The organism is uncultured Gemella sp., from assembly GCF_963529685.1.
Classification (GTDB): Bacteria; Bacillota; Bacilli; order Staphylococcales; family Gemellaceae; genus Gemella.
This window is the reverse complement of the sequence record NZ_CAUSAI010000002.1, coordinates 1-57,671: the sequence shown is the minus strand read 5'-3', so window position 1 is coordinate 57,671 and position 57,671 is coordinate 1. Positions and strand designations below refer to the sequence as shown.

Here is a 57,671-nt window from a genome sequence, read left to right as displayed (position 1 = left end):
AGTAATATGATAAATCAAATATATCAATTAGTTAAGCCAAAGTTCATTAATGTAAAATACAATGAAGAAAATATAAATGATGGTGATAAAATCATCATCCGTCCAAACTATATGGCATTGTGTCACGCAGATCAAAGATACTACCAAGGGAAAAGAGATCCTAAGGTATTAGCTAAAAAGTTGCCTATGGCACTTATTCATGAATGTGCAGGGGTAGTTATTGCTGATCCTACAGGTACTTATAAAGTAGGGCAGAAGGTAGTAATGATACCTAACCAACCACCAAGACAAAGTGATGAAGAATTCTATGAAAACTATATGTCTGAAACATATTTCTTATCGAGTGGTTTCGATGGATTTATGAGAGAGTTCGTAGCTTTAACTAAGGATAGGGTTGTAGCTTATAACGAGATAGAAGATTCTGTTGCAGCTATCACAGAGTTCATAAGTGTTGGGATGCATGCTATGGATAGGTTCTTAAAAAATTCACATAGTAAAAAAGATAGAATAGCTATAATAGGAGATGGTAGTCTTGCCTATGTTATGGCGAATATTATAAACTATACTCTACCAGAGTGTGAGATAATCGTCATAGGTCGCCACTGGGATAAGTTGGAATTATTTAGCTTTGCTAAAGAAAGGTATATTACTGATGATATTCCTGAAAACTTAAGTTTTGATCATGGAATCGAATGTTGTGGTGGGGATGGAAGTGGATATGCGATAAATGATATTATTAAATATATAAGACCACAGGGTAGTCTAGTTCTAATGGGAGTTAGTGAGTATAAGGTCAATATTAATACGCGTGATATCTTAGAGAAAGGATTAACATTGTTAGGTTCATCGCGTTCGGGAAGAGTTGATTTTGAAAAAGCTATTGAGATGCTTAGTAATAAGAAGTTCGAAAGAAGGTTCAAGAATATTATTGAACTTGAACAGCCTGTAAGAAATATTAGTGATATACATAGGGTTTTTGCGACAGATTTGAATACTGCGTTTAAGACAGTGTTTAAGTGGGAGATATAATCATAATAGAAGAAGAGGCTCAAGCAGAAATTCCGTTGAGCCTTTTTATTTTGATAATATATAAATTATTGGTATTATTTCTGTGAATTATTACATTTTGTGTTATAATGATAAGTAATATTGTAATGTAGAAAAGAGGATTTACATTGAAACAATTAATTAAAAGTAAAATAGAAAAATTACTTTCTGAATCAGAGGAAGTAATAAAAGTAGAGAAACTAGGTGGTATGACGAATAGTAACTATCTAGTTGAGACTACGAATAACAAATATATAGTTAAGTTTTTTGGGAAGGGTACTGATAAACTAATCAATAGGATTGCAGAAAAAAATAATTTGGCGAATCTTGCTGATTTAGGCTTAGATGTTAAGAATTATATTTTTGATATTGATTCTGGAATTAAGGTAAATGAATATATTGAGAATGCAACAACTTTTGATGCGCATTATTTAAAAGCGAAAAAAGAGGAGGTTGCTAATGTTCTAAAAAAAGTTCATAGTTCTGGGAAGGTTCTTGAAGGGGAGTTTAGAATTTTTGATGAGATCAAAAAGTATGAGGATTTAATTGAAGGCGATATAAACTACCCCTATTATGATAAGATAAGAGAGAAGATCTTTTCTTTACAAGGACATTTAGAAGAGTTTGGTGTTGATAAGAAGTCTTGTCATATTGATCTTGTACCGGAGAATTTCATTGAAGATGAGGCGGGTCGTGTTTATCTTATAGATTGGGAATATTCTGCGATGAATGACCCAATGTGGGATTTAGCGGCATTATTTTTAGAGTCTAACTTTAGAAAAGCTGAAGAGGGCGAATTTTTCAAGTATTATTTCAGTGAGGATACGCCAGTCAGCGTGGCTAAAATTATGATTTATAAGATACTTCAAGATTTTCTTTGGAGTCTATGGACGATTTACAAAGAAGAACAGGGAGCGGATTTTGGAACGTATGGTAAAGATAGATATCTAAGAGCTGTGAAGAATTTGAAGGAGTATGTAGATAGTTATGAAAGATAAACTAGGAGTTTCTGCAGGGCTTTTGTCGGGGGTGTTCTGGGGTCTTGGACTTGCGATTAGTGCGTATATATTTTCACTGTATAATATTTCGCCTTTTGCAGTCGCGGTGATTCATGATTTTATTAGTATTTTTATTCTTTTAGCGATTATACTAATTAAATATAAAAGGATTAATTTTAAAATTTTTACGAATATTAAAAGTATTAGTGTTATTGTAGGGGCACTTCTTGCAGGACCTATTGGGATGCAATGTAATTTATATGCGGTTAAGTATATAGGAAGTGGTTTGACATCTTCAATAACTGCTATTTATCCTGCTGTGTCAGTCATTTTGGCGATTATATTCTTAAAGAGTAAGGTGTCGTCAAAGACGATTATTGGGATAGCATTAATAATTATAGGGATTTTTATCCAGAGTTATAAAAGTGAACAGGTTGAATCTTTTTACCTTGGATTTATGTTTGCTTTAATATGTGCGATTGCTTGGGGTAGTGAGAGTGTTTTAAGTTCATATGCGATGAGAAATAATCTTAATGAGTTAGAAACATTGTTGATCCGTCAGGTGACATCATTTTTAGCATATTTAGTAATAATATCATTTAACGGTTTAGGAATTGAGACGAGCCTTGATGTGAAATTCGGGGGACTTATTGTCTTCTTTGTATTGAGTAATATGGTATCGTATATTCTATATTATATGGCGATTAATAGATTAGAACCGGCAAAAGCCACAGGGCTTAATGTGAGTTATGTTGTGTGGACGATATTATTTACGATGATATTTGTAGGGTTGGAAGTAAGTATCCAACTGGTGATTACATCTATTATTATTATTTTAGGTGTTTATGTTATTGTGAGAGAGGAGTAGCAAGAAAGTGAGAGCAATTATATTGGCTGCAGGGTTAGGGACTCGCCTTAGACCTATGACAGATAATACGCCAAAGGCTTTGATAAAGGTTAAAGGTAAGCCACTTGTGGAGTATCAGATAGAATTTTTAAAGGAAAAAGGAATAGATGAAATAATCGTAGTTGTGGGGTATTTACATGAGCAATTTGATTATTTAAAAGAAAAGTATAATGTGGAGTTAGTATTTAATGAAAAATATGCCGAATACAATAACTTTTATTCGTTATACTTAGTTAAAGAATATTTGGCAGATAGTTATGTAATTGATGCGGATAACTATTTATTTAAAAATATGTTTAGAGCAGATATTGATCGTTCAACTTACTTTAGTGTCTACCGTGAAGATTGTGAAAATGAATGGTTCTTGATCTACGGGGATGATTACAAGGTTCAGGACATTATTGTAGATAGTAAAGCTGGGAGAATCCTTAGTGGGGTATCTTTCTGGGACAAGAAAACTGCTGAAGAAATCGTAAGTTTTATAGATGAGTCTTACGCTAGTAATGAGTTTATGAATTTATACTGGGATAATATGGTTAAAGATAATATTGAAAAACTGGATGTTTATGTTGAAGAGTTAGAACCTAACAGTATATATGAAATTGATAGTGTTAAGGACTATAAAAAGTTAGAAGAAATCTTGAAAGAATGCGAGAGTTAATCTCCATTCTTTTTTATTATATGAATTAAGTAATAATATAACTTGCTAATCTGTAATATAGATGTAATAAAAAATAATCTATTTGTAATCGCAAAGCAAAAGGAAATATGGTATAATTAGCAGTGCGTAATTATATGTAAAGAGGATTTTTGATAATGAAAAAAAATAAATTAAAATTAGGATTAGGAGTACTTACAGTATTAGCAACTCCAATCGCAGTAAATGCAGTAGCTAGCAATGACGCTCTAGCAGCACAAGGTTGGGTCAAGAGTGGAAATACATGGTATTTCTATAACAAAAATGGAACATTAGCAAGAAATGCTTGGGCAGGAAATTACTGGCTAGGAGCAGATGGAAAAATGGCAGTAAGCTCATGGGTAGATAATGGACGTTACTACGTAGGAAGCAATGGAGAGTGGGTAAGAAATGCTCAAAAACCTGCAACAGTTTCTAAAAAAGGTTGGGTACAAAGTGGTTCAGCATGGTACTACTTAGATAACCAAGGAAGTGTAGTAAGAAATGCTTGGATAGGAAACTATTGGTTAGGTTCTGATGGTAAGATGGCAGTAAGTTCATGGGTAGACGGAGGCCGATATTATGTAGGAGCTAATGGACTATGGGTACAAGGCGCTAAGAAGCAAGAAGAGAAGAAACAAGGTTGGGTGAAATCAGGAAGCGACTGGTATTACTTTGATCAAAATGGAACATTAGTACGAAACAAATGGGCAGGGAACTACTGGCTAGGAACAGACGGGAAAATGGCAACAAGTTCATGGGTAGACGGGGGCCGCTACTATGTAGGAAGCAACGGACTATGGGTACAAGGAGCTAAGAAACAAGAAGAGAAGAAACAAGGTTGGGTAAAATCAGGAAGCGACTGGTATTACTATGAAAATGGAACGATAGTTCGCAACAAATGGCAAGGGAACTATTGGTTAGGATCTGAAGGTAAGATGGCGGTAAGCTCATGGGTAGACGGGGGCCGCTACTATGTAGGAGCCAATGGATTATGGGATAAAAACGCTAAGAAACAAGAAATAGCCAAATCAACTGAAAACAAGAAAGGTTGGGTAAAATCAGGAAGCGACTGGTATTATTATAATGAAGATGGTTCATTAGCACGCAATAAATGGGCAGGAAATTACTGGTTAGGTTCTGATGGACGAATGGCTACAAATTCATGGGTAGATAACAATCGTTACTATGTAGGAAGCAATGGTGCTTGGGTGAAAAATGCCGGGCACGGTGTAACATACTCAGCTCATTATAAAGTGACTGCACTTTATATCCCTGTTTATGATGCGAATGGTCGCATTTTATCACATGTTTCAAGAGATACAGTTTTATTTAGAGATAACAGAGCTGAAGCAAATGGAAGAATCCCTGTTCAAGTTGCCGGACTTACAGGATATGTAAATCCGAGTCAAGTAGAAGCGGTAAATTCAGATACTACATTTATTCCGGATTATGTGAGTGACGGTAAATATGTGTACCATAGATATTCGCAAAATACTAAAGTAATGGTTGCTTATCATAATGCTAATATGGAAGTAGGGAAGTCTTATTACTCTGCAGATGGAATTAACTTTGGAACATTCAAACTAAATCACCCGTTCCAATTTACTAATTTGAACTCAAGAACAAATTATACTGCAGCTGATATTAATAGATTATATAGCCTAATGGGAGCTAATGATAGTAAATTAGCAGGTAAAGGTGAAACATTTAAAGCTGCTGAACAAAAGTATGGGGTGAATGCTCTATACTTGGTGGCTCATAGTGCTCTTGAAAGTGCGTGGGGAAGAAGTAATATCGCTAAAGATAAGAATAACTTCTTTGGTATTGCAGCATACGATGATACACCGTACACTTCTGCGACGAAGTACGATAGTGTAGATGGTGGTATAATGGGAGCCGCACGTTGGATTAAGGAAAGATATTTACATAATTCTGGATATCCAGCAAATGGAGCATACTTAGGAAATAAAGCTGGTGGAATGAATGTTAACTACGCAACAGCACCTTATTGGGGAGAATCTATTGCGAGTATAATGTTTAATGCCAACGAAAAATTAGGAAGAAAAGATGGATAAAAAAGGATGTGGCTAGGTTATTTTAATCTAGCTTCCTTTTTGGCAAGGAGATAATTATGTTGGTTTCGGTAGTAATCGGACTTTTAAACGAGGAAAAGTTTTTACCAAGATTGATAGAAGATTTTAAGAATCAGACGTATGATCACAGCAAGATAGAATTAATATTTATAGATGGGATGTCAAAAGATAAAAGTTGGCAAATATTAGAAGATTTTAAAGCTAGTAATCATGACTTTTACGATGTAGTATTGTTGAAAAATCCTAAGGTAATATTGTCGGCTGGTATGAATGTAGGTATAAAAGCTGCAAGAGGCGAATGTATTCTTAAGGTGGATTGTCACTCTCATATAACGGAGAACTTCATAGAAAATAATGTGAAAGTAATAGAGAGTGGAGAGGATGTTTGTGGAGGGCCACGTCCTAATATTATCGAAAATGAAGATGATTTAAGTAAAACTTTATTGTTGGTTGAAGAAAATATGTTTGGAAGTGGTATAGCAAACTATAGAAAAGAGACTTCAAAACGTTATGTTAATTCGGTTTTTCAAGGTATGTATAGAAAAGAAATTTTTGATAAGATTGGATTACTGGATGAAAGAGTTGGGCGTGTAGAAGATAATGAACTGCATTATAGAATTAGAAAAAATGGTTATAAAATTCGTTATAGCAATGATATATTATCGTATCAATATACAAGACCAACGATAAAAAGGATGTTAAAACAAAAATATTCAAATGGTTATTGGATTGGAAAAGTTAGTCATGTATATCTTAAGGCTTTTTCTATCTTCCATTTTGTACCGTTTGTCTTTGTTTTAGGAATTGTTTTTAGTTTGTTAATGTTGCCGTTAACGAAGCTATTAGCTGTACTTCTTGCGATTGCTTATGGATTATTTACAATCCTTGTTACAGTGATGACTATTATTAATAATAAGTTCAACGTAACGATGTTACTAATTCCAATATTATTGTTCTTAGTACATTTTAGTTATGGGTTAGGAACTTTAGTTGGATTAGTAGAGGGTTTCAAGTGGAAGAAGGAATATCATAATAATTAATTTAGGCAGTGACTCAAAAATTCTAAAATTTAACAAAGTTCAGATAAGAACGTATAGACGCAGTGACTTATTAATATCTAAATTTGCTTTATAAAAGTTTTTCAGGTATCTAATAAACCATTGTAGGAAGTGATTCAGCAAAATCTTTTTTCTCCGAAATCACGATTTTTGAGTCGCTCCCTGCTTTATTATTTATAGAAATGTAGAAAAGCTAAACACATTTGTAACTAACTTGTAATATCCGTCGAATGTTCTTGATGGTATAATAGTAAATGCATAAATGTGTGAATTAGAACTAAGGAGTTAAAATTAATAATTATGAGAAAAAATAGATTAAAATTAGGATTGGGGCTACTAGCTGTATTAGCAACACCGTTTGCTGTCAATGAAGTTGTTAGTAATGATGCTTATGCAGCTCAAGGTTGGGTACAAAGTGGCTCGTCATGGTACTTTTTAAATAGCCAAGGAAGTGTTGTAAGAAACGTATGGCAAGGCAACTATTGGTTAGGAGCAGATGGAAGAATGGCGACTAACTCATGGGTAGACGGAGGTCGTTATTATGTAGGAAGTGATGGAGCGTGGGTTAGAGGTGCTCAAAAACCGGCAGAAACTAAGAAACAAGGTTGGGTGCAAAGTGGTTCATCATGGTATTACATTAGCTCTGAAGGAAGTCTAGTAAGAAACGCTTGGATTGGTAACTACTGGTTAGGCTCAGATGGTAAGATGGCGACTAGCTCATGGGTAGACGGAGGTCGTTATTATGTAGGAAGCAATGGAGTCTGGGTTCGTGATGCACAAAAACAAGAAGAAAAAAGAAATGGTTGGGTAAAATCAGGAACATCATGGTACTACTTTAACCAAGGGATAATGGTAAGAAATGCATGGCAAGGTAACTATTGGTTAGGCTCAGATGGTAAGATGGCGACTAGTTCATGGGTAGATAATGGTCGCTATTACGTAGGAAGTGATGGTTCTTGGGATAAGGATGCTAAGAAACAAGAAGAGAAAAAACAAGGTTGGGTAAAATCAGGAAGTTCTTGGTATTACTTTAATCAAGGAACAATGGTAAGAAATGCATGGCAAGGTAACTATTGGTTAGGCTCAGATGGTAAGATGGCGACTAGTTCATGGGTAGATAATGGTCGCTATTACGTAGGAAGCAATGGAGCTTGGGATAAAGATAAGAAAAAAGAAGATGAAGTTCCAACCGGGAGACATACAGGCTGGGTTAAGAGCGGAACTACATGGTATTATTTCGATGCTCAAGGAAAATTAGTAAGAAATGCATGGGCAGGTAACTACTGGTTAGGTGCCGATGGCAAGATGGCAACTAATGCCTGGGTTGATAATAATCGATATTACGTAGGTGCTAATGGAGCTTGGGTTCAAAATCCTGCTAATACTACAAACTTAAATAGAGTTCTTGATATTGCTCGTAATTATATGGGTGTAGAAACTGGTTCTGCTGAACATAAGAAGATTGTTGATGAGTATAACTCTGTTGATCCAAAACCGGTAGGCTATACTGCTAAGTATGAGGATGACTGGTGTGATATTTTTGTAACTACTGTGTTCCAACAAGCGGGATTAAGCAATCTTATCGGAAGAGAGTGCGGAGTTCAACGTCATATCGGTATTATGGAGAAAAAAGGTATTTGGCAAGGTAAAACTCAACCTAAGGTTGGAGATATTGTTACATTTGACTGGGATGGTGGAGGATTTGCTGACCACATCGGTATTGTTGAATCTGTGAACAATGGAGTAATTACAACAATTGAAGGTAACTCGTCGTTATATGCTGGAAGTACTGCTAAAACAAAAGTAAATAGAAAAACTTATGACTGGAACTCTAGCTATATTAAAGGTTATGCAAGACCAGCGTATTAAGATAAAGATAACAGAATTTTCTAGATAATTTAAACCGCTGAAGTGGGGATTTAAATCCTTGTTTCAGTGGTTTGTTTTGGCTCTTTGTCAAATTCGGTACATTGGGGAAATCACATTGGAAATTATAGAGGTGATTTTTAATTTGGAGTTGTTCTATGTGATTGTTAAGTGTTCGAATTAATTGTAGTAATTTAAGGAGTTTCTATTTGTATTTGTTGGGGTGGAATAGTATAATTATAAGTGATTTTATAAGAATGATATAGGAGGTGACAGGTTCATGAAAAAAGCTACTAGTATGGTTATGGTTGCTAGTTTGTTATTATCTGGTATAGTTGATGCTAAGGCTGAATGGATTAAAGATCAGCAAGGGAAATGGGAGTATTTTTCATCAGATGAGATTATACATAATTTTTATAGTGAAAAGACTACAGAATTTGTTAAACCTGTGAAGCTTCCTCAATATTACCAAGCAGATCCTAGATGGAGTTTTAAGAGGTATGGGATGTCTAATATGAAGATATCTGGTTGTGTTCCTACTTCGCTATCAATGGTTATTTCAGGGCTTAAGCAAGATGTTACTCCTGTTCAAGTTGCTGATTATATTTATGATACTTCTATGGAGATGAATACATTATTTTCTGGAACTTCTAGTCTTGGGGCGATTGCTGCATTAGAGCATTGGGGATTTAATTATCGTATTATTAATTCTAAAGATGACCTAAAAAATGCATTAAAAAATGGTAATATTGTATTTGGTGCAGTTGGGCATGGTATTTTTGTTAAAGGTTATAGTACACATGCGATTATTCTTAGCGGATATCAGAATGGAAATACACATGCGGTTGATCCTGATAATCCTGAAAGAACTAATAAGTGGTATGGTATTGATGATATTTGGGATCAGCGAAGTATGGAGCTTGAAGACAATTCGGCAGGTGGACCTTTTATGGTAATTTATAAATAAAATAAAATTCGGAGCGTGGAAAAAGTCCAGCTCCGAATATTTTTATGGTCTTTATATATTAATCAGCAAATCCGTTTGGATGTTTGCTTTGCCATCTCCAAGAGTCTTCACACATGCGTTTCACATCGTATTTTGCTTCCCAGCCAAGTTCTTCTTTAGCTTTTGTTGCATCAGCGTAACACGCTGCGATATCTCCTGCACGACGTGGAGCGATAACATATGGTAAGTCACGTCCAACAGCAGCAGAAGCACTCTTAATAATATCTAATACAGAGTATCCTACTCCTGTTCCTAGGTTATACTTAGTTAGACCGCTACCTTTTTCTAATTTTTTAAGGGCTGCCACGTGACCGCGAGCTAGGTCTACTACGTGAATATAGTCACGTACCCCAGTACCGTCATGTGTGTCGAAGTCATTTCCGAAGACGTTAACTTTTTCTAGTTTTCCTACAGCTACTTGCATTACGTATGGAAGTAGGTTGTTTGGAATTCCTGTTGGATCTTCTCCAATATCTCCGCATTCGTGTGCTCCGATAGGGTTGAAGTAACGAAGTAATACAACGTTCCATTCTTTATCAGCGGCATAAACATCTCCTAAAATCTCTTCTAGTATTAGTTTAGTGCGTCCATATGGGTTAGTTACAGATAATGGGAAATCTTCTTTTATTGGTAATGCGTGAGGATCTCCGTATACTGTAGCTGAAGAACTGAAGATAATGTTCTTACAGTTGTGTTTTTCCATAACGCGACATAGTGTAGTAGTTCCTGCTACGTTGTTATCATAGTATTTCAGTGGTAATTGGCAAGATTCACCAACTGCTTTTAATCCAGCGAAGTGGATAACTCCATAGATATTTCCTTCTTTTTCAAAGATTTCGTCTAATTTAGCTTCATCACGAATATCAGCTTTGTAGAATGTTACTTTTTTTCCTGTAACTCTTTCTACCACTTCTAAACTTTTTTTGTTTGCATTATATAAGTTATCAACGACAACTACTTCATTTCCATTGTTTAATAATTCGATACAAGTGTGTGATCCGATGAATCCTGCTCCACCTGTTACTAATATTTTTTTAGTCATAGTACAATTTTCTCGCTAAAGCGAGTCCTTCCTATAATTTTATATATTAATTTTATAAGAAGAAAGAGGTAGTGTCAATAAATTTGTGATTAATATTAGGATTATGTTACAGACGAGGGATTTCTTTGAAAAAATAATAAATTTATAATAAAATAGTAAGATATGTATTTATGTAAATAAAAAATTTTTAAAAATTTTAGAAGAATTATTTATGAAAAAAAATAGATTAAAATTAGCATTAAAAGTACAACAAAATCTATTGTATCAAACCGGTGCAAACGATAGAGGAGCTAAACGCGCTTCATTCACAGTTCTTCGTGAAACTTCTATTCCATCAATTCTAGTTGAATTAGGATTTATAGATAACCCAGAAGAGCGTAACAAAATCAAAACAAATGCATATCAAGAACGTTTAGCAAATGGTATTGTTGACGGAATCATAGCTTACTATAAATAAGAATTTAAAAGGGATATTGACTTTCAACGATTCTAATTATTTAAGAGTAGTAACTTATTGATAGCTAAATATACAATATAAAAAGTTTTTCGTATAAAACAAACTTTGAAGTGGACGATTCAATAAATTTATTCTTATGGAATTATGTTTTTGAATCGTCTTTCTTTATTATTTTTGTAATTGAAATATAATATATATTTTCTTGAATTATAGGATTAATTGGTGTAAAATAAATAATACAATTAAAAAAAATATGGAATTTTTTGAGGTGAAATGTTATGACGAAAAATAGAGTGAAATTAGGATTAGGGGTACTTACTGTATTAGCAACTCCAATCGCAGTGAATGCAGTAGCTAGTAATGACGCTTTAGCAGCTCAAGGATGGGTTAAGAGTGGAAATACATGGTATTACTATAATCAAAATGGAAGATTAGCAAGAAACGCTTGGGCAGGAAACTACTGGCTAGGAGCAGATGGAAAAATGGTAACGAATGCTTGGGTAGACAATGGACGTTACTACGTAGGAAAAGATGGGGCATGGGTGAAAGACGCTCAAAAACCAGCAGAGAAGAAACAAGGTTGGATAAAATCAGGAAGTGACTGGTATTACCTTGATCAAAATGGAGCATTAGTACGAAACAAATGGGCAGGAAATTACTGGCTAGGTGCAGATGGAAAAATGGCGACAAACTCATGGGTAGATAACGGACGTTACTACGTAGGAGTAAATGGATTATGGGATAAAAATGCTAAGAAACAAGAAGCACCAAAACCAGTAGTTAAGAAACAAGGTTGGGTAAAAGAAAACAATGCTTGGTACTATTATGAAAATGGAACATTTGTTAAAAATAAATGGGCAGGAAACTACTGGCTAGGAGCCGATGGGAAACTAGTAGTAAGCTCATGGGTAGATAACGGACGTTATTATGTAGGAGCCAATGGACTATGGGATAAAAATGCTAAGAAACCAGAAGAGAAGAAACAAGGTTGGATAAAATCAGGAAGCGACTGGTATTACTATGATAATGGAACGCTAGCTCGCAACAAATGGGCAGGAAACTACTGGCTAGGAACAGATGGAAAAATGGTGACTAGCGCATGGGTAGATAATGGACGTTACTACGTAGGAGCAAATGGATTATGGGATAAAAATGCTAAGAAACAAGAAGCACCAAAACCAGCAGAGAAGAAACATGGTTGGGCTAAAGTTGATAATGCATGGTATTACTATGAACAAGATGGTACAGTAGCTCGCAACAAATGGATAGGAGAGACTTACTGGGTTGATAAGGACGGTAAGTTAGTAACAGATAGCTGGGTAGATAACGATAGATATTATGTTGATAAAACTGGTAAAAAAGATCCATCAGTTAAGAAAAAAGTTATTATCAATGATGAACTAGGTTGGCAAAAACGTAATGGTGGAGAATGGTACTATTACGAAAAAGACGGTTCATTAGCTCGTAACAAATGGGTAGGAAACTACTGGTTAGGTGCGGATGGAAGAATGGCTAAAAGTGCATGGGTAGATAATGGACGTTACTACGTAGATTCAAGTGGTAAATGGGTACCAAACTATGCTAAGGAAGATAAGAATACGCCAGCTCTAAATATGCCACAATATTACCAAGGTGATTATCGTTGGGCGAATAGAAGATATGGTCTTGGAACAATGGCACAAAGTGGATGTGTACCTACATCTTTAGCTATGGTATTCAATGGTTTAGGACAAAAAGTTCTTCCTACTGCTGTGGCTGATACAATCTATAACAATACAAGCGAGATGAATGTTGGTGGATTAGGAACATCTGGTAAAGGCGCTGTTTACGCGATTAATGCATATGGATATAAACACACAGTGTTAGCAACTAAAGAGCAACTTATTGCTGCGCTACAAAGTGGAAAACCTGTATTTGCAACTGTAGGTAATGGTATTTTTGCAAAAGGTAGATTAACTCATGCAATTGCTTTAAGTGGATATAGTAATGGTAAGACTAAAGCGATGGATCCAGATAATGTAAATACTACTGGAAAATGGTATGACGTTGATACAATTTGGAACCAAAGAAGTACAGATCCTTATGATACAAATATCGGTGGATCATTTGTAGCTATTGGATAATGAATATATGAAATAAAAAAAGTAACTCAGAAGGCGGATTTGTAAAAATCACAACTTCTGAGTTGTTTTTATGGTTATATTATATTAATTTGTTAAGTTAAGAGTGTAGGTAGAATTATAGTGTGATTTGATTGAAATTGAAAGTTTAGCTATTATTTTCACATTAACTTATAACAGTTGTTGCTAAAAGCTGATAAAATTGGTATACTATAAAGTAAAGAACTTGAAAGCGAAGGAGTGTGCTTAAATTATGGTATATAACCACAGAGTTATTGAAAAGAAATGGCAAAAATATTGGGATGAAAATAAAACATTCAAAACATTAGATGATCATACAAAAGAGAAGTTCTATGCATTAGATATGTTCCCTTATCCATCAGGGGCTGGACTTCACGTAGGTCACCCAGAAGGGTATACAGCTACTGATATCTTAAGTAGATATAAAAGAGCAAATGGGTATAATGTACTTCATCCAATGGGATGGGATGCGTTTGGATTACCTGCTGAGCAATATGCATTAGATACTGGTCATGATCCAAGAGACTTCACTAAAACTAATATCGACACGTTCCGTCGTCAAATTAAAGAATTAGGATTTTCTTATGATTGGGATCGTGAAGTAAATACAACAGATCCTAACTACTACAAGTGGACACAATGGATTTTCAAAAAACTTTATGAAAAAGGGCTTGCATATGTTGATGAAGTACCTGTAAACTGGTGTCCAGCATTAGGAACAGTACTTTCTAATGAAGAGGTTATCGATGGTAAATCTGAGCGTGGAGGATACCCTGTAGAGCGTCGTCCGATGCGTCAGTGGGTACTTAAAATTACTGAGTATGCAGAGCAACTTATAGATGATTTAGATATCCTTGATTGGCCAGAAAGTCTTAAAGCTATGCAACGTAACTGGATTGGAAAATCTGTCGGTGCTGAGATTGATTTCAAAATTGAAGGAACTGATAAAGCATTCACAGTATTTACTACGCGTGCTGATACTGTATTTGGTGTATCTTACTGTGTGCTTGCACCTGAACATAAACTTGTAGAAGAAATCGTTACTGAAGGGCAAAGAGCTGCTGTTGAGGAGTATCTTGATATCGTTAAACGTAAGTCTGACCTTGAAAGAACAGACCTTAACAAAGATAAAACAGGAGTATTCACAGGAGCTTACGCGATTAACCCTGTAAATGGTGAAAAGGTAGAACTTTGGATTGCAGATTATGTCCTTGCAAGTTACGGAACTGGGGCTGTTATGGCTGTTCCTGCACATGACGAACGTGACTATGAGTTTGCTACTAAGTTTAACTTGACAATCACAGCTGTTATCGAAGATAATGGAGAAGTTGTGGTACCGTTCTATGGAGATGGTAAACACATTAATTCTGATTTTATTAATGGATTAAATAATGAAGATTCTATCGCAAAAGTTATTGAATTCTTGGAGGAAAATAAAGTTGGGCGTAGTAAAGTTACTTACAAACTACGTGACTGGTTATTCTCAAGACAACGTTATTGGGGAGAACCAATTCCAATTATCCACTGGGAAGATGGTACTATGACGACTGTACCTGATAGCGAACTGCCACTATTACTTCCAGAAACTGATAATATTCAACCATCAGGAACAGGAGAATCACCGCTTGCTAATATTGAAGAGTGGTTAAATGTTGTAGATCCTGAGACTGGTAAAAAAGGTAAACGTGAAACTAACACAATGCCTCAATGGGCTGGTTCTTGTTGGTACTACCTACGTTATATCGATCCGCACAATGATGAAATGTTTGCAGATCCTGAGAAATTAAAATACTGGTTACCTGTAGATGTATATATCGGTGGAGCTGAACACGCAGTTCTTCACTTATTATATGCTCGTTTCTGGCATAAAGTTCTTTACGATTTAGGTTTAGTACCAAGTCGTGAGCCATTCCAAAAACTATTCAACCAAGGTATGATTCTTGCTGAAGGTAAAGATGGTCGTCCAGAAAAAATGTCTAAATCTAAAGGTAATGTAGTTAACCCTGATGATATTATTGTATCTCATGGTGCTGATACATTACGTGTTTATGAAATGTTTATGGGACCATTAGACGCTTCTATCGCATGGAGTGAAAATGGACTTGATGGATCTCGTCGTTTCTTAGATAGGGTATATCGTCTATTCGTTGATGAAGAAACTGGAAAAGTTAATGATAAAGTTCAAGATAAAGATAATGAAGAATTAGAAGTAAGCTATAACTACACTATTAAGAAAGTGTCAGAAGACATTGAAATTCTAGGATTTAACACAGCTATTTCACAACTTATGGTGTTCGTAAATGATTGTTATAAAGCTGAATATATTCCTCGTAAATATGCACTAGGATTTATCCAACTTCTTGCACCATTTGCACCTCACCTTGCTGAAGAAATGTGGGAAATTTATGGTAACACTGAGTCAATCTCATACGTATCATGGCCGACATTTGATGAAAGCAAACTTGTAAGTGATACTGTAGAAATCGTAGTTCAACTTATGGGTAAAGTTAAAGCTAAATTAGATGTTAAGAAAGATTTAACGCCTGCTGAGTTGGAACAAATTGTTCTAGCTAATGAAGAAGTAAAAGAATTAATTGAAGGAAAACAAGTTATGAAAGTAATTGTTGTTCCAGGAAGATTAGTTAATATCGTAGCTAAATAAGGAGAGAAACATGGAAGAATTAATTTATAGTATTGTTAGTGAAATTGTTGAGCATAAGGATGAAATCAAGATCGAAAAATTTGTTAAAAATGCACGCGAACACTACATTTTAACAGTGCACCCAGAAGATTGCGGGCGCATTATAGGGAAGAAGGGTACAGTAATTAACGCGATTCGTACTGTATTAAATTCAACAACATTTAGTAAAAAAGTTTACTTAGATTTAGTAGAAGAATAAGATAAATGTTTAATAGGAGTCTGAAAGATAGATATTTTTCAGACTCCTATTTAGTTTGGTAGAATGAAAGTTTAGCTATTGTGGTATGGATTGCAATTTATTTAATTTTTAAAATTGATATAGTATAATTAGTTGAGAGGAGAATTGATTTATAAAAATGAGTGATAGAGGAATATAGTTATATTGTAAGTTTTATATGATAAGAAAAACATTAAATATTAGAAAGTTATAATTAAATATAAAGGAAGGACTATAAAATGGTAAAAATTAAAGCTAACGGTAATGAAATAGCATTATTAACTTCAAATACAGATTATATTAGTTTAACTGATATTGCAAAATATAGAGACTCGGAAAATCCAAGATATATCATACAAAATTGGCTAAGAAATAAATCAACAATAGAGTTTTTAGGGGTTTGGGAACAAATGAATAATAGCAATTTTAACCGTGTCGAATTCGACACGGTTAAAAATGAAGCGGGGTCTAATAGTTTTGTTTTAACTCCTCAAAAATGGATAGAAACAACAAATGCAGTGGGAATTAAGTCAACAGCAGGTAGATATGGAGGGACTTACGCGCACTCGGACATTGCGTTTGAATTCGCTTCTTGGATTTCTCCAGAGTTTAAATTATATATTATCCAAGATTATCAAAGATTAAAACAGGAAGAATCATATAAAAATAAATTAGAATGGCAAACTAATAGATACATTTCAAAGTTAAACTATACTATTCATACAGATGCAATAAAAAACAACTTAATTACACCTACACTTACTACTACACAAATAAGACATAAGTATGCAAGTGAAGCTGATATTTTAAATATGGCGTTATACGGAATGACTGCAAAAGAATTTAAAAACAAATATCCTGAAAAAGAAGGGAATTTAAGAGATAACTCTACTATTGAGCAGTTAATGATAATGAATAATTTACAAATATTAAATGCCGATATGTTAAAATCAGGGATATCGTCTGAAATTAGATTACAAAAATTAAATGAAATTGCAATAGAGCAACAAAATATTTTAATAAAAAATAATCAAAAAGCATTACAGGAATTGAAAAAATTAAAATAAATCTATTCTGATTTTTAAATGATGTATGTATAAAGAATATTTAAAAAGGAGGATGCTATGCGCGAAACAGTTGATGGTTATTTAATTAATGATAACAATATAAAAATAGGATTCACTAATAGAAATGTTAATGCTAAGAATAGTGAGCAGATGAAAAGATTCTCTGGTGAATATGGATTTAATCATGATAATATAGTTTATAATACTCAGGTTCACGGGGTAGATGTTCGTATTGTTGAATCTGGAGACGATTTTATAGAAAACGGGAAGGAAGCGGATGGTTTAATTACTAGTTTACAGACAACACCTCTGTTAATTTTCACAGCTGATTGTGTGCCGGTGGTATTTTATGATAAGAAGCAAGGAGTTGTTGCCTTAGCTCATGCAGGTTGGCGTGGGACATATGGGAATATTGCCGGGGAAATAGTGAACATCATGCGTAATAAGTACGGCTGTAAAGTGGAAGATGTTAAGATTATTATAGGTCCATCGATTAGTGTTGATAATTACGAAGTTTCTTATGATCTTATTGAGAAATTCTCAGCATTAGAAGTACAAGGTTATTATAAAGAAGTTGATGGTAAATATTATTTAGATTTATGGCAATTGAATAAAGAATTATTAAAAAAATGTGGTATACTAGAAGATAACATTAAAATTATTGATTTCTGTACGGTAAGAGATAATGATAAATTCTTTTCATATAGATTGGATGCAGCTACTTCAAAACGTATAGGAACGATAATTCAATTAGATTAAATTGATAGAAAATAGAGGAACAAATATTGGAAAAAGATGTTAAATTAGTTGAACAAGTAGCTACATTTAAGAGGTTGCCTAAGAGTGATAGTAGATGGCGTGTAGCATTTTATTATATAGCAAAGGAATTTTGGGATTTAGAAGAGGTTTTTGTAATAATTGATAAAAATCTTTTTGAAGAGCAAGGGCTTAAAATACCAGTTTTTAGAGAGTATCAAGAAGCGGAAGGATTCCAAATATTTTCTAGTTTTATAAAAGCGAAGGAATTTGTAGAAAAGCAAGGGGATTTATTCGTTACTGCGAGTGGAGAGAAGCTTATCGGAAGAATTCGTCAAGGTGCTTTTAGAGAGGTATTTGTTCCGTTTTTTGCTGAACAGAATTTTAATTATCTGCTTAATGAAGATGAAGCGCTATTTGCTGATACTTTTAAGAGGCTTCTTGCGGTTATGGAAGCTAGCGATAACTATATTGTAGATGAAGAACAAGAAGCTATGTTAAAAGCAGGAGATGTTCAAAGTTTCTTTGCAGATATCTGTAGGAAATATATAGTATTAATGTAAATAGGGGTGGATCTAAAAGGCTTAAATTTTAAAAAAAGTGTATATGATAACTCATAGATACAGTGGTTTATTGATATCCAAATTCACTTTTATAGAAGCTTTTTAGATATCTAATAAACTGTGAAGGGAGATGACTCGAAAAAATCTTGTTTCTTTGAAATACGATTTTTTCGAGTCACTCCCTTTTACTATTTTTCTCTGAAATATTTTATTGCATATACTATGGCTATAAGGATTATTATTATATAAAGGGTATAGCTTGTGTATTGGGTATTACCTTGGATATTAACCAAATAACTTTGTACAGAGAATGGAATGAAAACTGCTGAAATTAGAGGCGCAAGTTGTTCTTTCCAAAATGCAAGAATAAGCAAGATAAATATTATTATTGTTAAAATAAAGTAAGTTATTCTAGGTATAGTAACGAAGTAACTTTCAGGGTTCGGGAATGGATTATAGTAGAAAAATATAATCGCTAGTAATACCAGAATCAATGTTATACCGTTACGTTCTTTTTCTGTTATTGTGAAAATATCTTTAATCAATAATATGTATCCTGATAGAATCCATAGAATTAAGACGATAAAAGTTATAGCAAGGTTTGCTAGGTTTAGTTGTTTGTTGAGATCGAAATTTATATTAAAAGTGTACAGAAATGTAAAAATTAATATTAGTATACTGAATAGTGTAAAGTATTTTTTTGTTTTCATATTAACCTCGTGCTAAGCAACAAATGTTGCATCCTTCTTATTTTTTTCATATAATCTATATATAGGATTATAACATTAAGATTAATTATAAACAAGGAGGTAAATGAGGAGTAATATAAAATGCTTATTTACTCTACTAGGAGTATTGTAGGTAGTTGTGGCACTATTTTTCGCAAAAGATAGAGATGATACAACTAACTAGTCTTATGTTAATGAGTATAATGCAGAAAAATATTTAAGTATATTTAAAGTTCCATTTAAACTTTATTTAAGTTAGTATTGATATTATAAAAATAGATTAAAAAGGGGTCTATAGATTATTAAGAATTTAGTAAAGAATTAAAAGGAGGATTTTTACTTATGGAAAATAGAAAAAATAATCAGGAAAATAGAGAACTTCAAAATTTTGATAGTCAACACAACTATAATGAACAGAATAATTATCAAAATTATAATAATATAGACAATACACAATTTAATAACTTTGAGAATTACAAGGGAGAGACTACGGGTAGGGTGGCTACTTCGGATACTAATTATGGAAAATTATTTCTAACAGTATTTGCAGCATTTGCTCTAGGTGCTACTAGTGTTTTTGGTGTGCAGTCTGTAGTTGGTACAGGTAGGGCGTTAAATTCAACGGTAACAGTTACAAAAGAAGATAAAGATAATCAACAGACTACTGTAAATGCTATATCAAAAGCTAAGGATGCTGTTGTTTCGATTGTAAATTACCAAAGTAATTCAAGTAATAACTTGGAATCAATTTTAGGTGGGAATTCTAAAAAATCTGAATCAAGTAATTCTGGTGATTTAAAAGCTGCTTCTAGTGGAAGTGGTGTTATTTATAAAAAATCAGGAAATACGGCGTATATTGTAACTAATAATCACGTTATTAATGGGGCTAAGAAGTTAGCTGTTATTTTAAGTGATGGAACTAGTGTTAATGCAGAGCTTGTTGGTACTGATGTTTGGACTGACCTTGCGGTATTGAAGATAAGTGCTGAAAATGTAACTACAACGATGGACTTTGCTGATAGTGATAAAATTGCTGTGGGTGAAACTGCATTTGCTATTGGTTCGCCTTTAGATGTTAACTTATCTAATACTGTTACAAAAGGTATTGTTTCTGCTGTAAATAGACAAATTCCTATGGATATTGATAAAGATGGAAGAAATGACTGGAATCAAACTGTTATTCAAACGGACGCGGCTATAAACCCGGGGAATAGTGGTGGAGCGTTGATTAATAATGAAGGTAAACTTATTGGTATTAATGAGTCAAAAATTGCTCAAGCGACTGCTAATGTAAGTGCTGAGGGTATAGGATTTGGTATTCCTTCAAATGAGGTTAAGTTAATTACTGAACAACTTGAACAATCTGGTAAAGTATTGCGTCCTGCGTTAGGGGTGCAACTGGTTTCTGTAAATACTGTAGATAATGATGCTTTGAAATCACAATTGAATTTTAATGGAAAACAAGGTGTTGTGGTAAAAACTGTTGAGAACGGTACGCCAGCTGCTCAAGCAGGTTTAGAAAAATATGATATCATTACTAAATTGAATGGGGAGGATGTTAAGGACGTTGCCGCGGTCAGAAAGTATCTATTTGAAAAAGCTAAAATCGGAGATACTGTAAAAGTAACATATTATAGAAATGGTAAAGAACAAACAACAAATGTAGTTGTTCAAGCACTAAATACTAGATAGAAAGTGTAAGGATTAGGAGTAATTCGAAAATCGTGATTACGGATAAATCAATTTTTGAGTTGCTCCTTTATTTTGTTTGATAAATGTGCGAAAATCAGCAGTGAATCATAAAAGCAAATTTGTAAAAAACGATATATTAGGTTTTCCGCTATGAAAAGTGTACTTTAGGAGTACATATAATGTTTTATATATAGTTTGAAATGGCAAGGAAAATTTGCCAAATAATGAAAAATATGTTATTATAAGGTTGTTAAATTTAAGAAAAGAAATAATAGGTGAATATATGAAAAAAGTAAGAAAAGCTATTATTCCGGCAGCAGGATATGGAACAAGATTTTTGCCTGCGACAAAGGCGCTACCAAAAGAGATGCTTCCAATTATCGATACTCCTACTATTCAATACATTGTAGAAGAAGCGGTTAAGGCTGGAATTGAAGATATTATTATTGTAACTGGTAAACAAAAAAGAGCTATTGAGGATCACTTCGACAGAAATGTGGAGTTAGAGGTTGAATTAGAGAATAAAGGTAAGTTAGCAATGTTAGAGAAAGTTAAGTATCCAACACAGCTTGCCAATATTCACTATGTCCGTCAAAAAGAAATGGCGGGACTAGGTGATGCAATTTTAACTGCTCGTAGTTTTATCGGGGATGAGCCATTTGCGGTATTATTAGGGGATGACGTTGTAATTAATGATGAGTATCCAGCGATAAAACAGCTTATTGATAAAGCTGAGGAGACAGGGTGTTCAGTAATTGGAGTGCAAAGTGTTCCAGAAGACCAAACTCATAGATATGGTGTTATTGCTCCTAAAGGGCAAGATGGTCATTTATACGAAGTTGAAACATTTGTTGAAAAGCCAGCTCCAGGGACTGCGCCATCTAATCAGGCGATTATGGGAAGATACGTTCTTAATCCAGGAATCTTTAAGCATTTAGCTAAAAAACAAGTAGGTGTTGGTGGAGAAGTTCAATTAACTGATGCTATTCAAATGTTAAATGAAGAAGAAAATGTTTATGCATATGATTTTCAAGGAAAACGCTATGATGTAGGGGAAACAATTGGATTTGTTAAGACTACTATCGACTTTGCGCTTAAGAGCGATCTTAAAGCTGAGTTAGTACCTTATTTAAAACAAAAGTTAGCAGAATTAGAATAATAAAAATTAAACGGAGTTGACTCGACAAAATTGATTTTTCTGAAATCACGATTTTGAGTCACTACCGTTTTTTTATATTTTGGGTGATATTATGATTGTTAATTATTTTGGAGTGTATGAAGTATGTTTAAGAGATAATATGGTCTCTTATGTATTAAAAAAGTTAGAGTATCTTATAAGAATAGATATGATTTACCAGGAAGCAGTCAAAAAGAATATGAGAACCTTGTAGAAACATTAGTTCGAGAATTCCAAGAAGAAACGGGTTATAGTATAGAAAATTATGGACAATCTAGAGTGCATGATCTCTTTGTTGAGGAGATTAATCGTATGGTGCATTATATTACGGCATTTTATGATGTTGAAATAGATCGGCAATATCAAGAAATTGTACCGAGATTTATAGATTTTGAACAAAATGATTCGAATGGGGCTTGTTGGATTTTGATTAGTGAATTGAATATCAATAATGCTTCGCCACTTCTTATGAAATTAAAACAAGAAATCATGAATGATAGTAGTTTGCTAGAGAAAACAGAGTATAAATTTTGGGAAATATTATAAATATAGCTTATCCGTAGAAATATGGATAAGTTTTTTGTTGAGAACTACGTTATGTATATTATAATTTGTCTGATTATCTTTTGTAACACAATTATTATCTGTTATAATATCGTTAGATGAAGGTGTTTTCAATATTTTTAAAGTTATCATATATATTTATATTATGTTAACTTGTTATATGATTTTGATATTTTCTTAATTATGATAAGAAAATGCTTTTCAAAAAGTATCTTATAGGTTGAGAAGTGTAAGGGAAAATGATTGAGAGACTATTGTAAATATATACAATGCCCTTAAATATATAATATTAATCTAATCGATAATGCATTTCAATTGGAGATAATTTGATTAAATAAAAATTTCAAAAAAGTTGGATGTAAAACGTGTTAATATTAAGAATCTATAAAAAAAGTAATAAATTTATATAAAAAAATTTATTAAATTGTAAAATACTTAATAATATTCCTCTTTACAAAATTCAACATACTGTTATACAATAATTGTAGTAGAAGTTTGGAACTACTGCTTGTAAACAAATTTTAAAGAAAGGAGGAAAAGGTATGTTAGAGTTTAATGTTGAAAAAATCAATATTCCACTTAAGCAACACGTCGGTGGTCCGTGTCAAGCAATTGTAAATGTTGGTGATCATGTAAAACGTGGTCAATTAGTAGCAACACCCAATGGGTTAGGAGCCAATATTCACGCTAGTTTATCAGGTGTAGTAGAAGAAGTTAACGATATGGCAATAATCGTTAAATTAGATAAAGAACAAACTGATGACTATGTAAGATTAGAGAAAACTGATGATAAACTCCAAAAAATTAAAGATGCTGGTATCGTTGGAGTTGGTGGTGCAGGTTTCCCTACGGGAATCAAACTATCAGCGCAAATTCCAGGTGGATACGTTATTGCGAATGCCGCAGAATGTGAACCTATCTTAGGTCATAACGTTAAATTTATGGAAGAACATCCAGAAGTCTTAGTTAGAGGTCTAAAATACATAGTTGAATTAACTGGTGCGAAAGAAGGATACATTGCTATTAAAACGAAATATCGAAAAGCAATGCTAGCATTAGGTAAAGCGTGTAAGGATGAGCCTAATATTAGTATTAAAATTTTGCCTAATATGTATCCTGCTGGTGACGAGCGTGTTATCGTAAGAGAAACACTAGGTGTGGTATTAAAACCAGGTCAATTGCCACTAGAAGCAAATGCGATTATATCGAATGTGGAAACTATTAAACGTATAGTTGAAGCAATTGAAGATGACAAACCACTGATTGATAAAGATATTACTGTTGGTGGACGTGTACAAAATCCAGGTGTTTTCCTAGATGTCCCGTTGGGACTACCAATAAATGTCTTTATTGAAAAAGCTGGTGGTTACATCCATCCACATGGAGAAATCGTGCGTGGAGGACCGTTTACAGGACGCCCCGCATTAGAAACAGATCCTATTAATAAAACAACGGGTGGATTACTTGTAGCTATGCCATATCCACAAGAAAAAGAAAAAGTAGGAATACTTATTTGTGAATGTGGAGCGCAAGAAGAACGCTTGAGACAAATAGCTGATGGAATGGGTGCAGAAGTTGTATCTGTTCAAATGTGTAAACGTATGAAACCGGATAAAAATGGAAGATTACGTTGTGAATTACCGGGTATTTGTCCAGGACAAGCGGAAAAAGTATTGAAGATGAAGAAAGATGGTGCGAAAGCAGTCATTACTGGTACTTGTCAGGATTGAACTAACACCGTGACAGGTGTAGCTCCTAGGTTAGGAGTAAAAGTTTATCATAGTACCGATCATGTACTTCGTGCCACTGACCATCATTTATACAGAAGCTATAAAAGCTTAGAATTACATAACAATAAATAATTAGTTGGAGGTTAGAAGTAATGTCAATTACAGTAGAAACTGCAAAAGAGCACTTAAATGATAAAGCGGTATTTTGTTGCAGAGCTGAGGAAGGTATCGTAATTAGTCCAGAAAACTTAGAAGATCCAGGATTATTCGATGATCTAGTAGATTCAGGATTATTATCATTCCCAGACGATGCATTAACAATCGGACAAGTATTAGGAGCTAAATTATTAAAAACAACAGACGCTCTAATACCTATTACACCAGGTATCATTGATGCCGTACAAGGTGGAGAAGAAAAAGCAGAAGAAAAAGAAGAAGTAGTAGAGGCTCCAGTAGCTGAAGTTAGCGCGCCAGTTGCGCCAGTAGCTCCGGTTACACCGGTTGCACAAACACAAACTCCAGCAGGAGTATTCAGACTACAAATCGGAAAAGGTGAAAATATTAACCTTGAAATTCCACTATCAGCTATCGGTGGACAAACAGCAGCTCCAGTAGCACAAGCTCCAGTTCAAGCAGTGGAAGCTAAAGCTGTTGAGGCGGCTAAAGTTGAAACAGTAGCAGTAGCTAAAGTGGAAGAAGAACATGTAGGAGAACCTAAATTTATCCGTTCTCTACACACTAAACACTACAAAATTGATAAAGTAGAATTTGGTGAAAAAACAGAAATTAAAGGAACTACTTTAGTTTTAAGAACAGCAGAAGACTTATGTAAAGAAGCTGCTGAATCAGAAGCTTTAGTAGAAAGTGTTAAATTAGAAATTATCACTCCTGATAAATACGATACTTACAGTGAAACAATCATGGACGTTCAACCAATCGCTGTTAAAGAAGAAGGAGATCTTGGTCACGGTACTACTCGTGAACTTAAAGGTGTAGTAATGGTTCTTACAGGAACTGATGCTAACGGAGTTCAAATCGGGGAATTTGGTTCTTCAGAAGGTGAATTAGAACGTAACATCATGTGGGGTCGTCCAGGAGCTCCAGATAAAGGTGAAATCTTCATTAAAGGTCAAGTTACAATTAAAGCAGGAGCTAACATGGAACGTCCAGGGCCATTAGCAGCTCACAAAGCATTCGACCACATTACAGAAGAAATTCGTAAAGCTCTTAAAGAATTAGACGATGAAAGCCTAGTAGTTGGAAACATCAATATTGAACAATATCGTCACCCAGGAAACAAAAAAGTATTAATCGTTAAAGAAATCATGGGACAAGGTGCTATGCACGATAACTTAATCTTACCAGTAGAACCAGTTGGTACACTTGGTGCTAAACCAAACGTTGACCTTGGTAACCTACCAGTAATGCTTGCACCAACAGAAATCTTAGACGGTGGTATCCACGCATTAACTTGTATTGGACCAGCTTCTAAAGAAACTTCTCGTCACTACTACCGTGAACCATTAGTACTTGAAGCAATGGCTGATGAAGAAATTGACTTAGTAGGGGTATTATTAGTTGGATCACCTCAAGCTAACTCAGAAAAATTCTATGTATCTAAACGTGTAGGTATGACTATCGAAGCAATGGATATCGATGGTGCTATCGTAACAACTGAAGGATTTGGTAACAACCATATCGACTTCGCTTCTCACATTGAAGAAATCGGTAAACGTGGAGTATCAGTAGTTGGTATGACTTACTCAGCAGTACAAGGTGCTCTTGTAGTAGGTAACGAATACATGACAGCTATGGTTGATAACAACAAATCTAAACAAGGTATTGAAAACGAAATTCTTTCAAACAATACATTATGTAAAGAAGATGCTATCCGTGCTTTAGCAATGCTTAAAACACAAATGGGTGGCGGAACAATCAAAAAAGCTGAAAGAAAATGGAATCCTAACGTTAAATTAAATAACGTAGAAGTTATTGAAAAAACTACAGGACAAAAAGTAGAATTACTTGATAACGAACAAGTATTACCAAAATCTAAAAAACGTCAAGAAATCTACGAAAAAGAAGATTAATTTTTAAAGAGGATAGGAAATAAGTTATGATTGAAAAATTAAAATATGCATCTACAGAAAGAGTGTTCGAAGGGGTAATTGTTGATCATAACGACGCCAGCGTTACGATAGACATTAAAGGGCGCTTAGGGCAATTTAAAATTCCTATGAGAATGTTAATTTCTGATTATCCGGTAAAAATTGGCCAAGAGGTAGCATTTTTACTGAGTTATCCAGAAGTTATTAGCGAAGAACCTGACGAACATTATGTAAATGCAATACTAAATACAAAAAAATTACAAGAAGAAGTAAAAAACAGACTAAATGAAGAATAGTAGGAAGGAGAATTTAGAATGTCATTAACGATATTTGAAGGTCTACAATCAGAAATTTTTGTACCTATTACACCAAAACCAGTTTGGGCTCCAGTAACTAAAGAGTTAAAAGATATGAAAGTAGCATTAGCTACAGCAGCAGGAGTTCACTTAAAAACAGATAAAAGATTTAACTTAGCAGGGGATACTACATTCCGTGAAATCCCAGATACTGCTCACAGTACAGATCTTATGGTATCACACGGTGGATATGATAACGCTGATGCTAACAGAGACATCAACTGTATGTTCCCAATCGACAGATTACACGAACTTGCTAAAGAAGGATTCATCGGTAGCGTAGCGGAATTCCACTATGGTTTCATGGGTGGTGGTGGAGACCAAGAGGCTTTCACAAACTCTACAGGACCAGCAATCGCTGCGAAATTAAAAGAAGAAAATGTTGATGCAGTTATTTTAACTGCTGGTTGAGGTACTTGCCACAGAACTGCCGTGATCGTGCAGAGAGCAATTGAGGAAGCAGGTATTCCAACAATCTTAATAGCAGCACTACCTCCAGTAGTGCGTCAAAACGGTACTCCTAGAGCCGTTGCACCACTTGTACCAATGGGTGCTAACGCTGGGGAACCAAACAATGTTGAGCAACAAACACAAATTCTAAAAGCAACATTAGAGCAACTAATTAAAATACCAAGTTCAGGTAAAATAGTTCCTCTTCCATTTGAGTATATTGCTCACGTGTAGGAGAAATATCAGAAGAGGGACGGGTGTCCCTCTTCTTTTTTAACAAAAATCTGTACTAGTAAAACAACTTACAACTGTATTATTACAGATGATAAAATAGTAAGGGATTGATGGTTATGACAAAAGAGAGATTGCAAATAAAAGCATTCCATATGAAAAATGTTGCTTTAGGAAGAAAAGTGAAGATTGAAAATAATGAGCTTATTATTCCGAGTGAAATTGAATATGATAAAAATATTTTTGAAAGTGTAGAGGTTAAGATAATTAAACCTCGTGAACATAATTTTTATGTAAATACTATAATGGATGTAGTACCAATATCTACGAAAGTTCTAGGAAGACTTGGTGAGGGTATAACTCATACTCTAACAGGAGTATATATGCTTTTAACAGGGGCGAATACTGAAGGAGAACAGATGCATGAATTTGGTTCTTCAGAAGGTATTCTTAAAGAACAACTTGTGCTAAATAAAGCAGGTTCTCCTACAGATAGTGATTATTTAATACATATTGATGTTATTATTAAATCAGAAGTAGATTTTGATAGAGCTTTGGCCTTTTCTATCTTTGAACTATCAGATGTATATTTACAAAATATACGTGAAGTTATGAAGGTTCTTAGTGGACGTGATGCAGATGAAATTCATGAATTTTATAATCCAAAAAACCCTGGAAAACCTAAAGTAGCTTTGGTTAAAGAAGTTGCAGGGCAAGGGATGATGTATGATAATCAGCTGTTTCCAATAGAGCCAAGTGGAATAGATAAAGGTATTTCTATTATAGATATGAACAATATGCCAGTGTTACTTACAGCTAATGAATATCGCGATGGTGCGATAAGAGCAATGGTATAGAAAGAGGTGTTATTATGGGGATTGGACCATCTACAAAAGAAACAAGTTTGCACCACTTTAGAGATCCATTACTAGATACATTAGCAACAGATCCTGATATTGATTTCCAAGGGGTAATTGTAGTGGGAACACCGCAGGATAATCGTTTAAAACATCTAGTAGGATGGCGAACAGCAACATGGTTAGAAGCAATGAGAACAGATGGAGCTATTATCTCAGCAGATGGTTGGGGAAACAGTGATGTTGACTATGCTAATACTATGTTTGAAATAGGAGAACGTGGAATTTCTATCGTAGGTTTAAAATTTATGGGGAAACACAAATTCGTAGTAGAAAATCAATACACGAAGTTCGTTTTAGACTTTAACAAGTCTGAAGAAGGTGTAGAAACAGAAATAGTTTGTCAAAACAATATTGACTATACTGATGCTAGAAAAGCACTAGCATTATTAAAATTAAAAATGAGACAAGATACAAATAACAATAAATAAAATTAAGGAGTGAGTTATTATGAAACTAAATAAAATGATTTCAGTTATTGATACACATACAGCAGGAGAAGCTGCTCGTTTAGTAACAGCAGGAATTCCAAAAATACCTGGTAAAGACATGGTTGAGAAAAAACAATACTTTATTGAACATCTTGATGATGTAAGAAAATCAGTAATGTTTGAACCACGTGGACACCAAGATATGTTTGGAGCATTCTTATTACCTCCAACAAAAGAAGAAGCTGATTTCGGACTAGTATTCATGGATACTGGTGGTTATTTAAATATGTGTGGACACAATACTATCGCAGCAGTTACAGCAGCAGTTGAAACTGGTATGGTAGATGTTGAAGAAGGCGCAACTGAAAAAGAAGTAGTAGTTGAAACTCCGGCCGGATTAATTTATGCAACTGCTAAATTAAAAGATAATGGAGCTAAAGTAAAAGAAGTTTCATTCAGAAACGTTGAATCATTCTTATACAAACGTGATGTTGAGCTTGATGTAGAAGGAGTAGGACACGTTAAATTTGATATTTCATTTGGTGGAAGTTTCTTCTGTATTATTTCAGCAGATCAACTTGGTTTAGAAGTTACACCTAAAAATGCTTCTAAACTAAAAGAAGCTGGATTGAAAATTCGTGATGCAGTTAACGCGAATATTGAAATTCAACACCCAACTTTAGAACACATTAAAACTGTAGACTTAGTTGAAATTTATGACAAACCATCTCACCCAGAAGCTACATATAAAAACGTAGTAGTGTTTGGAGATGGAAATATTGACCGTTCACCATGTGGAACAGGAACATCTGCTAAATTAGCTACACTTTATGCAAAAGGTGAGTTAAAACCAGGTGAACCATTTGTTTATGAAAGTATCTTAGGTACTTTATTCAAAGGAAGAATCGTTGAAGAACGTAAATTAGCAGGATTTGATGCTATTATTCCAGAAATTACAGGTTCTGGATACATCTTAGGATTTAGTAACTATGTTTACGATCCAGACGATTCACTTACATACGGATTCTTATTAGGATAGGAGAGAAAATATATGGATTTATTAACAGTATTATTAATTATCATAGGAGCTGGAGGGGTATTCTTCCTTGCATCTTTAGTTATGGACGTTGTAAAACACAAGGATGATTTGGGTAAAGAAAATCCAATTGTCGGGTTCTTTATCGGTTTAGTGACAGACTTCTTCGATACATTAGGTATCGGAAGCTTTGCGCCAACAACATTATTATTCAAAGTTACTAAGTTCTTAGACACTGACAAAAAGATTCCAGGTACATTAAACGTTGCCCACACAATTCCAGTTATAATGGAAGCAGTATTATTCTTAACAGGGGTTAAAGTTGAAGGTATTACTTTATTCTCAATGATTGCTGCTGCTATTGCAGGTGCGTTAGTAGGTGCGAGAATAGTAAATAAATTACCTGAGAAAAAAATCCAACTTGTTATGGGTGTGTGTTTAATTGTAACTGCATTCTTAATGGCTTCAGGTCAACTTGGTTGGTTAAAAGCTCTTGGAGCTGGTAACGAAGCTGTAGGCTTAACAGGTATTAAACTTATTATCGGTGTTGTAGGTAACTTCATTCTTGGAGCGCTTATGATGGCTGGTGTTGGATTATATGCACCATGTATGGCTATGGTTTATATGTTAGGACTTAGCCCATTAGTAGCATTCCCAATTATGATGGGATCTTGCGCAGGACTTATGGCTATTGGTTCACCAGAATTCATTAGAGCTGGTAACTATTCAAGAATTGGTTCTATTGTTATTACTATTGGTGGTGTGATTGGGGTAACTATTGCTTATACATTAGTTAAGAGTATGCCACTTGCTGTATTAACATGGGTAATCATAGGTGTTGTTATCATAACAGGTATCTCTATGATTAGACAAGGTACAAGAAAAGCCGCTTAATTAATTAAAAGTAAAAAACGAAGTTTGAGTAATCAAACTTCGTTTTTTGCTTTATAGTCTAAATTCAAGAGGAATCCGTATAGTATATGTTATTTCTTAAGACTTTCACTAACTAAATTTTGTTTTTTCATCGAGATAATGGCTGAGTAACAAAATACTGCTACGGCAACCCAAATGATAGAGAATGATATTAGTTTTTGAATACTTAGTGCTTCTCCGTATACAAAAATTCCAATGAAAAATTGCATTGTTGGGGGAAGATATTGAAGTATTCCAAGGATGTACAAGGGAATATCTGTAGCTCCTTTAGCGAATAACATAAGAGGGACCGCAGTAACTACTCCAGACAGTAATACATATATTAAGGTAGTATGTCCAAACTTATGCAACGTTATCGCGTTATTAGAAGCAAGATAGCTTATATACATAAGGGCAATAGGAGAAACTATTGCGGTTTCGATAAACAGACTTGCTTTCGGACTAAGTAAGATTTTTTTCTTACATAGGCTGTATAGTCCAAAGGTTAGTGCTAACATGATAGAAATCCAAGGTAAAGATCCTAATGATATAAATAAATAGAGTAGTGATCCCCCGACACACAAACATGCAATTGTTTGTGTACGTGTTAGTTTTTCTTTTAAAAACACAACGGCTAGAATAATCGTAACGATTGGATTTAAGTAATAACCGAAGCTTGCCTCCAGTACGTGATTAGTATTTACTGCAATGATATAAGTAAGCCAGTTTCCTGTTATTAAAAATGATGCAAGAACTAGCAGTAAGAAACCTTTTTTATCTTTCCATAGATTAGAGAGCTCAGTGAAAATTGCGTTTTTATTTTTTGCGGTCGCTACTACCAAAAACATAAAGATGAAGGAACATAAAACACGCATTGTTAAAACTTCATATGCATCGATATTTTTTAATAATTTGAAGTATATAGGGAATAAACCCCATGAAAAGTAGCATATTAATATTGCTATTAAACTTTTTTTAGTATTGTTCATGGTATGTCTCCTTATAAAATGTTAAATTTCAATTTGTAGTAAATTAAGTATAGCGAAAATAAGTATATTTTTCAATGAATAATTTTCAATTTTTTCAAAAACATTCAAATTATTTTCAAATTCATATAAATAACGGAGTTAACCCAAAAGCTCTAAATTTTAACAAAGTTCATATGATAACTTATAGATGAAGTGATTTATTGATTTCAAAAATAGCTTTATAAAAGTTTTTTTGGAATCTAATAAGCTGTGCGGGGGCGACTTGTCTACGAAATCGCGATATTTGAGTTACTCTCTTATTTTTAATAGTAGAAGATGACGATTTTATAAAATTAACATAGTAAAAAAACAAATATATTTTTTGAACTTTAGAAAATAACCCTTTAAATACCAGTTTTTATTGAAAAATTATATTTAAAAAACAATATGTATATAAATATATTTCAAGAGACTTTGTATAACGCTTAAGAAAACGTTTTTATTTATTTGAGAAATAGTATAAAATAAAAATATAAGAAATATACTGTAAGAATAGTGTGGGAGAGGACGTAAGTCACCGAAGGTACAAGTTAATATTTAGCAAATATTAATGAAATTCTCAGGTAAAAAGACTGCACTAGGACAGAACTCTGAAGTAAATCGACAGAGAGAAAGCTAGCTTTCTTTCTGTTTTTATTTTTTAAGGAGGGGTATTATGAAACTAATAACTAATAATCCGAAATTTATTAATAATAAATTTAAAGGGATAGAGATAGAGTATTTTGATATAAGTTATATAGATATTTTGAAGAAAGCTAGAGATTACGTTCATGAAAATTATGAGATTTTAACACATCCTTTATATGGTAGTGTTAAGCCAAATGAGACGATATATAGAAGTATTATTGTAAAAAAAAGTGAAGGATTAGATATCGCCTCAATTAATTTAATTTCTGAGGCTGTAACAACATTTGAGAAGTTTAGAAATAATAAGAAAGTTCCTGAGTGGACAGATGTTGTAAAAGATGATTTTAGTGTCATTGATTATGACTTAATATTAAATGCGATAAATAGAATATTATAAAAAATTAATAAAGGAGAATAATTATGAGTAGACATTATGATGTAATTATTATAGGTTCAGGGCCAGCTGGTTTATCAGCGGCATTGTATGCTTCACGAGCTAAGTTAAGCACTTTAGTTCTTGAAAAATCAAAAAATGGGGGGCAAGCTGCGATTACTCACCTGATTGAGAACTATCCTGGAGCGGTAGAAGATCCGACAGGACCACGTGTGACTGCAAGGATGGTTGAACAGGCTAAAAGTTTTGGGGCTGAAATCAAACAAGATGAGGTTCTAAATGTTGAGCTTGAAGGAGAAGAAAAAGTAGTTACTTGTGTAAGTGGTGATTATACTGCTAAGACAGTAATTATTGCGACAGGAGCTTCGCCAAGAAAATTAGATGTTCCAGGAATTAGAGAGCTAGAAAGTAAAGGTATTTCTTACTGTGCTACTTGTGATGGTGACTTTTTTGAAGGACTTGATGTTTATGTAGTTGGAGGAGCTAATAGTGCTGTAGAAGAAGCTTTATTCTTAACTAAATTTGCTCGTAAAGTGACAATTGTATATCGTAAAGAAAATGTTCGATGCGAAAAAGTTACTGCAGAAAAAGCTAAAAACAATCCAAAAATTGAAATTTTAGGTAATACTGTAGTTACTGAAGCAATTGGGGATGGAATTTTAGAAGCAATTAGATTAAAAAATGTAATAACTGGTGAAGAATATGTAATTGAAGCTGACGAAGAAGACGGAACAATGGGATTATTCTTCTTTATCGGATATATTCCTCAAACTAAGCTGTTCGAAGGAAAAGTTGAGATGACAGAAGATGGATACATTAAAGCTGGTGAAGATACTAGAACAAATGTAGATGGTGTATTTGTAGCTGGTGATTGCCGTGAAAAAGATATTCGTCAAGTGGTAACTGCAGTATCAGACGGAGCTGTTGCAGCGATTCGTGCGGAAAAATATATTGCTGAGAAATTTGAATAAAATTTAAAAAATAAAAATAACATAAGGAGAAAAAGAAAATGTTAGAATTAAACAAAGAAAACTTCGACCAAGAGGTATTGGAAGCAGAAGGATATGTGTTTGTAGACTTCTGGAGCCAAGGATGTGAACCATGTAAAGCTCTTATACCAGATGTTCACAAATTGGCAGAAGCATATGGAGATAAAGTTAAATTTACATCTCTAGATACAACAAAAGCAAGAAGACTTGCGATTAAACAAAAAGTTTTAGGTTTACCAACATTAGCCATATATAAAGATGGTAGCAAAGTCGACGAAGTAACTAAAGACGATGCGACTATTCCTAATATTGAAGCTATGATTAAAAAATATTATTAAAATTAACTCAAAGGGAGGTAGTAGGTATGCGTCTTGAATTAGGAAAGATTCATATTAAAGATATACAGTTTGCTACAGAATCAAAAATTGAAGCAAATGTATTGTATGTAAATAAAGAAGAGCTTATAAAAGCTGTTTTTGAGGATGATGCAATCGAATCTGTTGATTTGGATATAGCTCGTCCTGGTGAAAGTGTTCGTATTACGCCAGTTAAGGATGTAATTGAACCTCGTGTAAAAGTTGAGGGACGTGGTGGTATATTCCCTGGTATCTTATCAAAAGTGGATACTGTAGGGGAAGGACGCACAATCGCTCTTAAAGGTATGGCTGTTGTAACTACTGGTAAAATAGTAGGATTCCAAGAAGGTATCATTGATATGACAGGTGTTGGAGCAGAATATACTCCATTTTCAAAAACAAATAACTTAATCGTCATCGCTGAGCCAAAAGCAGGAATTAAACAACATGAACATGAAAAAGCAGTTCGTTATATTGGATTTAAAGCTGCTCGCTATATTGCAGAATTAGCTCGTTCATTAGAGCTAGAAGAAGTAGAAGTGTATGAAACAAAACCTTTATTAGAACAAATTGCTGAGTATCCTGATCTTCCAAAAGTAGGATATGTATACATGCTTCAAACTCAAGGTTTATTACATGATACTTATGTTTATGGTGTGGATGCAAAACAAATAGTACCGACAATTTTATACCCAACTGAAATTATGGATGGTGCTATCGTAAGTGGTAACTGTGTATCAGCATGTGATAAAAACCCAACATATGTACACTTAAACAATGGAGTTATTGAAGATTTATACAAAAAACACGGTAAAGAAATTAACTTCTTAGGTGTAATCATCACTAACGAAAATGTGTACTTAATGGATAAAGAACGTTCATCTAACTGGACTGCAAAACTTTGTCGTTACTTGAATTTAGATGCGGTAATTGTATCTCAAGAAGGATTTGGTAATCCAGATACGGACTTAATCATGAACTGTAAAAAAATCGAAGCGGAACAAGTTAAAACAGTTATCGTAACAGACGAATATGCAGGGCGTGATGGAGCTAGCCAAAGTTTAGCTGATGCTGATGTAGCTGCCAATGCCGTAGTTACAGGTGGTAATGCTAACCAAGTGGTTGTATTACCTAAACTAGATAGAATTATCGGTCATATAGATGTGGTGAATGTAATTGCTGGTGGTAATCAAGACTCATTAAGAGAAGATGGTACTATCGAAGTAGAAATCCAAGCTATCACAGGTGCTACTAATGAGACAGGTTTTGGATACTTAAGTGCTAAAACTTTCTAAGAAATAAAATATAAAAATGTTATAGATTTAAACAAGGAGGAATAAGATAATGGTAAGTCTTATTAATAAAAAAGTAGTTATCATCGGTGACCGTGATGGTATTCCGGGCTTAGCTATTGAAGAATGTGTTAAACCAATTGAGGGATTAGAAGTAGTATTTTCATCTACTGAGTGTTTTGTCTGAACGGCTGCAGGGGCTATGGACTTAGAAAACCAAAAACGTATTAAAGAAGCTGCCGAAAAATTCGGTAACGAAAACGTTGTTGTTTTACTAGGTGCTGCAGAAGCCGAAGCTGCTGGTCTAGCAGCTGAAACTGTAACAGTGGGAGATCCAACATTCGCAGGACCACTTGCTGGAGTAGAACTTAATCTAGCTGTATATCACATTGTAGAAGAAGAGATTAAATCACAAATAGATGAAGCAATCTATGAAGATCAAGTAGGAATGATGGAAATGGTATTAGATGTTGATGAAATCACAAACGAAATGAAAGATGTTCGTGGAGAGTAATTAATATCCTTAAATGAGTATAGGGGGAAATAAAAATGTCTAAAATAAGAGTAGTACATTATATAAACCAATTCTTCGCCGGAGTAGGTGGAGAAGAAAAAGCCCACATTGCCCCAGAACTAAGAACTGAATTACCACCAATAAGTGTTCAGTTACAAGGCAAGTTGGGAGAAGAATTTGAAGTAGTAGCAGCAGTAGTTTGTGGTGATAGTTACTTCAATGAAAATTTAGAAAAAGTTCAAGCTGAGCTTATTGATATGATTAAAGGATGCGATCCTCAATTATTTATTGCAGGACCAGCTTTTAATGCAGGACGTTATGGTGTTGCAGCAGGGACTATTACAAAAGCTGTGCAAGATGAACTGCACATTCCAGCAGTAACAGCTATGTATGTAGAAAACCCTGGTACAGATATGTTTAGAAAAGAAGTTTATATTCTTGAAACATCTGACAGTGCAGCAGGTATGAGAAAAGCTTTACCAAAATTAGCAAAATTCGCAGCGAAATTAGCTAAAGGAGAAGAAATCTTATCTCCGAAAGAAGAAGGATACCATGAAAGAGGAGTTCGTGTAAACTTCTTTAGTGAAAAACGTGGTTCTGAACGTGCTGTTGAAATGCTTGTTAAGAAAATTAAGGGTGAAGAGTTTGAAACTGAGTATCCAATGCCTAACTTTGATAGAGTAGAACCAAATCCAGCGGTTAAAGATTTAACTAAAGCTAAAATTGCTTTAGTGACGTCTGGAGGAATTGTACCAAAAGGTAATCCAGATCATATCGAATCTTCTTCTGCTTCTAAATATGGAGAATATTCACTAGAAGGATTTAATGATTTGACTGATGCTACACATGAAACAGCTCACGGTGGATACGATCCAGTATATGCTAATGAAGATGCTGATAGAGTTTTGCCAGTTGATGTAATGAGAGATTTTGTTAAAGAAGGTAAAGTTGGAAGCTTACATGAGAAATTCTACACAACTGTAGGTAATGGTACAGCTGTAGCTAGTGCTGTAGGATTTGCTAAAGAATATGCTCAAAAATTAGTAGCTGATGGAGTAGATGCTGTAATCTTAACTTCTACTTGAGGTACTTGTACTCGTTGCGGTGCAACGATGGTAAAAGAAATAGAGAGAGCGGGTATACCTGTGGTTCACATGTGTACAGTAGTACCGATTTCTCTAACAGTTGGAGCTAACAGAATCGTTCCAACTATCGCAATCCCTCACCCACTAGGAAATCCAAAACTAGATGCGGATGAAGAGAAAAAATTAAGACGTGGACTTGTAGAAAAAGCATTACATGCTTTAACTGTTGAAGTTGATAGTCAAACAGTATTCGAATAAAAAATAAAGAAAGGGGAGCTGAGGGTATATATTTTACCCTCAGCACACAATAGCTATGAATTATCCAGTATTTAAGGGGGCAGGATACATTCTTGTTCACACACCAGATATGATAGTAAGAAATGGATCTACTTGTTCTATAGAGAGAGTAACTAATCCAGATTCTGAGTTTTTAAAAGAAGTAGAAAATCATATTCGTTCGTATGATGAAGTAGTTAACTATTTACCTAACCAAGTTTATATTGGTAATAAGACTCCTGATGAACTAAAAGAATATCCAATGCCTTGGTATGAAATTAAAGATGAACAAGGTAAACGTCATGGTAAATTTGGGCAAATTGTACCTCAAGATGAATTCTTAGCCCTAATGAAACTATGTGATGCTTTTGATTTAGTAAAACTGTCGGAAGAGTTTGTAGCCAGTGTTCGTCCTAAAATAGAGGAAAACTTCAAAGAGCTAACTCCTTTATTCGAAAAATTAGAAGGATCTGATATAAGCGATAAAGAAGATGATTTTGAAGCGTTGGTTCATGAAGGAAAAGTAGTGGGATATGTAAAAAAAGCTCACGATGTAGATGTGAATTTAAATGCTCATGTTATATTTGAAAATCTAGTTGTTAAAGCTTCGGGTGTTATTTCTGCTTTAGAATTACTTCGTAGTTATAATATTAATCCAGAAGAAATTGATTATGTTGTAGAATGTTCAGAAGAAGCCTGTGGGGATATTAATCAACGTGGTGGTGGTAACTTTGCGAAATCTATAGCAGAAGTAGCTGGACTAGTTAATGCTACTGGTTCTGACCTTAGAGGTTTCTGCGCAGCCCCAACTCATGCGTTAATAAGTGCTTCAGCTTTAGTAAAATCTGGCGTTTATAAAAATGTTTTAGTAGTAGCTGGTGGAGCTAGCGCTAAACTAGGAATGAATGGTAAAGATCACGTTAAAAAAGGTTTACCTGTATTAGAAGACGTTATAGGAGGATTTGCGGTATTAATTAGTGAAAATGATGGAGTAAATCCTATTATTAGAACTGATATGGTAGGTAAGCATAATGTAGGAACAGGCTCTTCACCACAAGCAGTAATGGGTGCTTTAGTAGCGAATCCATTAGAGAAAGCTAATTTAAAAATTACAGATGTTGATGTATTCTCAGTGGAAATGCAAAACCCTGATATTACAAAATCTGCAGGAGCAGGAAATGTTCCCGAAGCTAACTACAAAATGATTGCAGCTTTAGCAGCAATGCGTGGTGATATTGAGAAAAAAGAATTGAAATCATTCATTGAAGCTAAAGGATTGCCTGGATGGGCCCCAACACAAGGACATATTCCTTCGGGAGTACCATATGTAGGATTCTTAATTGATGATCTTACAAAAGGTGATAAAAATCGTGCTATGATAGTAGGTAAAGGAAGTTTATTCTTAGGAAGAATGACTAATCTATTTGATGGAGTATCTATAGTAATTGAGAGAAATAATGGTGCTGTAGAAGGAGAAGTGTCAGGAATTTCTAAAGACGAAATAAGAAAAATTATAGCAGAATCTATGAGAAAAATTTCCCAAGAAATGTTAGAAGAATAGGGGTGATACTATGAGTAAAAAAATTATATCAGAAGTATTGCTAGAAGTAGCTAATGCCATAGAAACAGGCAACTTTGGTAAAAAATTAAAAGTTGGTTTAACAACTTTAGGTAGTGAACATGGATTTGAAAATTTAATTCAGGGGGCACTATTAGCGAAAAATCCTATATTCGATATAGTTTTAATAGGTAAAGGTCATAAGGACTTCGAATCGTATGAAGCAAAAGATGAAGAAGAAGCTCATAAAATTATGGAAGACTTATTAGACAAAGAGGAAATCGCATCTTGCGTTACAATGCATTACAACTTTCCGATTGGAGTATCTACAGTAGGTAGGGTTATTACACCTGCTAGAGGACGTGAAATGCTTCTTGCGACAACGACAGGCACATCTGCTACTAACAGAGTAGAAGCTATGGTTAGAAATACTCTATATGGTATTGCAACGGCAAAATCACTAGGGATAGAGAATCCGACAGTGGGAATAGCAAACGTAGAAGGTGCTAGACAAGTTGAAAAAATATTATTGGAACTTAAAGATAATGGCTATAACTTTGAGTTTGCAACATCACAAAGAGCAGATGGTGGTTCAGTAATGAGAGGAAATGATTTATTGATGGCTACACCAGATGTTATGGTTGTTGATTCATTGACTGGGAACTTGTTTATGAAGGTATTTTCAGCATTTAATACTGGAGGAGATTATGAGGCTAGTGGTTATGGCTACGGTCCTGGTATTGGTGAAGACTATGGCAGAAGAATATTAATTTTATCAAGAGCTTCAGGTGCTCCAGTTGTAGCTAATGCGTTAAAATATGCTTATGAAATAGCAAAAGGAAAAGTAAATGAAATAGCTAAACTAGAATACAAAAAAGCAAATAATGCCAAATTAGGGGAACTAATTTCAAAATTAAAAGTAAAAAAAGAAGGATCAAATACTGAAGAAGTAAAAGTGCCTGATAAAGAAGCGGTTACTTCTCAAATCTCAGGAGTGGATATCTTGGATCTTGAAGATGCTACGAAATTATTATGGAAACATGGTATCTACGCAGAAAGTGGAATGGGATGCACAGGGCCAATAGTTCTAGTAAATTCTTCTAAGAAACCAAATGCAAAAGAAATTCTAAAAGATGCAGGATATATTTCATAATAAAAAAAGATAGAAAATATCACTTTAAGTAGCTGAATGAGAAAGAAATTAATAGAAGAGGGAGTGACTCAAAAATCATGATTTCAGAGAAATTGATTTTGTCGAGTTTTCCTGTAAAGCTAAATGGAGTAATTATTTTGGAATTAACATAAATTTTTATATCGTAGACTAAAAAGGTTGTGTATAACGACTTTTGAACTGAGACGAGGTTGTCTTCGTTTAGATAGTTATAGATATATTAAAGTAGGAATGACAGTTAATTATGATTTTTATATAATCATGCATTGAATGTTATTCCTATTTTTTATGAATAGATGCTAGTTGTATTGATATCGAGCGATTAATAGGAAAAATTTGAATAATTTACTTATAGAAGTTATTAGGTTGTATTAATTTAGAACAATTAGAAGATGATTATCATTATAGAGATAATATAGTATATAATAATTATAGATTGAAATTTAATCGTTATTGGTAAGGTGTATGCCGATTTAAACGATTAAAATTCAAGAAAAATACAGACGTAATTGATCTAATTTATAATAGTAAATGATTAAAGATAATAGCGAAAGTTGTAAAGAAATGAATAACTTTTATGAAAGGAGATTTTTTTATCGATGCAGATATTTAGAAAGAAAACTTTAGAAAGGATACTTGGCGAAAGTGGTAAAAAAACATTAAAACCAACTATGAGAACGATAGACTTAATTCTTTTAGGCGTAGGTTCAGTTATAGGTTCAGGTATTCTTGTTTTAACGGGAGAAGCATCTTCTAAAGCGGGGCCATCTGTAATTTTTTCATTTTTAATTGCTGGTTTGGCTTGTGGATTAACAGCGTTATGTTATGCTGAATTGTCATCGACAATCCCGTCAAGTGGAAGTGTCTATACGTATAGTTATATGACATTAGGTGAGATTGTAGCTCACTCTATGGGATGGCTTCTTGGGGGGAGTTATATTATTGCAGGAGCTGCCATAGCAAATGGTTGGTCGAGTTATTTTAAAAATTTATTAGAAGGTTTTGGTCTTGTTTTACCTAAGGAGTTTACTTCACTACCAAGCGAAGGTGGTTATGGGAATATACTAGCAATCACTGTTGTATTATTAATAATGCTAGTACTATTTAAAGGGACAAGTAGTAGTAAGTTTGTTAATAATTTCATGGTTGTAATTAAGATTTGCGTAATTATCTTATTTGTTCTAGTAGGAATATTTTATGTGAAACCAACAAATTGGACAGATAGCTTTGCTCCCCAAGGTTTATCAGGAGTTATGGTGGGAGCTACAACTGTATTTTTTGCGTATTTAGGTTTTGATACAATTTCAACTTCAGCAGAAGAGACGATAAATCCTCAAAGATCACTGCCGAGAGCTATAATAATTACTTTATTTATTTGTACAGCTTTTTATATTACAGTTTGCTTAGTGTTAACAGGTATGGTGCCTTATTATCAACTAGGAAAAGGTGACGCGTTAGCATATGTTTTAGAAGTTGTAGGTCAAGATAGGGTAGCGGGAATTGTGTCATTAGGTGCCGTAATAGGTCTTTTAGCAGGACCATTAGCGACTATGTTTGCCTCAATAAGAATTTTATTCACAATGAGTAGAGATGGGCTATTACCAAAACAATTAATGAAATTAAATAAAAATGGAGTACCTGGTTCAACAACAATAGGAGTAGGTATACTTATGGCATTACTGACAGGATTTTTACCGTTAGGACAGTTAGCTGATTTGGCTAATGTTTCATGGATTATTGCTTTCACATTAGTTAGTTATTCGGCTATTGTGATAAGAAAAGAATATCCTAACGCAAGTCGTGGATTCACAATGCCAGGAATGCCGTATTTACCAATATTATCAATTTTATTATTCTTGGTGTTATTATATGGTATTCAATTATCTACGTGGATAATTTTCGGATGTTGGATTCTAGTTGGTCTAGTAATTTACTTTAGCTATTCGATGAAACATAGTATAGAAAAATAGTAACAAAATAATCCTCTTATATTAGTTTTAGGCTAATATAAGAGGATTATTGGTTTAAAATTAGAATTAGTTTTTCTTGAATTTATTGAGAAAAATTTATAAAAATTGCGAATCATCTTCTATTATTTCTTTAACTTTTTGCATTTGATTATCTAGTTTAGCGCTTATCTCCGCACAGAGTAGTAGGCGACGTTCGATTTCTTTTTCTTTTTCTTCGCTAAGGTTCTTTTTATATCTAAGTTTATGCTCTAAACTTGCCCAAAAGTCCATAGCAATTGTTCTAAATTGGACTTCAACTGCCACGTGTTCTACTTTATCTGATAAGAAGATAGGTACTTTAACGATAAGGTGATAACTTCTATACCCATTTTTTTTATTATTTTTAATATAATCTTTTTCTGCAATGACAGTTAAATCATCTTGTTGCTTTAGAGCATCTACAAGTTTATATACATCGTTTTTGAATGAACATATTACACGAACACCAGCAACATCATAGATATTTTCTTTAATTGTATCTATATCGAATGGTAAGTCTAATCGTTTAAGTTTATTCATTAAACTTATTGGTGTTTTTAATCTTGTTGTGACAGATTCTATCGGATTACTTTCACCGTGTAAAGAAAACTCTTTATCAAATACGTTTAGTTTTGTCTCAATTTCAAGCATAGCACATTCATAATGCATAAATAACTCAACGTAAGGTTCTAGTTCGTTTATTAGTAGTGGATGGCTATCTTCCATAGAAAATAGCTGATCTGTTAATTTTTCTATTTGTGTTTTTTTCATACAGTTTTCTCACTTTTTTATTTACTATAATTTTATCATAAATTACTTTATTAAAACATAGTTTAAGTGATAAAAAAATAATTTTTTTAGTTTAAAGTGAACATTTTAATTATCATTTTTAATTATTGTAGTGAAAAGGAAATAAAAACTGTATTACATATTTTTTATTGAAGAAGTAATACAGCAACGGATATTAATAGCTGAAAACATTGATAAAACAATATTAGTGAGTTGAGTATGCAAAAACAGATTATCTAAAAAAATTCACAATTTGAGAGAAAAGCTAGGTAATCACGTTTCTAAATTTCCGGGAAATTTAACGGTAGACAGAGTCATTTTTTTGAGATAATATAGTATTATAATGTATTTATAAGTGAAAAATGATAACGAAATGGGGGATAACATGTATAAAAATAATTTATTTTCATATACTAAAGCAAAGGTAGATAATTTAACTAATAATTTACTTGTAATAAAGAGGGATGGACGAGTAGTTAGGTTTGATGCTGAAAAAATATATAAAGCAATAGAAAAAGCGGTTCATTCTGTATTTGGAACAAAGCACAGTGTTAATATTGATGGTATTGTAGATAATGTTATTATAGAAATAGCAAATAGATTTAAAGATAATATAAAAATTTATGAGTTACAAAATATTGTAGAACATACTCTACTTACTTTGGGAGAAGAAGCTATTTATGAAGAATACGTTGGATATAGAAGTATGCGTGATATCGAACGTGAGCGTAGTTTAGACATAAATGTGGCGATTGAAAAATTAGTTAATCGTGATGAGAATGTGGTGAATGAAAATGCGAATAAGGATAGTTTAGTATTTAATACACACCGTGATTTAACTAGTGGAATTGTTGCTAAGGCAATTGGTCTTAAAATGTTACCAAAGCATGTAGCTAATGCTCATCAAAAAGGAGATATTCACTATCACGACTTAGACTATTCACCTTATCAACCTTTAACTAACTGTTGCTTAATTGATTTCAAAGAAATGTTGACAAAAGGATTTAAAATTGGTAACGCTGATGTAGATAGTCCAAAAAGTATTCAAACAGCTACAGCTCAAATGGCTCAGATTATTGCTAATGTTGCCTCAAGTCAATATGGGGGATGTAGTGCTGATAGAATAGATGAAGTGCTGGCTCCTTTTGCAGAGTTAAATTATAAGAAAAACTTAAAAATGGCGCAAGAGTGGATTGATGATGAAGAAAAGCAAAAGAAATTTGCGGATGAAAAGACTAAAAAAGATATTTTTGATGCAATGCAGTCTTTAGAATATGAAATTAATACTTTATACTCATCACAAGGACAAACACCATTCACATCGCTTGGGTTTGGTTTAGGTGAAGGATATTTTGAAAAAGAAATTCAAAAAGCTATACTTAAAGTAAGAATTGATGGACTGGGTAAAGAAAAGAGAACTGCTATTTTTCCTAAGTTAATATTTGTTATTAAAGATGGCTTAAATCTAAAACCAACAGATCCTAACTATGATGTAAAAGAACTTGCATTATCGTGTGCAACTCAAAGAATGTATCCGGATGTACTTATGTACGATACTATCACGAAGGTTACGGGTAGTTGTAAGACGCCGATGGGTTGTAGATCGTTCTTACCTGCTTGGAAAAATGAACAAGGAGAACTTGTGGAAAGTGGACGTATGAATTTAGGGGTAGTGACGTTAAATCTGCCTAGAGTTGCGCTTGAGTCAAAAGGTAATAAAGAAGAGTTCTGGGAAATTTTTAAAGAAAGATTAGAAATTTGTAAAGATGCATTAGATTATAGAGCAAAACGTTGTGGTGAGGCTAAACCTCAAAATGCGCCCATTCTATATATGCATGGAGCTTTTGGAAAACGTCTTAAACCTGAAGATAGAGTAAAACAGCTTTTTGATAACAAACGCTCTACGTTGTCGCTTGGATATATAGGTTTATATGAAGTTGCTAGTGTCTTTTATGGAGGAGAATGGGAGAAAAATTCTGAAGCTAAAGAATTTACGCTTGAAATCATGCGTTATATGAAAGAATGTGTAGATAAATGGACAAGAGAAGGTGATTATTGGTATAGTATATACTCAACTCCTAGTGAATCGCTGACAGATAGATTTTGTCGCATGGATACTGAGAAGTTTGGTATTGTAGAGAATATTACAGATAAAGAATATTATACCAACTCATATCATTATGATGTAAGAAAGAATCCGACACCATTTGAAAAATTAGATTTTGAAAAAGATTATCCTTATTATGCTAGCGGAGGATTTATTCATTATTGTGAATATCCAGTGTTAAAACAAAATCCAAAAGCATTAGAAGCGGTTTGGGATTATGCATATGATAAGGTAGGATATTTAGGTACAAATACGCCAATTGATCGTTGTTACAAGTGTGGTTATGAGGGAGAATTTGAACCAACTAAAAAAGGATTTAAGTGCCCTGAGTGTGGAAACCGAGACCCAAAAAGTTGTGATGTTGTTAAAAGAACATGTGGATATTTAGGTAATCCTCAAGCCAGACCAATGATTAAGGGACGTCATAAAGAAATCGTAGCAAGAGTTAAACATTTAAAATAATATTTTTCAGATAGAAGCGACAGTCAATAATAAACTTTGGTTGTTGCTTCTATAATTTATGGGTATAATTCACATAAAACTTAAACTATAACAATAAATAACCTTTAAATCCTTTACATTATTTGATTTTTTTGATAAAATCAATACTGATAATAAATTAGGAGGAATTCATATATGGGTAAAATTTTTAAAGGAGTCTTTTTAGGGGCAGTAAGTGCGGTAGGAGCATACTACTATAAAAATCCAAAAGAATTAGAAAAACACAAAGAGTTACTTAAAGAAAATACTAAAATAGGAATTGAAAAATTAACTGCATATGTTAATGAGAAAACTCAAGAACTAGAAGCTAAAGTGCAAGAACAACAAGATGTGGCTAAAGAAAAATTAGAAGAATTAACAGCTGCAGAGGAAGTAGCAGAAGTAGAAGAAAACTTCGTAGAGTTGGGAGCTAAAGCTGAAGAAGTAAAAGAAGAAGTTGTGGCTGAAGTTGTTGAAAAAGCTGATGAAGTTAAAGAAACAGTTGAAGAAGTAGTAGAAGAAACTAAAGAAACAGTAGAAGAGGTTGCTGTACCAGTAGTGGAACCTGTTGCTGAAAAATTTAGTGAAGCAGTTGAACAAACACAAGAAGTGGTTGCTGAACACTTTGAAGAAAAGGTAGAACCAACTTACGAAGAAATTCACGAAGCGGTAGCCCCTGTAATTGAAAAAGCAGAAGAAGTAAAAGAAGAGATAGAAGAAGTAGAAGAAAAACCAACAACAACTTTAGATTCTATCGTAGCATTATTCGCTTCAAAAGAAGGTAAATAATATAAAAAAACTAGGTAAATAGAATGTTACCTAGTTTTTTTATGCTTTATACTAATCTATCAGCGATTGCTTTTCTGATTTCTTCAAATTCAGAAGGCTCAACTTTTTGTGGAGGCCATTTAACTTCTAAGTTATCGAAGTTTACATCTTTATCTTTGTATCTTGGTACGATGTGGAAGTGTAGGTGGAATACACTTTGTCCAGCATATTCTTCATTATTTTGGAAGATGTTAACCCCATCGCAACCATAGGCATCTTTTACTGCATTAGCAATTTTTGGTAGAACACGACCGATGTTTGCTGCAGTTTCAGGATCACAGTCGAAAATGTTTCGGCTGTGTTTTTTCGGAATTACAAGAGTGTGTCCTTTTGTTATAGGGAACACATCTAAAAAGCTGTAGACATGTTCGTCTTCATATACTTTGTAACTTGGGATTTCTCCGTCAATGATTTTTTCAAAAATAGTTTTTTCCATATTTAAATTCCTCTTTTATTTTAAGTTTTCTAATGTTTTAATTAAAAGTTTTTTTAGATTTACACTTATTTTTTGTGCGGTTTTAAGTACGTGTTCGTGATCATGTTTTTTCTCTTGAACTCCTGTTGCCATGTTTGTAGCACATGCTAATACAGCAACTGGAAGAGAAGCATGGTTTGCGGCGATTACTTCTGGTACTGTAGACATACCTACAAGATCACATCCCATTGTTTTGAATGCACGAATCTCTGCACGTGTTTCGAAATATGGACCTTGGAAGAATCCGTAAACGCCTGTATGTAAAGTAATATCTAATTCTTTAGCTGAATTATGTAAGTTCTCAACTAAGTATGGATCGAATGGAGTTGTCATATCCACGAATCTTTCACCAAGGCGTGGATCATTTTCTCCCATTAGAGGGTTTTTGCTTACAAGTGAAACGAAGTCATCAAGACATACGATATCACCTTCAGTAAAGTTAGTATTTATAGCACCGCATGCATTAGTGATAAATAATCCTTTTACTCCAAGGTGTTTAACAACATATGTCATAAAAGCAACATCTTTCATGCTATATCCTTCGTAGAAGTGGAGACGTCCGTTAAGAACTAGAACATTTTTACCTGAGATTTTACCGAAAGTAAGTTTGTTTGCGTGACCTTTTACACGGTTTGAGTGTTTATTTCCTGGGAAAAGTGGAATAGCCTCATAACCAAGTTCTTGTTGATCTTCAAGCTCCAAAGTAATACCACTACCTAAAACTACTGCGTAGTCGATAGGTTCATTAAAATATTTCTTTATATATTTTGTAGTTTCTACAATATTTTCGTAATAAGTCATAATATAAATCCTCCTGAAAATGCTTTATCAAAATCATTATAGCATAAAAAAATTAGAAAATATATAATTTTTAAGTTTTTTATTACGAATATTTTTAATAAATATTAGAAAATTATATTTAGACAAAATAATAGAGTGAGCTGATAGAGTAAAATTTAGGAAACTATCTATAAAATAATAATGTTTAAGTTAATTTGTACATATATATTAGTATAAATTTATATTTTCTTATGAAAGATTATATTAAAGTATATTAAATATTAATTTTAAATTGTAAGAAATATACAAATTTTTCTTTGAAAAGAGCTTTGAAATGTGATATTATGTACTTAGTACATATAATTTTAGGAGGATATTATGAAAAGATTACGTACTATTTTTGCGATTTTAGTTGCATTATCATTAATTGTTGTTGGCTGTTCTTCAAAAAATGCTAAAAATGACACTAAGTCCGACGATAAGAGCGGCTATAAAATTGGTGTCGTAACTGGTGAAGGTGGAGCAAAAGATAAAAGTTTTAACCAAGCTAACGTTGAAGCAATTCAAGCTTGGACAAAGGCTAACGGAGCAAAAGATCCAGTTGTATTAGAAACTAAAACTCAATCAGATTTAACTTCTAATTTACAAAACGCTGCAAAAGTGTCTGATATTATTTCTTTAGCTGGTTATGAATTTGAAAAAGAAATTCCTAAAGTAGCTGAGCAATATAAAGACAAAAAATTCATGTATGTTGATACTTTTGTTGATGCGCCAAATATTGCTTCATTAATCTTTAAAGAACAAGAAGCTGGTTATTTAGCTGGATATATTGCAGCTTTACAATCTAAAACAGGAAAAGTTGGTTATATTGGAGGAACTAAAATTCCACCAGTAGAAAGATTTGGAATTGGATTTGTTCAAGGTGCTAAAGCAGCCAAAAGTGATATTAAAGTGATGTATAACTATAGCGGTACATTCTCTGATACAAATAAAGGGAAAACATTAGCGGCTACTATGTATGATTCAGGTGCAGATGTTATCTTTGTTGCTGCAGGTAATACTGGTAATGGTGTAATCGCAGAAGCTAAAGAACGCGGTATAATCGATATGTCTAAAAGTGGAGAGATTAAACACTGGGTTGTGGGTGTAGATAAAGATCAATACGAAGAAGGTATTTTTAAAGGGAAAGATAAAGACGGAAAAGAATACCAAAAATCTGCAGTCTTAACATCAGCTGTTAAAAATATTGAAGTAGCAGTTACTAAAATATTAAATGAGATTAAAGAAGGTAAATTTACAAAAGGTGAACATGTCTTTGGTATTAAAGAAAATGGAGTAGGTATTCCAAAAGAAAATCCTAATTTAAGTGATGAAATTAAAACGAAAATCGCTAGTGCTATTGAAGAGCTAAAATCAGGAAAAGTTCAAGTAGTAGCGACTGGAGATGAATTAAAAGCAAAAGGTTCAGCTACTAATATAGAAGGTGAATTATAAGATATAAATTTGTAATATTTAAAATAATCATTGTTCTTCAAGTGTAGAAAACGAGTATTCGTTAAGATACATTGTAAGCGACTCTATAAAAATTAATTTCTATTGAAATTAAAAAGTAGGGTCGCTTTTTTTTATTTTATAAAACTAAAGATAATAAATTTTGAAAATGATAAAAAAATATTTTTTGGTGTATATAATGATAATATTTCTTGATATTAAGTTACTTTAATTAAGTTGTTTTATAATACATTAATGGAATATTTGAGAAACCTTCATTCCTAATAAAAATTAAATTCACAGTAATAGTTTGCATCAAACATTAATGTGTAGTAATTTTTCAGATTAAAAACCAGTAAAATATGAAAGCGATACAAATGTTTTGAAAATGCTTTACTTTATTAAGGTGACTATACAAAATAATCGTATAATAAGAAAATAAGTTTTTATAAATTTGAATTCAATGTAGTTTTATAATCTAAAACCGAACGTTATAAAAAAATCTTAACATTTAATAAATAAATTATTGATGTTTTCAAGATAGTGTGGTATTATTTAGATATAAACAATATACAAAAAACAAACAAAGGAGACTTTTTATTTATGAAAAAGATATTTTCATTAATCGCAGTTGTTTTATCAGCAGCATTAATTATTGTTGGATGTTCTTCTAAGTCATCTAATGGAAATTCATCTTCTAACAACTCTGGATTAAAAATCGGTGTTGTAACTGACGAAGGTGGTGCAAAAGATAAAAGTTTCAACCAAAGTAACGTTGAAACAGTAAAAGCTTGGACAGAAAAAAATGGTGGTAAAGCACTAAATCCAATCGAAACTAAAAACCAAAGTGATATTGCAGCGAACTTACAAAACGCAGCAAAAGCTTCTGATGTTGTTTCATTAGCTGGTTTCTACTTTGAAAAAGAATTACCAAAAGTTGCAGATTCATTTGCAGATAAAAAATTCATTTTCATCGATGGTGTAGTTCAAAACAAAAATGTTGCTTCTGTAACATTCTCAGAACACGAAGCTGGATACTTAGCTGGATATGCAGCAGCTTTACAATCAAAAACTGGTAAAGTTGGATTTATCGGTGGAGCGAAAATCCCAGCAGTAGTTAAATTTGGTGTTGGATTCGTTCAAGGTGCAAAAGCAGCTAAAAAAGACATCAAAGTAGTATACAACTACAGTGGATCATTCAGTGATACAAACAAAGGTAAAACTTTAGCAGCAACTATGTTTGATGCTGGAGCTGACGTAATCTTCGTAGCAGCTGGTGGTACTGGAAGTGGATCTATTAAAGAAGCTCAAGAAAGAGCTACTAAAGATCTTAAAGAAAGCGGAGAAATTAAACACTGGATCGTTGGTGTAGATAAAGACCAATATTCTGAAGGTGTATTCAAAGCTAAAGATAAAGATGGTAAAGATGTAGAAAAATCTGTTGTTTTAACTTCAGCTGTTAAACGTATCGACGTAGCAGTAGCTAGCATCTTAGACGCTATCAAAGCTAATAAATTTGAAGGTGGAAAAGCTAAAGTCTTCACAATTAAAGAAGATGGTGTTGGACTTCCAGCAGAAAATCCTAACTTGAGCGATGCTATCAAAGCTAAAATTAAAACAGCTGTTGAAGATCTAAAATCTGGAAAAGCAACAGTTGCAGCAGATGCAGCAGGTGTAGCTGATAAAGCTAATATCGACGGTGAACTTTAATTTAAAAAATTTATGGATAAAGGCCTAGTGAGAACTAGGTCTTTATTTTATATAAACATTTTTATATTTTGATATTAGTATTAAAAAATTTGTATACTAATTACAATTCTGTTTATATTTAAAATAATATGATATTATAAAAAAATAAAACGAATACACTACGGCTATTAATAAATTTACGGTACTAAAAAATAATGTTAAATATATGTGAAAAAATACATGAAAAAGGTGTACTAGATTGATAAAATATATTATAATATATATATGTAAGAATATATAAAAGAGAGGTAAAGATATGTACGCTATAGAAATGCTAAACATAACTAAAAAGTTTGGCGACTTCTACGCAAATAAAGATATCACTATTCAAGTAAAGAACAATGAAATTCATGCCTTGCTTGGTGAAAATGGTGCTGGAAAATCTACGTTGATGTCGGTTCTTTTTGGTATGTACCATCAAGAAGCCGGTGTTATTAAGTTGAATGGTACGGAAGTTGATATAAAAGATCCTAAGCATGCTAATAAATTGGGGATAGGTATGGTGCACCAGCACTTTAAACTTATTAAAAACTTCACTGTTGCGGAAAATATTATTTTAGGGATGGAAGAAGTTAAGGGCGGAAAAATTGATTTAGATAGTGCAGCCGAAAAGATTAAGGATTTATCAGTGAAATATGGATTGGAAGTGGACCCTAAAGCATTAGTTGGAGATATAAGTGTAGGGATGCAACAAAGGGTTGAAATTTTAAAAATGTTATATAGAGATGCTAACATTTTAATTTTTGACGAACCTACTGCAGTTTTAACTCCTGCCGAGATTAAAGAATTCTTAGCTATCCTTAAAAATCTTCAAACAGAAGGAAAAACTATTTTATTAATCACTCACAAACTTAATGAAATTATGGCTGTTGCAAACCGTTGTAGTATTATTCGTCGTGGTGAGTATTATGGAACTGTAGAAATAGCAGAAACAACAAAAGAAAAACTGGCTAGTCTTATGATTGGTAAAGACTTAGAGATAATTAAATATGAGCGTTCAAGAGATGGTAAGAAAAATATCTTAGAAGTTTCAGGTATTTATGCTGACACTGCTGAGAAAAAAGATATTCTTCACGATTTCAACTTAAATGTACGTGAACGCGAAATCTTAGGTATTGCAGGTGTTGATGGAAATGGTCAACAACAATTTGTGGAAGTACTGAATGCTTTACTTAAAGAAACAAAAGGGAAAATTATTTTCGATGGAAAAGAAATCAACTCATTATCTACTGCAAAACGTAAAGAGTTAGGGCTTGAAATTATTGCAGAAGATAGACATAAAGATGGTCTTGTATTAGATTTTAGTATCGAGGAAAATTCAGTTTTAGAAAATTATTATACAGAAAAATTTGCTAAACGTGGATTCTTGAAGAAAAATATTATTTCAAAATTTGCGAAAGAAATCTGTGAAAAATATGATGTTCGTAAAGCGGGAGATGAGACAATCTCTGCACGTAGTATGAGTGGTGGTAACCAACAAAAACTTATCATCGGGCGTGCTTTAGAATTAGATCCGAAGTTATTGGTAACAACTCAACCTACTCGTGGTCTTGATGTTGGAGCTATTAATGGTATTCACAAAATGTTAATCGATTATCGTGATAAAGGCAACGGAGTACTTCTAATTTCATTTGACTTAGATGAAATTTTAACATTATCTGATAGAATTGCAGTTATTCACAATGGTAATATTATTGACATTGTAGATAATGATGAAAATGTTACAAAAGAACAACTTGGTCTGCTTATGGCAGGGGTTAAGAAGTAGAGAGGAGAACGTATGTTAAAGAAAGTTTTAACTAATGCGGTGCTACCGATATTAGCTTCATTTATTATTGGAGCAATTCTTATTTCAGCGATAGGGGCAGCACCAGGAGATGTGTTTGGGGTAATTGGGGATATTTTCTCAGATTCAAACAGTATAGCTGAAATTTTTGTATCAACAATTCCACTTATTTGTACTGGATTATCTGTTGCATTTGCATTTAGAACAGGTTTATTCAATATAGGAGCTGAAGGTCAATTCATCATGGGAGGGCTTTTTGCAGGACTTGTTGCGATTAAAATGGAAGGAATGAACTTCTATTTAGTGTTAATTACTAGTATTTTAGTAGGGGTTGTAGTAGGTGGTCTTTGGGCTGCTATTGCAGGATACTTAAAAGCTAGATTTAATATTAGTGAAGTAGTTGTAACAATTATGCTAAACTACACAGCGTTATATTTTGTACAGTTTGCTGTACCTAAGTTTATTAAAGGAAGTAATGATATTATTTCTAAACCAATTGTTTCAGCAGATGGAACAGGATATTTACAAAACAGCGTAATTGAAGGTATTTTTAATAACTATCGTTTAGGAACTGATTTATTCTTAGCGATTTTCAGTGTAATTATTTTCTATGTTGTCATGGAAAAAACTGTATTCGGATATGAATTGCGTTCTGTAGGGTTTAATCCTAATGCATCAAAATTCGTTGGTATGAAAGTTAATAGAAATACGGTGTTATCTATGGCTATTTCAGGAGCTTTCGCTGGTTTAGGTGGTGCTCTTTATAATATGGGACCTGTAGGACAAGTAGTTGCAGGTTCAACATTCCAAGGATTTGGATACATGGGAATCGCGGTTGCATTAATCGGAGCTAACACAGCTGTTGGATCACTATTAGGAGCTTTATTGTTTGGATTCCTAGGAGTATTAACTCCACAATTATCATTCATCGGTATCCCTAAAGATATTGCAAATATTTTAATCGGATTAATCGTATTATTCGTTGCAGCTAAAGCTATCTTTGATAACAAGCTGCTTGACAAATTATTCAGTAGTAAGAAACAGAAAGGAGATAAATAGATGGATACAGTATTATCACTATTAGACTCAATGTTACAATATACTGCACCAATTCTTATAGCTGCCATTGGTGGTTTCTATTCAGAGAAAAGTGGGGTTGTTAACATTGCTCTTGACGGTTTCGTAATCTTCGGATCATTTATCGCATCATTATTAGCTTTATCAGTATTTGGCGGAGCACCAACAGTGCCTGAATTAATAATTTGTTTAATCGTTGCTACACTGTGCGGTGGTTTAATGTCGCTGATTCATGCATTCATTAGTATTAATTTAAAAGCTGATCAGGTTATTTCAGGTACAGCGATTAACTTAATTACACCGGCTATCGCATTATTTTTAGTTAATCACTTCAATGGTACATATGAATTGTTATTAGCAAGTGGTTTCCCTAGATATACTGTATTTGGTAAATTCACTGTTTACCCAACGGTATTAATTGCTATAGTATTAGTGGCTGTAACATATTATGTAATCTATAAACGTCCATTCGGTTTACGTTTACGTTCTGTAGGGGAAAATCCTCAGGCGAGTGATTCACTTGGGTTAAACGTATTTAAATATCGTTATATTGGGGTGTTTATTTCAGGATGTTTAGCAGGTCTAGCTGGAGCTATCATTGCTACTACATTCTCACAAGGATTCAATGCAGCGATCACAGTTTACGGATTCGGATATTTAGCATTAGCAGCATTAATCTTTGGTAAATATAATCCGATTACAATTACATTAGCTTCGTTATTCTTTGGGGGAACTAAGGTATTCGCTGAGAAAGTCTCTATCTTAGCGCCGGATTTACCAATTCCTGTATCTTTTTGGAATATGTTCCCATTCGTAGCTACAATCATTGCACTTATCGTATTTTCTAAGAAAACTGCTACTCCAGAAGCACTTGGTATTCCATACGATAAAGGTTTAAGATAATATAAAAGATTTATAATGTAGTCTTTGAAATGTCTAAGTTTCAAAGGCTACTTTTTTTGTTAAAAAAATATGGTATAATATAGATAAGTAAATAAAAGGAGACGGATATATGAATAAGAAATTATTAGTTTTACTTGCAGCGGGAGCGTTAGTTCTAACAGGTTGTACTGGAAATGAAAGTAAAAAATCTTCAGAACAAAAAAATAAATCAGAACAAAATGATAGCAAAAAAGATAATAATGAATCTAAATCAAAAGAAAATGCAGAGATAAAACATGATTTGGCAGCGGCAGAAAAATTAGCACATTTGGTAGCTATTTCAGGAAATGATCTAAAAAGATTAAATGAACAAACTAACTTACTAGCGTGGATTAGTCAAGATAAATCTACGAAATTCAAATCTCCACAAGGAGTACCGCTAGCTAAACTATCTATTAAAGATTTTGTTGATGTAGTTAATGAATTTTCAGATAAAACATATTCTAAACAACAGGCACTAGATCTAATTCAAAGCCCTGCATTAAGTGAGTATGATGGGAAATCATCAAATGCTAGTGAATTTCCTAAAGATAGTGAGATACATTATTATAAAGGAGATAACGAGCTTGTATTTGTTTCTGTAGAAAAAGGGCATAATTATCCTCAAGAATTAGACAAAAAAGAAAACTGGAAAACAGAAGGGGACAGCATAAAAATTAATGTACTAGATTCTATGACAAAAACTAAAATATCAACTATAACATTGAAATTGAATAATAAGAATTATTCAGATGGTCATAGTAAGTCTAAATATTATGTTGCAGAAGTGAAGAGTGCGTAAAAAAGAAAATATAGGGTGATAGAATATTAAAAAAGGGATACGGTAAAGGAATGATGATGTTATTAACTATATTAAATAAGATGTTAGATTGACGGCGGATAATAAAATACCAACGTACAATAAGTTGGTGGATAATGATACAAGAAAAGATTCTGCAACACGTCAACAAATCCGTTATTGGATGCTTAATGAGGATAATGTTGCGCCTTTACTTGTTGATGAGCTTCCAAGTGACTTCTTTAATGGAAAAGGTGAAGATTTGATTAAAGATATTTCTAACCAAGCGGAAAATCAAATACATTTAACTCCTGCATTTATTTGTATGACTAATGCAGAAGCAATTGGTTCTAAATCAGAGGCTCTTAGTAGAAGAATATATTATTTATTAAATGATCGTAAATTTGATTCGCAAAGACGAGCAGAAACGACAGATAGATATATAGAAGTTTACGAAAAGATTAATTCAGGATTGTTTAGAGATTTTGTTTTGAGATTTTCTAAAAAACTTATGCAAGATGATTTGAATTGGAAACATTATAGTGGAAATAAATTAGATTTTTTATGCTATACTCGTGAAATATTTAAAGAATATTTTAAAATCGCAGGAATTGAATTACCTGACTTTTTCCCACTTTCATGCGTAGATGATGCTACAAAAAATAATATGTTGATGTGGCGAAAATTGTATATAGGTTCTCTAGAATTGTTTAAAGAAGTTAAAGGGGAGCAAGAGGAGAGAAATATTTATATGATTAAGATGAGCGAACTTGATCATAATTTCTAAAGTTCTAGGTATGGAGTGGATAACACTAAACCATCAAAAGTTTATTCGGAAGCATTAGAAAATAAGGTTTTGAGTTCAAGTAAAAAAAATGCAGATTTATTTGTTGAAATTTTCCAAGATTCTTTCCATGAATGGATAAATGTTCCATTAAAATCAGATAATAAGCAAGAAAATATTGATGAAGATGAAAAAACTCAAGATACAGAGGAAAGGGTTGGATTTTTCCAAAGATTATTAGGAAAGAATAAGTAATTTAATGGTAAGATTTTAGCGTAATAAGTTTTAATATAATAATTACCCCACCAATAATTTTTGGTGGGGTTTTTGGTGAGGAACCTAATTGAATTAGATAGATTTGCAATATTTATAACAACTAAAAACGTAGTTAAATTAGGATTCTCCATTTAAATTATATTTGTAATAGTAGTTAGAACTAATAATCTTTTCCTCACTTTGTTTGTTAAGATTAAAGTTCTTGTTGCATACGCTGTACCTAAGAATTATGTTGTCGTTATATTCCTAATAATTCAAATGTACACCGCATTATTCTCATTCAATAGGGGAAGAATCTATCCTGAGTGGTTGGTATCATAGGAAGTATCAATTTTATTTTTTATATTAGCAGGGGAAATGGCAGGATATAAAAAGTATAATTATTTAGTAAAAAGTGTTGATATATTAGTATTTATAAATAGTTGATTATGATAGTTTAATTTGATATAATCAAAACTGGAGAGAGAAGTTAGGGAGTGTAAAACTTCCGATAAAGATGGTGGCTACTTCAATATGAAAGGGGATGGTGCTATGCTCGCATACACTAAAATCTTGAAGAAAGGAGTAGCAAGTTGTCAGCTTACGAAATTGTACAGACGATTATTGGAATAAATCTATTGATTGTTTCAGTAGTTAGTGCATGTATTGTAGCATTGAAAAAAGACAATAAAAAATAACCATCTTTACACTTTGGCATAGGGTAAGATAGTTATTTAATACTAAAATATTCGAGCCACCGTCTTTAAAACGGCTCTCTCTTTTATAATTTCATTTTATCATAAACATAATTTAATTGCAATGATTTTGTCAGATTGCAATTGTACAGATGATTATTGGAATAAATCTATTGATTATTTCAGTAGTTAGTACATGTATTGCAGCGTTAAAAAAGACAATAAAAGATAACCATCTTTATGCTTTGGCAGGCTGAGATGGTTATGAACTAACTAATTTTAGAGCCATCATCTTAAAAACGGCTCTTTCTTTTTTATATTTATATTTTATCATAGATAAGGAAAGAAATCAAAGATTTTAATAAAAAGACCCCATCAATAATATTTGATAGGGTCTTTTTGGAGACACTTTGGAGACAATCCAAAGTGTTTTAACTAATTTTCAAT

Annotated in this window: 53 protein-coding genes and 1 riboswitch (1 of these 54 running past the window's edge); of the genes, 47 read left to right on the top strand and 6 right to left on the bottom strand. The window is 33.2% G+C overall.

Annotated features, from left to right (window positions below):
• The 9 genes from RWS90_RS00715 to RWS90_RS00675 form a co-directional block, all read left to right on the top strand.
• On the top strand, positions 1 to 5 hold the end of the coding sequence (locus RWS90_RS00715) for a 2-C-methyl-D-erythritol 4-phosphate cytidylyltransferase (protein ID WP_314547984.1). 703 nt of this gene lie to the left of the window's left edge; 5 of the gene's 708 nt are visible here — the last part of the coding sequence; its start codon lies off the left edge, out of view; it ends in the stop codon at positions 3 to 5.
• A 1-nt stretch (position 6) separates the two neighbouring features.
• Positions 7 to 1,029 carry a ribitol-5-phosphate dehydrogenase gene (locus RWS90_RS00710; RefSeq protein WP_314547983.1) on the top strand — a complete coding sequence of 341 codons (1,023 nt, stop codon included), beginning with the start codon at positions 7 to 9 and terminating at the stop codon, positions 1,027 to 1,029.
• A gap of 146 nt (positions 1,030 to 1,175) precedes the next feature.
• Positions 1,176 to 2,045: a phosphotransferase family protein gene (locus tag RWS90_RS00705; RefSeq protein ID WP_314547981.1), complete on the top strand. Its 870-nt coding sequence runs from the start codon at positions 1,176 to 1,178 to the stop codon at positions 2,043 to 2,045.
• Positions 2,035 to 2,913, top strand: coding sequence for a DMT family transporter (locus tag RWS90_RS00700; protein WP_314547980.1), 879 nt, complete (start codon positions 2,035 to 2,037; stop codon positions 2,911 to 2,913). The genes RWS90_RS00705 and RWS90_RS00700 overlap by 11 nt, the downstream gene beginning before the upstream one ends.
• A 7-nt stretch (positions 2,914 to 2,920) precedes the next feature.
• Positions 2,921 to 3,613 carry a sugar phosphate nucleotidyltransferase gene (locus RWS90_RS00695; RefSeq protein WP_314547979.1) on the top strand — a complete coding sequence of 231 codons (693 nt, stop codon included), beginning with the start codon at positions 2,921 to 2,923 and terminating at the stop codon, positions 3,611 to 3,613.
• A 155-nt stretch (positions 3,614 to 3,768) separates the two neighbouring features.
• Positions 3,769 to 5,706 (top strand): glucosaminidase domain-containing protein, encoded by a 1,938-nt coding sequence (locus RWS90_RS00690; RefSeq protein WP_314547978.1) that lies wholly within the window; start codon positions 3,769 to 3,771, stop codon positions 5,704 to 5,706.
• A 56-nt stretch (positions 5,707 to 5,762) separates the two neighbouring features.
• Positions 5,763 to 6,764, top strand: coding sequence for a glycosyltransferase family 2 protein (locus RWS90_RS00685; RefSeq protein ID WP_314547977.1), 1,002 nt, complete (start codon positions 5,763 to 5,765; stop codon positions 6,762 to 6,764).
• A gap of 318 nt (positions 6,765 to 7,082) precedes the next feature.
• Complete coding sequence (locus RWS90_RS00680) at positions 7,083 to 8,651, top strand: CHAP domain-containing protein (RefSeq protein WP_314547976.1); 1,569 nt, start codon at positions 7,083 to 7,085, stop codon at positions 8,649 to 8,651.
• 277 nt (positions 8,652 to 8,928) lie between these two features.
• Positions 8,929 to 9,615: a C39 family peptidase gene (locus tag RWS90_RS00675; protein ID WP_314547975.1), complete on the top strand. Its 687-nt coding sequence runs from the start codon at positions 8,929 to 8,931 to the stop codon at positions 9,613 to 9,615.
• A gap of 58 nt (positions 9,616 to 9,673) precedes the next feature.
• Here the strand turns inward: RWS90_RS00675 and galE are convergent, their stop codons facing one another.
• Complete coding sequence (galE, locus tag RWS90_RS00670; RefSeq protein WP_314547974.1) at positions 9,674 to 10,696, bottom strand: UDP-glucose 4-epimerase GalE; 1,023 nt, start codon at positions 10,694 to 10,696, stop codon at positions 9,674 to 9,676.
• A gap of 211 nt (positions 10,697 to 10,907) precedes the next feature.
• Between galE and RWS90_RS00665 the strand changes: the two genes are divergently transcribed.
• The 7 genes from RWS90_RS00665 to RWS90_RS00635 all read left to right on the top strand — a co-directional run bounded on the left by RWS90_RS00665 (position 10,908) and on the right by RWS90_RS00635 (position 18,598).
• Positions 10,908 to 11,153, top strand: coding sequence for an N-acetylmuramoyl-L-alanine amidase (locus RWS90_RS00665; protein WP_314547973.1), 246 nt, complete (start codon positions 10,908 to 10,910; stop codon positions 11,151 to 11,153).
• 278 nt (positions 11,154 to 11,431) lie between these two features.
• Positions 11,432 to 13,276: a C39 family peptidase gene (locus tag RWS90_RS00660; protein ID WP_314547972.1), complete on the top strand. Its 1,845-nt coding sequence runs from the start codon at positions 11,432 to 11,434 to the stop codon at positions 13,274 to 13,276.
• A 250-nt stretch (positions 13,277 to 13,526) separates the two neighbouring features.
• Positions 13,527 to 15,956: a leucine--tRNA ligase gene (gene leuS, locus RWS90_RS00655; RefSeq protein ID WP_314547971.1), complete on the top strand. Its 2,430-nt coding sequence runs from the start codon at positions 13,527 to 13,529 to the stop codon at positions 15,954 to 15,956.
• A 10-nt stretch (positions 15,957 to 15,966) separates the two neighbouring features.
• Positions 15,967 to 16,194 carry a KH domain-containing protein gene (locus RWS90_RS00650; RefSeq protein ID WP_003147770.1) on the top strand — a complete coding sequence of 76 codons (228 nt, stop codon included), beginning with the start codon at positions 15,967 to 15,969 and terminating at the stop codon, positions 16,192 to 16,194.
• Between the two features lie 257 nt (positions 16,195 to 16,451).
• Positions 16,452 to 17,279 carry a KilA-N domain-containing protein gene (locus RWS90_RS00645; protein WP_314547970.1) on the top strand — a complete coding sequence of 276 codons (828 nt, stop codon included), beginning with the start codon at positions 16,452 to 16,454 and terminating at the stop codon, positions 17,277 to 17,279.
• Between the two features lie 57 nt (positions 17,280 to 17,336).
• Positions 17,337 to 18,038 carry a peptidoglycan editing factor PgeF gene (gene pgeF / locus RWS90_RS00640; protein WP_314547969.1) on the top strand — a complete coding sequence of 234 codons (702 nt, stop codon included), beginning with the start codon at positions 17,337 to 17,339 and terminating at the stop codon, positions 18,036 to 18,038.
• 26 nt (positions 18,039 to 18,064) lie between these two features.
• Complete coding sequence (locus RWS90_RS00635) at positions 18,065 to 18,598, top strand: hypothetical protein (protein ID WP_314547968.1); 534 nt, start codon at positions 18,065 to 18,067, stop codon at positions 18,596 to 18,598.
• Positions 18,599 to 18,786: 188 nt separating this feature from the next.
• On the opposite strand, the gene RWS90_RS00630 is transcribed toward RWS90_RS00635, so the two are convergent.
• Positions 18,787 to 19,143 carry a hypothetical protein gene (locus RWS90_RS00630; RefSeq protein ID WP_314547966.1) on the bottom strand — a complete coding sequence of 119 codons (357 nt, stop codon included), beginning with the start codon at positions 19,141 to 19,143 and terminating at the stop codon, positions 18,787 to 18,789.
• Positions 19,144 to 19,668: 525 nt separating this feature from the next.
• Here RWS90_RS00630 and RWS90_RS00625 point away from each other — a divergent pair.
• The 11 genes from RWS90_RS00625 to RWS90_RS00575 all read left to right on the top strand — a co-directional run bounded on the left by RWS90_RS00625 (position 19,669) and on the right by RWS90_RS00575 (position 30,912).
• Positions 19,669 to 21,018: a trypsin-like peptidase domain-containing protein gene (locus tag RWS90_RS00625; RefSeq protein ID WP_314547964.1), complete on the top strand. Its 1,350-nt coding sequence runs from the start codon at positions 19,669 to 19,671 to the stop codon at positions 21,016 to 21,018.
• 283 nt (positions 21,019 to 21,301) lie between these two features.
• A complete protein-coding gene (gene galU, locus RWS90_RS00620; protein ID WP_314547963.1) occupies positions 21,302 to 22,177 on the top strand; it encodes a UTP--glucose-1-phosphate uridylyltransferase GalU in 876 nt (291 codons plus the stop codon).
• Positions 22,178 to 22,330: 153 nt separating this feature from the next.
• On the top strand, positions 22,331 to 22,741 hold the full coding sequence (locus RWS90_RS00615) for an NUDIX domain-containing protein (RefSeq protein WP_314548019.1): 411 nt from the start codon (positions 22,331 to 22,333) through the stop codon (positions 22,739 to 22,741).
• A 560-nt stretch (positions 22,742 to 23,301) separates the two neighbouring features.
• A complete protein-coding gene (gene prdC, locus RWS90_RS00610; protein ID WP_314547962.1) occupies positions 23,302 to 24,621 on the top strand; it encodes a proline reductase-associated electron transfer protein PrdC in 1,320 nt (439 codons plus the stop codon).
• A gap of 20 nt (positions 24,622 to 24,641) precedes the next feature.
• The gene (gene prdA / locus RWS90_RS00605; protein ID WP_314547961.1) at positions 24,642 to 26,579 is read left to right on the top strand and encodes a D-proline reductase (dithiol) proprotein PrdA; all 1,938 of its coding nucleotides are present in this window, start codon (positions 24,642 to 24,644) and stop codon (positions 26,577 to 26,579) included.
• 26 nt (positions 26,580 to 26,605) lie between these two features.
• Positions 26,606 to 26,893 carry a CBO2463/CBO2479 domain-containing protein gene (locus RWS90_RS00600; protein ID WP_204641751.1) on the top strand — a complete coding sequence of 96 codons (288 nt, stop codon included), beginning with the start codon at positions 26,606 to 26,608 and terminating at the stop codon, positions 26,891 to 26,893.
• Between the two features lie 18 nt (positions 26,894 to 26,911).
• Positions 26,912 to 27,637: a D-proline reductase (dithiol) protein PrdB gene (gene prdB / locus RWS90_RS00595; protein ID WP_314547960.1), complete on the top strand. Its 726-nt coding sequence runs from the start codon at positions 26,912 to 26,914 to the stop codon at positions 27,635 to 27,637.
• Between the two features lie 116 nt (positions 27,638 to 27,753).
• Positions 27,754 to 28,491 carry a proline reductase cluster protein PrdD gene (prdD, locus tag RWS90_RS00590; RefSeq protein ID WP_314547959.1) on the top strand — a complete coding sequence of 246 codons (738 nt, stop codon included), beginning with the start codon at positions 27,754 to 27,756 and terminating at the stop codon, positions 28,489 to 28,491.
• Between the two features lie 14 nt (positions 28,492 to 28,505).
• Positions 28,506 to 28,982: a glycine/sarcosine/betaine reductase component B subunit gene (locus RWS90_RS00585; RefSeq protein ID WP_314547958.1), complete on the top strand. Its 477-nt coding sequence runs from the start codon at positions 28,506 to 28,508 to the stop codon at positions 28,980 to 28,982.
• A 19-nt stretch (positions 28,983 to 29,001) separates the two neighbouring features.
• Positions 29,002 to 30,021 (top strand): proline racemase family protein, encoded by a 1,020-nt coding sequence (locus tag RWS90_RS00580; protein WP_314547957.1) that lies wholly within the window; start codon positions 29,002 to 29,004, stop codon positions 30,019 to 30,021.
• Between the two features lie 12 nt (positions 30,022 to 30,033).
• A complete protein-coding gene (locus RWS90_RS00575; protein ID WP_314547956.1) occupies positions 30,034 to 30,912 on the top strand; it encodes a TSUP family transporter in 879 nt (292 codons plus the stop codon).
• A gap of 89 nt (positions 30,913 to 31,001) precedes the next feature.
• On the opposite strand, the gene rarD is transcribed toward RWS90_RS00575, so the two are convergent.
• A complete protein-coding gene (rarD, locus tag RWS90_RS00570) occupies positions 31,002 to 31,919 on the bottom strand; it encodes an EamA family transporter RarD (RefSeq protein ID WP_314547955.1) in 918 nt (305 codons plus the stop codon).
• Positions 31,920 to 32,446: 527 nt separating this feature from the next.
• A riboswitch (glycine riboswitch) is annotated at positions 32,447 to 32,543 on the top strand.
• 70 nt (positions 32,544 to 32,613) lie between these two features.
• Here rarD and RWS90_RS00565 point away from each other — a divergent pair.
• From RWS90_RS00565 to RWS90_RS00525, 9 genes are all read left to right on the top strand, one after another.
• Complete coding sequence (locus RWS90_RS00565; RefSeq protein WP_314547954.1) at positions 32,614 to 32,982, top strand: GrdX family protein; 369 nt, start codon at positions 32,614 to 32,616, stop codon at positions 32,980 to 32,982.
• Between the two features lie 23 nt (positions 32,983 to 33,005).
• The gene (gene trxB, locus RWS90_RS00560; protein ID WP_314547953.1) at positions 33,006 to 33,950 is read left to right on the top strand and encodes a thioredoxin-disulfide reductase; all 945 of its coding nucleotides are present in this window, start codon (positions 33,006 to 33,008) and stop codon (positions 33,948 to 33,950) included.
• Between the two features lie 38 nt (positions 33,951 to 33,988).
• Positions 33,989 to 34,306 (top strand): thioredoxin TrxA, encoded by a 318-nt coding sequence (locus RWS90_RS00555; RefSeq protein ID WP_314547952.1) that lies wholly within the window; start codon positions 33,989 to 33,991, stop codon positions 34,304 to 34,306.
• Positions 34,307 to 34,332: 26 nt separating this feature from the next.
• Positions 34,333 to 35,619: a glycine/sarcosine/betaine reductase component B subunit gene (locus RWS90_RS00550; protein ID WP_314547951.1), complete on the top strand. Its 1,287-nt coding sequence runs from the start codon at positions 34,333 to 34,335 to the stop codon at positions 35,617 to 35,619.
• Positions 35,620 to 35,668: 49 nt separating this feature from the next.
• A complete protein-coding gene (gene grdA, locus RWS90_RS00545) occupies positions 35,669 to 36,130 on the top strand; it encodes a glycine/sarcosine/betaine reductase complex selenoprotein A (RefSeq protein WP_314547950.1) in 462 nt (153 codons plus the stop codon).
• 35 nt (positions 36,131 to 36,165) lie between these two features.
• Positions 36,166 to 37,473 (top strand): glycine reductase complex selenoprotein B, encoded by a 1,308-nt coding sequence (grdB, locus tag RWS90_RS00540; RefSeq protein WP_314547949.1) that lies wholly within the window; start codon positions 36,166 to 36,168, stop codon positions 37,471 to 37,473.
• A gap of 55 nt (positions 37,474 to 37,528) precedes the next feature.
• Positions 37,529 to 39,052, top strand: a complete 1,524-nt coding sequence (gene grdC / locus RWS90_RS00535; RefSeq protein ID WP_314547948.1) for a glycine/sarcosine/betaine reductase complex component C subunit beta — start codon at positions 37,529 to 37,531, stop codon at positions 39,050 to 39,052.
• A gap of 10 nt (positions 39,053 to 39,062) precedes the next feature.
• Positions 39,063 to 40,202, top strand: a complete 1,140-nt coding sequence (gene grdD / locus RWS90_RS00530; protein ID WP_314547946.1) for a glycine/sarcosine/betaine reductase complex component C subunit alpha — start codon at positions 39,063 to 39,065, stop codon at positions 40,200 to 40,202.
• 617 nt (positions 40,203 to 40,819) lie between these two features.
• Complete coding sequence (locus RWS90_RS00525) at positions 40,820 to 42,190, top strand: amino acid permease (RefSeq protein WP_314547944.1); 1,371 nt, start codon at positions 40,820 to 40,822, stop codon at positions 42,188 to 42,190.
• A 96-nt stretch (positions 42,191 to 42,286) separates the two neighbouring features.
• On the opposite strand, the gene RWS90_RS00520 is transcribed toward RWS90_RS00525, so the two are convergent.
• Positions 42,287 to 42,979, bottom strand: a complete 693-nt coding sequence (locus tag RWS90_RS00520; RefSeq protein WP_314547943.1) for a GTP pyrophosphokinase family protein — start codon at positions 42,977 to 42,979, stop codon at positions 42,287 to 42,289.
• Positions 42,980 to 43,382: 403 nt separating this feature from the next.
• Between RWS90_RS00520 and nrdD the strand changes: the two genes are divergently transcribed.
• Both nrdD and RWS90_RS00510 read left to right on the top strand, forming a co-directional pair.
• Positions 43,383 to 45,566, top strand: coding sequence for an anaerobic ribonucleoside-triphosphate reductase (nrdD, locus tag RWS90_RS00515; RefSeq protein ID WP_314547942.1), 2,184 nt, complete (start codon positions 43,383 to 43,385; stop codon positions 45,564 to 45,566).
• Positions 45,567 to 45,740: 174 nt separating this feature from the next.
• Complete coding sequence (locus tag RWS90_RS00510) at positions 45,741 to 46,373, top strand: hypothetical protein (protein WP_314547941.1); 633 nt, start codon at positions 45,741 to 45,743, stop codon at positions 46,371 to 46,373.
• A 46-nt stretch (positions 46,374 to 46,419) separates the two neighbouring features.
• On the opposite strand, the gene RWS90_RS00505 is transcribed toward RWS90_RS00510, so the two are convergent.
• Positions 46,420 to 46,848, bottom strand: coding sequence for an HIT family protein (locus RWS90_RS00505; protein WP_314547940.1), 429 nt, complete (start codon positions 46,846 to 46,848; stop codon positions 46,420 to 46,422).
• A 15-nt stretch (positions 46,849 to 46,863) separates the two neighbouring features.
• Positions 46,864 to 47,688 carry a purine-nucleoside phosphorylase gene (locus tag RWS90_RS00500; RefSeq protein WP_314547938.1) on the bottom strand — a complete coding sequence of 275 codons (825 nt, stop codon included), beginning with the start codon at positions 47,686 to 47,688 and terminating at the stop codon, positions 46,864 to 46,866.
• Positions 47,689 to 48,045: 357 nt separating this feature from the next.
• Here RWS90_RS00500 and RWS90_RS00495 point away from each other — a divergent pair, with 357 nt between their 5' ends.
• The 9 genes from RWS90_RS00495 (at position 48,046) to RWS90_RS00455 (ending at position 57,227) form a co-directional block, all read left to right on the top strand.
• Positions 48,046 to 49,161 carry a BMP family ABC transporter substrate-binding protein gene (locus tag RWS90_RS00495; RefSeq protein WP_314547937.1) on the top strand — a complete coding sequence of 372 codons (1,116 nt, stop codon included), beginning with the start codon at positions 48,046 to 48,048 and terminating at the stop codon, positions 49,159 to 49,161.
• Positions 49,162 to 49,761: 600 nt separating this feature from the next.
• On the top strand, positions 49,762 to 50,868 hold the full coding sequence (locus RWS90_RS00490; RefSeq protein WP_314547935.1) for a BMP family ABC transporter substrate-binding protein: 1,107 nt from the start codon (positions 49,762 to 49,764) through the stop codon (positions 50,866 to 50,868).
• A gap of 295 nt (positions 50,869 to 51,163) precedes the next feature.
• The gene (locus RWS90_RS00485; protein ID WP_314547934.1) at positions 51,164 to 52,675 is read left to right on the top strand and encodes an ABC transporter ATP-binding protein; all 1,512 of its coding nucleotides are present in this window, start codon (positions 51,164 to 51,166) and stop codon (positions 52,673 to 52,675) included.
• Between the two features lie 12 nt (positions 52,676 to 52,687).
• On the top strand, positions 52,688 to 53,752 hold the full coding sequence (locus tag RWS90_RS00480) for an ABC transporter permease (protein WP_314547933.1): 1,065 nt from the start codon (positions 52,688 to 52,690) through the stop codon (positions 53,750 to 53,752).
• On the top strand, positions 53,753 to 54,673 hold the full coding sequence (locus RWS90_RS00475) for an ABC transporter permease (RefSeq protein ID WP_314547932.1): 921 nt from the start codon (positions 53,753 to 53,755) through the stop codon (positions 54,671 to 54,673). It begins immediately after the preceding gene.
• A 109-nt stretch (positions 54,674 to 54,782) separates the two neighbouring features.
• Positions 54,783 to 55,493: a hypothetical protein gene (locus RWS90_RS00470; protein WP_314547931.1), complete on the top strand. Its 711-nt coding sequence runs from the start codon at positions 54,783 to 54,785 to the stop codon at positions 55,491 to 55,493.
• Between the two features lie 88 nt (positions 55,494 to 55,581).
• Positions 55,582 to 56,277 carry a hypothetical protein gene (locus RWS90_RS00465; protein WP_314547930.1) on the top strand — a complete coding sequence of 232 codons (696 nt, stop codon included), beginning with the start codon at positions 55,582 to 55,584 and terminating at the stop codon, positions 56,275 to 56,277.
• 15 nt (positions 56,278 to 56,292) lie between these two features.
• Entirely contained in the window at positions 56,293 to 56,529 is a 237-nt protein-coding gene (locus tag RWS90_RS00460; RefSeq protein WP_314547929.1) for a hypothetical protein, read from the top strand.
• A gap of 593 nt (positions 56,530 to 57,122) precedes the next feature.
• On the top strand, positions 57,123 to 57,227 hold the full coding sequence (locus RWS90_RS00455; protein ID WP_081450717.1) for a putative holin-like toxin: 105 nt from the start codon (positions 57,123 to 57,125) through the stop codon (positions 57,225 to 57,227).
• Positions 57,228 to 57,671: the final 444 nt, after the last annotated feature.

Bases quoted from the DNA above. Each gene is read 5' to 3' on its own strand.
- RWS90_RS00485 (WP_314547934.1), top strand. From the start codon at position 51,164: ATGTACGCTATAGAAATGCTAAACATAACTAAAAAGTTTGGCGACTTC.
- RWS90_RS00680 (WP_314547976.1), top strand. From the start codon at position 7,083: ATGAGAAAAAATAGATTAAAATTAGGATTGGGGCTACTAGCTGTATTA.
- prdA (WP_314547961.1), top strand. From the start codon at position 24,642: ATGTCAATTACAGTAGAAACTGCAAAAGAGCACTTAAATGATAAAGCG.
- RWS90_RS00565 (WP_314547954.1), top strand. From the start codon at position 32,614: ATGAAACTAATAACTAATAATCCGAAATTTATTAATAATAAATTTAAA.
- RWS90_RS00585 (WP_314547958.1), top strand. From the start codon at position 28,506: ATGGGGATTGGACCATCTACAAAAGAAACAAGTTTGCACCACTTTAGA.
- leuS (WP_314547971.1), top strand. From the start codon at position 13,527: ATGGTATATAACCACAGAGTTATTGAAAAGAAATGGCAAAAATATTGG.
- rarD (WP_314547955.1), bottom strand. From the start codon at position 31,919: ATGAACAATACTAAAAAAAGTTTAATAGCAATATTAATATGCTACTTT.
- RWS90_RS00575 (WP_314547956.1), top strand. From the start codon at position 30,034: ATGGATTTATTAACAGTATTATTAATTATCATAGGAGCTGGAGGGGTA.
- RWS90_RS00685 (WP_314547977.1), top strand. From the start codon at position 5,763: ATGTTGGTTTCGGTAGTAATCGGACTTTTAAACGAGGAAAAGTTTTTA.
- RWS90_RS00500 (WP_314547938.1), bottom strand. From the start codon at position 47,688: ATGACTTATTACGAAAATATTGTAGAAACTACAAAATATATAAAGAAA.
- nrdD (WP_314547942.1), top strand. From the start codon at position 43,383: ATGTATAAAAATAATTTATTTTCATATACTAAAGCAAAGGTAGATAAT.
- RWS90_RS00700 (WP_314547980.1), top strand. From the start codon at position 2,035: ATGAAAGATAAACTAGGAGTTTCTGCAGGGCTTTTGTCGGGGGTGTTC.
- RWS90_RS00675 (WP_314547975.1), top strand. From the start codon at position 8,929: ATGAAAAAAGCTACTAGTATGGTTATGGTTGCTAGTTTGTTATTATCT.
- pgeF (WP_314547969.1), top strand. From the start codon at position 17,337: ATGCGCGAAACAGTTGATGGTTATTTAATTAATGATAACAATATAAAA.
- RWS90_RS00550 (WP_314547951.1), top strand. From the start codon at position 34,333: ATGCGTCTTGAATTAGGAAAGATTCATATTAAAGATATACAGTTTGCT.
- RWS90_RS00520 (WP_314547943.1), bottom strand. From the start codon at position 42,979: ATGAAAAAAACACAAATAGAAAAATTAACAGATCAGCTATTTTCTATG.
- RWS90_RS00470 (WP_314547931.1), top strand. From the start codon at position 54,783: ATGAATAAGAAATTATTAGTTTTACTTGCAGCGGGAGCGTTAGTTCTA.
- RWS90_RS00690 (WP_314547978.1), top strand. From the start codon at position 3,769: ATGAAAAAAAATAAATTAAAATTAGGATTAGGAGTACTTACAGTATTA.
- galU (WP_314547963.1), top strand. From the start codon at position 21,302: ATGAAAAAAGTAAGAAAAGCTATTATTCCGGCAGCAGGATATGGAACA.
- RWS90_RS00555 (WP_314547952.1), top strand. From the start codon at position 33,989: ATGTTAGAATTAAACAAAGAAAACTTCGACCAAGAGGTATTGGAAGCA.
- RWS90_RS00650 (WP_003147770.1), top strand. From the start codon at position 15,967: ATGGAAGAATTAATTTATAGTATTGTTAGTGAAATTGTTGAGCATAAG.
- RWS90_RS00505 (WP_314547940.1), bottom strand. From the start codon at position 46,848: ATGGAAAAAACTATTTTTGAAAAAATCATTGACGGAGAAATCCCAAGT.
- RWS90_RS00625 (WP_314547964.1), top strand. From the start codon at position 19,669: ATGGAAAATAGAAAAAATAATCAGGAAAATAGAGAACTTCAAAATTTT.
- RWS90_RS00645 (WP_314547970.1), top strand. From the start codon at position 16,452: ATGGTAAAAATTAAAGCTAACGGTAATGAAATAGCATTATTAACTTCA.
- grdD (WP_314547946.1), top strand. From the start codon at position 39,063: ATGAGTAAAAAAATTATATCAGAAGTATTGCTAGAAGTAGCTAATGCC.
- galE (WP_314547974.1), bottom strand. From the start codon at position 10,696: ATGACTAAAAAAATATTAGTAACAGGTGGAGCAGGATTCATCGGATCA.
- RWS90_RS00475 (WP_314547932.1), top strand. From the start codon at position 53,753: ATGGATACAGTATTATCACTATTAGACTCAATGTTACAATATACTGCA.
- RWS90_RS00665 (WP_314547973.1), top strand. From the start codon at position 10,908: ATGAAAAAAAATAGATTAAAATTAGCATTAAAAGTACAACAAAATCTA.
- RWS90_RS00525 (WP_314547944.1), top strand. From the start codon at position 40,820: ATGCAGATATTTAGAAAGAAAACTTTAGAAAGGATACTTGGCGAAAGT.
- RWS90_RS00660 (WP_314547972.1), top strand. From the start codon at position 11,432: ATGACGAAAAATAGAGTGAAATTAGGATTAGGGGTACTTACTGTATTA.
- RWS90_RS00490 (WP_314547935.1), top strand. From the start codon at position 49,762: ATGAAAAAGATATTTTCATTAATCGCAGTTGTTTTATCAGCAGCATTA.
- RWS90_RS00710 (WP_314547983.1), top strand. From the start codon at position 7: ATGATAAATCAAATATATCAATTAGTTAAGCCAAAGTTCATTAATGTA.
- grdC (WP_314547948.1), top strand. From the start codon at position 37,529: ATGAATTATCCAGTATTTAAGGGGGCAGGATACATTCTTGTTCACACA.
- RWS90_RS00495 (WP_314547937.1), top strand. From the start codon at position 48,046: ATGAAAAGATTACGTACTATTTTTGCGATTTTAGTTGCATTATCATTA.
- trxB (WP_314547953.1), top strand. From the start codon at position 33,006: ATGAGTAGACATTATGATGTAATTATTATAGGTTCAGGGCCAGCTGGT.
- RWS90_RS00600 (WP_204641751.1), top strand. From the start codon at position 26,606: ATGATTGAAAAATTAAAATATGCATCTACAGAAAGAGTGTTCGAAGGG.
- RWS90_RS00480 (WP_314547933.1), top strand. From the start codon at position 52,688: ATGTTAAAGAAAGTTTTAACTAATGCGGTGCTACCGATATTAGCTTCA.
- RWS90_RS00510 (WP_314547941.1), top strand. From the start codon at position 45,741: ATGGGTAAAATTTTTAAAGGAGTCTTTTTAGGGGCAGTAAGTGCGGTA.
- prdD (WP_314547959.1), top strand. From the start codon at position 27,754: ATGACAAAAGAGAGATTGCAAATAAAAGCATTCCATATGAAAAATGTT.
- RWS90_RS00580 (WP_314547957.1), top strand. From the start codon at position 29,002: ATGAAACTAAATAAAATGATTTCAGTTATTGATACACATACAGCAGGA.